General features: G+C 66.4%; 54 protein-coding genes, 6 tRNA genes and 1 riboswitch (2 of these 61 only partly in view). Of the genes, 35 read left to right on the top strand and 25 right to left on the bottom strand.

All coding sequences use genetic code 11. From position 1 onward, the window contains the following. From SY91_RS07275 to SY91_RS07245, 7 genes are all read left to right on the top strand, one after another. Positions 1-760, top strand: partial view of an amidase gene (locus tag SY91_RS07275; protein WP_023475803.1) — the 3' portion only. 617 nt of this gene lie to the left of the window's left edge; 760 of the gene's 1,377 nt are visible here — the last part of the coding sequence; its start codon lies beyond the left edge, outside the window; its stop codon occupies positions 758-760. Between the two features lie 149 nt (positions 761-909). Further along, on the top strand, positions 910-1,422 hold the full coding sequence (locus tag SY91_RS07270) for a disulfide bond formation protein B (RefSeq protein ID WP_011544863.1): 513 nt from the start codon (positions 910-912) through the stop codon (positions 1,420-1,422). A gap of 635 nt (positions 1,423-2,057) precedes the next feature. Beyond that, on the top strand, positions 2,058-3,062 hold the full coding sequence (xdhC, locus tag SY91_RS07265; RefSeq protein ID WP_023475802.1) for a xanthine dehydrogenase accessory protein XdhC: 1,005 nt from the start codon (positions 2,058-2,060) through the stop codon (positions 3,060-3,062). 18 nt (positions 3,063-3,080) lie between these two features. After that, entirely contained in the window at positions 3,081-4,106 is a 1,026-nt protein-coding gene (locus SY91_RS07260) for an adenosine deaminase (protein WP_006476603.1), read from the top strand. 27 nt (positions 4,107-4,133) lie between these two features. Beyond that, complete coding sequence (locus tag SY91_RS07255; protein ID WP_023475801.1) at positions 4,134-4,511, top strand: hypothetical protein; 378 nt, start codon at positions 4,134-4,136, stop codon at positions 4,509-4,511. Beyond that, entirely contained in the window at positions 4,508-5,827 is a 1,320-nt protein-coding gene (guaD, locus tag SY91_RS07250; RefSeq protein WP_023475800.1) for a guanine deaminase, read from the top strand. Before SY91_RS07255 ends, guaD begins: the two co-directional genes overlap by 4 nt. 136 nt (positions 5,828-5,963) lie before the next feature. Next, a riboswitch (yybP-ykoY riboswitch) is annotated at positions 5,964-6,101 on the top strand. A gap of 78 nt (positions 6,102-6,179) precedes the next feature. Further along, positions 6,180-6,752 carry a TMEM165/GDT1 family protein gene (locus tag SY91_RS07245; RefSeq protein ID WP_011544859.1) on the top strand — a complete coding sequence of 191 codons (573 nt, stop codon included), beginning with the start codon at positions 6,180-6,182 and terminating at the stop codon, positions 6,750-6,752. Between the two features lie 54 nt (positions 6,753-6,806). On the opposite strand, the gene SY91_RS07240 is transcribed toward SY91_RS07245, so the two are convergent. After that, positions 6,807-7,517: a DUF4136 domain-containing protein gene (locus tag SY91_RS07240; protein WP_043887295.1), complete on the bottom strand. Its 711-nt coding sequence runs from the start codon at positions 7,515-7,517 to the stop codon at positions 6,807-6,809. 187 nt (positions 7,518-7,704) lie between these two features. Between SY91_RS07240 and pepN the strand changes: the two genes are divergently transcribed. From pepN to SY91_RS07220, 4 genes are all read left to right on the top strand, one after another. Then, entirely contained in the window at positions 7,705-10,398 is a 2,694-nt protein-coding gene (gene pepN / locus SY91_RS07235) for an aminopeptidase N (protein ID WP_023475798.1), read from the top strand. 281 nt (positions 10,399-10,679) lie between these two features. Continuing rightward, positions 10,680-11,693, top strand: a complete 1,014-nt coding sequence (locus SY91_RS07230) for a class 1 fructose-bisphosphatase (protein ID WP_012328107.1) — start codon at positions 10,680-10,682, stop codon at positions 11,691-11,693. 206 nt (positions 11,694-11,899) lie between these two features. Continuing rightward, a tRNA-Thr gene (locus tag SY91_RS07225) sits at positions 11,900-11,975 on the top strand. Positions 11,976-12,600: 625 nt separating this feature from the next. Continuing rightward, entirely contained in the window at positions 12,601-12,855 is a 255-nt protein-coding gene (locus SY91_RS07220) for a GlsB/YeaQ/YmgE family stress response membrane protein (protein WP_006476609.1), read from the top strand. An 80-nt stretch (positions 12,856-12,935) separates the two neighbouring features. Here SY91_RS07220 and SY91_RS07215 read toward each other — a convergent pair whose 3' ends face one another. The 3 genes from SY91_RS07215 to SY91_RS07205 all read right to left on the bottom strand — a co-directional run bounded on the left by SY91_RS07215 (position 12,936) and on the right by SY91_RS07205 (position 15,963). After that, on the bottom strand, positions 12,936-13,097 hold the full coding sequence (locus SY91_RS07215; protein ID WP_404990028.1) for a hypothetical protein: 162 nt from the start codon (positions 13,095-13,097) through the stop codon (positions 12,936-12,938). Next, positions 13,085-15,445: a TonB-dependent receptor gene (locus tag SY91_RS07210; RefSeq protein ID WP_043887293.1), complete on the bottom strand. Its 2,361-nt coding sequence runs from the start codon at positions 15,443-15,445 to the stop codon at positions 13,085-13,087. The genes SY91_RS07215 and SY91_RS07210 overlap by 13 nt, the downstream gene beginning before the upstream one ends. A 128-nt stretch (positions 15,446-15,573) precedes the next feature. Continuing rightward, positions 15,574-15,963 (bottom strand): DUF2946 domain-containing protein, encoded by a 390-nt coding sequence (locus SY91_RS07205; RefSeq protein ID WP_043886776.1) that lies wholly within the window; start codon positions 15,961-15,963, stop codon positions 15,574-15,576. 239 nt (positions 15,964-16,202) lie between these two features. Here SY91_RS07205 and SY91_RS07200 point away from each other — a divergent pair, with 239 nt between their 5' ends. Together SY91_RS07200 and SY91_RS07195 are read left to right on the top strand one after the other, a co-directional pair. Further along, positions 16,203-16,307, top strand: a complete 105-nt coding sequence (locus SY91_RS07200; RefSeq protein ID WP_162499609.1) for a chorismate mutase — start codon at positions 16,203-16,205, stop codon at positions 16,305-16,307. Between the two features lie 223 nt (positions 16,308-16,530). Then, positions 16,531-17,124, top strand: coding sequence for a chorismate mutase (locus SY91_RS07195; protein WP_023475188.1), 594 nt, complete (start codon positions 16,531-16,533; stop codon positions 17,122-17,124). Positions 17,125-17,157: 33 nt separating this feature from the next. On the opposite strand, the gene SY91_RS07190 is transcribed toward SY91_RS07195, so the two are convergent. Together SY91_RS07190 and SY91_RS07185 are read right to left on the bottom strand one after the other, a co-directional pair. Beyond that, positions 17,158-18,285, bottom strand: coding sequence for an exonuclease domain-containing protein (locus SY91_RS07190; protein ID WP_023475189.1), 1,128 nt, complete (start codon positions 18,283-18,285; stop codon positions 17,158-17,160). Positions 18,286-18,426: 141 nt separating this feature from the next. Then, positions 18,427-18,630, bottom strand: a complete 204-nt coding sequence (locus tag SY91_RS07185; protein ID WP_006476615.1) for a cold-shock protein — start codon at positions 18,628-18,630, stop codon at positions 18,427-18,429. Between the two features lie 393 nt (positions 18,631-19,023). Here SY91_RS07185 and SY91_RS07180 point away from each other — a divergent pair, with 393 nt between their 5' ends. Both SY91_RS07180 and SY91_RS07175 read left to right on the top strand, forming a co-directional pair. Continuing rightward, entirely contained in the window at positions 19,024-19,290 is a 267-nt protein-coding gene (locus tag SY91_RS07180; protein WP_023475190.1) for a hypothetical protein, read from the top strand. A gap of 502 nt (positions 19,291-19,792) precedes the next feature. Continuing rightward, positions 19,793-20,944 carry a porin gene (locus SY91_RS07175; RefSeq protein WP_012328103.1) on the top strand — a complete coding sequence of 384 codons (1,152 nt, stop codon included), beginning with the start codon at positions 19,793-19,795 and terminating at the stop codon, positions 20,942-20,944. An 87-nt stretch (positions 20,945-21,031) separates the two neighbouring features. Here the strand turns inward: SY91_RS07175 and greB are convergent, their stop codons facing one another. Continuing rightward, the gene (gene greB, locus SY91_RS07170; protein ID WP_043886784.1) at positions 21,032-21,595 is read right to left on the bottom strand and encodes a transcription elongation factor GreB; all 564 of its coding nucleotides are present in this window, start codon (positions 21,593-21,595) and stop codon (positions 21,032-21,034) included. 129 nt (positions 21,596-21,724) lie between these two features. Between greB and SY91_RS07165 the strand changes: the two genes are divergently transcribed. From SY91_RS07165 to SY91_RS07155, 3 genes are all read left to right on the top strand, one after another. Continuing rightward, positions 21,725-21,801 (top strand) — tRNA-Arg (locus SY91_RS07165). Between the two features lie 66 nt (positions 21,802-21,867). After that, positions 21,868-21,944, top strand: a tRNA-Arg gene (locus SY91_RS07160). A gap of 61 nt (positions 21,945-22,005) precedes the next feature. Next, positions 22,006-22,082: transfer RNA gene (locus tag SY91_RS07155), tRNA-Arg, on the top strand. Between the two features lie 191 nt (positions 22,083-22,273). Here SY91_RS07155 and SY91_RS07150 read toward each other — a convergent pair. From SY91_RS07150 to SY91_RS07135, 4 genes are all read right to left on the bottom strand, one after another. Further along, entirely contained in the window at positions 22,274-24,640 is a 2,367-nt protein-coding gene (locus tag SY91_RS07150) for a RelA/SpoT family protein (protein ID WP_006476619.1), read from the bottom strand. A 63-nt stretch (positions 24,641-24,703) separates the two neighbouring features. Beyond that, entirely contained in the window at positions 24,704-24,907 is a 204-nt protein-coding gene (gene rpoZ, locus SY91_RS07145) for a DNA-directed RNA polymerase subunit omega (RefSeq protein WP_006025620.1), read from the bottom strand. A 58-nt stretch (positions 24,908-24,965) separates the two neighbouring features. Further along, complete coding sequence (gmk, locus tag SY91_RS07140; protein ID WP_023475191.1) at positions 24,966-25,649, bottom strand: guanylate kinase; 684 nt, start codon at positions 25,647-25,649, stop codon at positions 24,966-24,968. Positions 25,650-25,656: 7 nt separating this feature from the next. Continuing rightward, positions 25,657-26,580, bottom strand: coding sequence for a YicC/YloC family endoribonuclease (locus SY91_RS07135; protein ID WP_012328100.1), 924 nt, complete (start codon positions 26,578-26,580; stop codon positions 25,657-25,659). A 173-nt stretch (positions 26,581-26,753) separates the two neighbouring features. On the opposite strand from SY91_RS07135, the gene rph reads away from it, so the two are divergent. The 9 genes from rph to SY91_RS07090 all read left to right on the top strand — a co-directional run bounded on the left by rph (position 26,754) and on the right by SY91_RS07090 (position 33,400). Further along, a complete protein-coding gene (gene rph, locus SY91_RS07130) occupies positions 26,754-27,494 on the top strand; it encodes a ribonuclease PH (RefSeq protein WP_023475192.1) in 741 nt (246 codons plus the stop codon). Continuing rightward, a complete protein-coding gene (gene rdgB, locus SY91_RS07125; RefSeq protein WP_023475193.1) occupies positions 27,487-28,113 on the top strand; it encodes an RdgB/HAM1 family non-canonical purine NTP pyrophosphatase in 627 nt (208 codons plus the stop codon). Before rph ends, rdgB begins: the two co-directional genes overlap by 8 nt. A gap of 34 nt (positions 28,114-28,147) precedes the next feature. Continuing rightward, entirely contained in the window at positions 28,148-29,362 is a 1,215-nt protein-coding gene (gene hemW, locus SY91_RS07120) for a radical SAM family heme chaperone HemW (protein WP_023475194.1), read from the top strand. A 44-nt stretch (positions 29,363-29,406) separates the two neighbouring features. Next, a tRNA-Ser gene (locus SY91_RS07115) sits at positions 29,407-29,494 on the top strand. A 141-nt stretch (positions 29,495-29,635) separates the two neighbouring features. After that, on the top strand, positions 29,636-30,028 hold the full coding sequence (locus SY91_RS07110; RefSeq protein ID WP_023475195.1) for a hypothetical protein: 393 nt from the start codon (positions 29,636-29,638) through the stop codon (positions 30,026-30,028). Between the two features lie 375 nt (positions 30,029-30,403). Beyond that, entirely contained in the window at positions 30,404-30,697 is a 294-nt protein-coding gene (locus tag SY91_RS07105; protein ID WP_023475196.1) for a hypothetical protein, read from the top strand. A 313-nt stretch (positions 30,698-31,010) separates the two neighbouring features. Next, positions 31,011-31,502, top strand: coding sequence for an energy transducer TonB (locus SY91_RS07100; protein ID WP_023475197.1), 492 nt, complete (start codon positions 31,011-31,013; stop codon positions 31,500-31,502). Positions 31,503-31,816: 314 nt separating this feature from the next. Further along, the gene (locus tag SY91_RS07095) at positions 31,817-33,118 is read left to right on the top strand and encodes an MFS transporter (protein ID WP_185921143.1); all 1,302 of its coding nucleotides are present in this window, start codon (positions 31,817-31,819) and stop codon (positions 33,116-33,118) included. A gap of 102 nt (positions 33,119-33,220) precedes the next feature. Continuing rightward, positions 33,221-33,400 carry a hypothetical protein gene (locus tag SY91_RS07090; protein ID WP_023475199.1) on the top strand — a complete coding sequence of 60 codons (180 nt, stop codon included), beginning with the start codon at positions 33,221-33,223 and terminating at the stop codon, positions 33,398-33,400. 19 nt (positions 33,401-33,419) lie between these two features. Here the strand turns inward: SY91_RS07090 and waaC are convergent, their stop codons facing one another. After that, positions 33,420-34,418, bottom strand: coding sequence for a lipopolysaccharide heptosyltransferase I (gene waaC, locus SY91_RS07085; RefSeq protein ID WP_027806772.1), 999 nt, complete (start codon positions 34,416-34,418; stop codon positions 33,420-33,422). 190 nt (positions 34,419-34,608) lie between these two features. Here waaC and SY91_RS07080 point away from each other — a divergent pair, with 190 nt between their 5' ends. Beyond that, a complete protein-coding gene (locus SY91_RS07080) occupies positions 34,609-36,171 on the top strand; it encodes a chloride channel protein (protein WP_023475201.1) in 1,563 nt (520 codons plus the stop codon). A gap of 116 nt (positions 36,172-36,287) precedes the next feature. Here SY91_RS07080 and SY91_RS07075 read toward each other — a convergent pair whose 3' ends face one another. From SY91_RS07075 to SY91_RS07055, 5 genes are all read right to left on the bottom strand, one after another. Continuing rightward, positions 36,288-36,689, bottom strand: coding sequence for a YXWGXW repeat-containing protein (locus SY91_RS07075; protein WP_023475202.1), 402 nt, complete (start codon positions 36,687-36,689; stop codon positions 36,288-36,290). A gap of 161 nt (positions 36,690-36,850) precedes the next feature. Beyond that, positions 36,851-37,105 (bottom strand): cell division topological specificity factor MinE, encoded by a 255-nt coding sequence (gene minE, locus SY91_RS07070; RefSeq protein ID WP_006476634.1) that lies wholly within the window; start codon positions 37,103-37,105, stop codon positions 36,851-36,853. Positions 37,106-37,117: 12 nt separating this feature from the next. Further along, positions 37,118-37,933 (bottom strand): septum site-determining protein MinD, encoded by an 816-nt coding sequence (gene minD, locus SY91_RS07065; RefSeq protein ID WP_006476635.1) that lies wholly within the window; start codon positions 37,931-37,933, stop codon positions 37,118-37,120. Positions 37,934-37,992: 59 nt separating this feature from the next. Next, on the bottom strand, positions 37,993-38,778 hold the full coding sequence (minC, locus tag SY91_RS07060; protein ID WP_011544839.1) for a septum site-determining protein MinC: 786 nt from the start codon (positions 38,776-38,778) through the stop codon (positions 37,993-37,995). A 171-nt stretch (positions 38,779-38,949) separates the two neighbouring features. Beyond that, on the bottom strand, positions 38,950-39,573 hold the full coding sequence (locus SY91_RS07055) for a GNAT family N-acetyltransferase (protein ID WP_227745866.1): 624 nt from the start codon (positions 39,571-39,573) through the stop codon (positions 38,950-38,952). 555 nt (positions 39,574-40,128) lie between these two features. On the opposite strand from SY91_RS07055, the gene SY91_RS07050 reads away from it, so the two are divergent. Next, a complete protein-coding gene (locus tag SY91_RS07050; RefSeq protein ID WP_023475205.1) occupies positions 40,129-41,289 on the top strand; it encodes an alkane 1-monooxygenase in 1,161 nt (386 codons plus the stop codon). A gap of 253 nt (positions 41,290-41,542) precedes the next feature. Here SY91_RS07050 and SY91_RS07045 read toward each other — a convergent pair. Then, positions 41,543-41,633: transfer RNA gene (locus SY91_RS07045), tRNA-Ser, on the bottom strand. Between the two features lie 117 nt (positions 41,634-41,750). Beyond that, positions 41,751-43,052, bottom strand: coding sequence for a serine--tRNA ligase (gene serS, locus SY91_RS07040; protein WP_012328090.1), 1,302 nt, complete (start codon positions 43,050-43,052; stop codon positions 41,751-41,753). Between the two features lie 248 nt (positions 43,053-43,300). On the opposite strand from serS, the gene SY91_RS07035 reads away from it, so the two are divergent. Next, entirely contained in the window at positions 43,301-43,570 is a 270-nt protein-coding gene (locus SY91_RS07035; protein WP_043886816.1) for a DUF2164 domain-containing protein, read from the top strand. 43 nt (positions 43,571-43,613) lie between these two features. Here the strand turns inward: SY91_RS07035 and SY91_RS07030 are convergent, their stop codons facing one another. The 3 genes from SY91_RS07030 to SY91_RS07020 all read right to left on the bottom strand — a co-directional run bounded on the left by SY91_RS07030 (position 43,614) and on the right by SY91_RS07020 (position 48,160). Continuing rightward, positions 43,614-44,924 (bottom strand): replication-associated recombination protein A, encoded by a 1,311-nt coding sequence (locus SY91_RS07030; protein ID WP_023475206.1) that lies wholly within the window; start codon positions 44,922-44,924, stop codon positions 43,614-43,616. 190 nt (positions 44,925-45,114) lie between these two features. After that, the gene (gene lolA, locus SY91_RS07025) at positions 45,115-45,804 is read right to left on the bottom strand and encodes an outer membrane lipoprotein chaperone LolA (RefSeq protein ID WP_023475207.1); all 690 of its coding nucleotides are present in this window, start codon (positions 45,802-45,804) and stop codon (positions 45,115-45,117) included. A gap of 46 nt (positions 45,805-45,850) precedes the next feature. After that, complete coding sequence (locus SY91_RS07020) at positions 45,851-48,160, bottom strand: DNA translocase FtsK (RefSeq protein ID WP_012328086.1); 2,310 nt, start codon at positions 48,158-48,160, stop codon at positions 45,851-45,853. Positions 48,161-48,546: 386 nt separating this feature from the next. Here SY91_RS07020 and trxB point away from each other — a divergent pair, with 386 nt between their 5' ends. The 5 genes from trxB to SY91_RS06995 all read left to right on the top strand — a co-directional run bounded on the left by trxB (position 48,547) and on the right by SY91_RS06995 (position 52,600). Next, complete coding sequence (gene trxB, locus SY91_RS07015; RefSeq protein ID WP_023475210.1) at positions 48,547-49,509, top strand: thioredoxin-disulfide reductase; 963 nt, start codon at positions 48,547-48,549, stop codon at positions 49,507-49,509. 135 nt (positions 49,510-49,644) lie between these two features. Further along, positions 49,645-50,424: a Smr/MutS family protein gene (locus tag SY91_RS07010; RefSeq protein WP_043886819.1), complete on the top strand. Its 780-nt coding sequence runs from the start codon at positions 49,645-49,647 to the stop codon at positions 50,422-50,424. Further along, positions 50,411-51,034: a trimeric intracellular cation channel family protein gene (locus SY91_RS07005; RefSeq protein ID WP_011544829.1), complete on the top strand. Its 624-nt coding sequence runs from the start codon at positions 50,411-50,413 to the stop codon at positions 51,032-51,034. The genes SY91_RS07010 and SY91_RS07005 overlap by 14 nt, the downstream gene beginning before the upstream one ends. A 94-nt stretch (positions 51,035-51,128) precedes the next feature. Further along, the gene (locus SY91_RS07000) at positions 51,129-51,773 is read left to right on the top strand and encodes a PAAR domain-containing protein (protein WP_185921127.1); all 645 of its coding nucleotides are present in this window, start codon (positions 51,129-51,131) and stop codon (positions 51,771-51,773) included. A gap of 2 nt (positions 51,774-51,775) precedes the next feature. Beyond that, a complete protein-coding gene (locus SY91_RS06995; RefSeq protein ID WP_023475212.1) occupies positions 51,776-52,600 on the top strand; it encodes a hypothetical protein in 825 nt (274 codons plus the stop codon). Between the two features lie 354 nt (positions 52,601-52,954). Here SY91_RS06995 and SY91_RS06990 read toward each other — a convergent pair whose 3' ends face one another. The 3 genes from SY91_RS06990 to SY91_RS06980 all read right to left on the bottom strand — a co-directional run. After that, on the bottom strand, positions 52,955-54,073 hold the full coding sequence (locus SY91_RS06990; RefSeq protein ID WP_006476647.1) for an ABC transporter ATP-binding protein: 1,119 nt from the start codon (positions 54,071-54,073) through the stop codon (positions 52,955-52,957). A 112-nt stretch (positions 54,074-54,185) separates the two neighbouring features. Continuing rightward, a complete protein-coding gene (locus SY91_RS06985; RefSeq protein WP_011544828.1) occupies positions 54,186-55,043 on the bottom strand; it encodes a carbohydrate ABC transporter permease in 858 nt (285 codons plus the stop codon). Further along, positions 55,033-55,858 carry the 3' portion of a carbohydrate ABC transporter permease gene (locus SY91_RS06980; protein ID WP_011544827.1) on the bottom strand. It continues 113 nt past the right edge of the window, so the window shows 826 of its 939 coding nt (coding positions 114-939); its start codon lies off the right edge, out of view; the stop codon is at positions 55,033-55,035. Before SY91_RS06980 ends, SY91_RS06985 begins: the two co-directional genes overlap by 11 nt.

Below are 55,858 nucleotides of genomic sequence, written 5' to 3'. Positions count from 1 at the left end.
AATTCCGACGCAAGGCGGCGTGCCGCTGTCGACGACGCTCGACTCGTTCGGCCCGATCGGCCTGACGGTCGCGTGCTGCGCACTCGTCGACCGGATGCTGGCGGGGCTCGAGCCGCACGTCCCGGCCGCCCGGCCGCTCGAAGGCGTACGGCTCGGCGTGCTGACGAACTACGTGACGGACGGCGTCGATGCCGACGTCGCGGCCGCGCTCGACACCGCGCTCAAGCATCTCGAAGCCGCCGGCGCGATCGTCACCGAAGTGCGCTTTCCCGCGCTCGACCGGCTCCCGGAGATCAACCGTTTCGGCTTCTCGCCGATCGAGGCGTACGCGTGGCATCGTCCGCTGCTCGCCACGCATCGCGACCAGTACGACCCGCGCGTGCTGACGCGCATCCTGAAGGGCGAACCGGCGAGCGCGGCCGACTATCTCGACCTGCTCGCCGCACGCGCCGCGATGCTCGACGAAGCCGCGCACACGGTGTGGTCGCGCTTCGATGCGCTCATCGCGCCGACGGTCCCTGTCGTGCCGCCGCGCATCGCCGAACTCGAAACGGACGACGACGCGTTCACGCGCACCAACGCGCTGATCCTGCGCAACCCGAGCGCGTTCAACTTCCTCGATGCGTGCGGGCTGTCGCTGCCGTGCCATCCGCGCGACGCAGCGCCGGTCGGCCTGATGCTCGCGGCGGCGCCGCATCGCGACGACGCGCTGCTCGCGATCGGCCAGTCGGTCGAGGCCGTGCTGAACACGATCCGCTGACCGCGCGAGCCGATGGCAAGCCGGATCGGCGGCGGGCCGCGCCCGCGTGCGGCAGGGTGCCGCACGCGGGCTGTCAGTTTCGTGCCAGACCGTTCGCGCTAAAATCGCGCGATTGTTTTCCGGACCGACCGACGAGGAACCCCGCCGACATGAACGACTACACGCTTGCACTACGCCGCGAACGCCGCCTGCTGATGCTGCTCGGATGGGTGTGCATCGCCCTGCTGGCCGGTGCGCTGTATCTGCAGTACGTGAAGAACGAAGACCCGTGCCCGCTGTGCATCATCCAGCGCTACTTCTTCTGCGCGATCGGGATCTTCGCGTTCCTGGCCGCCGGAATCCGCAACTGGCGCGGCGTCTGGGTGCTCGAACTGCTGATCGCGATCGCCGCGGCCGGCGGTGTCGGCACGGCCGCACGGCACCTGTCGATCCAGATGAATCCGGGCTTCAGCTGCGGCTTCGACACGCTGCAGCCGATCGTCGACAGCCTGCCGCCCGCGCAGTGGTTCCCCGGCATGTTCAAGGTCGCCGGGCTGTGCGAGACCGTCTACCCGCCGATTTTCGGCATCCTGCTGCCCGGCTGGGCGCTGATCGGCTTCGCCGTGATCCTGGTCGCGGTCGTCGCGAGCCTCTGGCGTCATCGCCGCAAGCTGGCGAGCTGATCGGCCGGCCGCGTTGCCGGCCGCAAGGCCGGCGGCGCGGCTCGACCGCACGGGCCACGCGCCGCCGGCGAGCGACTCGTCACGCGGCTCCGGCCGACGCCTGCGCCAGCCCCGGCCGGTCGCCGCACGTAAACACCTACCCTGCCGCCGCCCGGATTTCCAGGCCCGCGCGCATCGCGCGATCGCCGTGCTCCCGCCCCCGTCACGCGTACGTTTAGGCCCGATGTGCATGCATCGGTCCCCCGATCCCGCGCGGCCGGCCTATGATCGACATGATCGCCGCCTGATAGCCCGGATCACCGCCCGGCCATGTTCCCGCCGCGTGGCGGTGCTATCTTCGGCACTGGATGGCGATCTACGTGCGCGTGGCGAGGCGGTTTCACCGCTCCCTGCGTAACGCGCGCCCGATCCGCAATGTCGACTGGATTCATCATGACAACGCAAACCATCCGCATCCGTCACCCTCATGGCATCCGCGCGTCCGGCGGCGCCGTTCGTGCACGCCGTCAGTCCGAGGCCGCCGCATGGCCTCGGCCGTGCAACCGGCCGGCCCCGCTCCCGTCCGTCCTCGTTGCCGCCGCGCCCGCCAGCGCGCGCCGCGTGTCGCGCCGCGTCGTCCCGAACGGAGCGTGCTGATGGAAGCCTGGCTCGGCGATCTGCAGCAACTGCTCGCGCACGGCGAAGCGGCCGTGCTCGTGACGGTCGCGCACACCGACGGCTCCGCGCCGCGCGAAGTCGGCACCAAGATGCTCGTCACGCGCGACACGGCCCGCCATACGATCGGCGGTGGTCATCTGGAGTGGAAGGCGATCGAGATCGCGCGGCATCTGCTGAAGGACGGCGCGCACGTGCCGCACGCACGCCGGCTCGAGCGGCTCGCGCTCGGCCCGAGCCTCGGCCAGTGCTGCGGCGGCGCCGTGGTGCTCGCGTTCGAGCGGCTCGACGTCGGCGACCTCGGCTGGATCATGTCGCTCGCGAAGCGCGTGGCGGCCGGCGCCGCGACCGTGCGTAGCGTATCATTCGGCCCCTCGCCGGGCGCGCCGCTGTTGAGCGAGCCCGAATCGGAAGCCGCGCGCGCCGACTGCCTGCTGTGGGAAACCGGCGGCGTATCGCTGATGACCGAAACGATCGCGCCGTATGCGTTCCCCGTCGTGCTGTTCGGCGCGGGGCACATCGGAACTGCGCTCGTGAAGGTGCTGGCGACGCTGCCGTGCCACGTGCGCTGGATCGACGGGCCCGATGCGGTGTTCCCGCCGGCCGACGCGCTCGCCGGCATCGGCAACCTCGCGATCGACGCGGCCGCTTCCCCGGCGGACGCGGTCGACGCGGCGCCGCCGCAGTCCTACTTCGTCGTGATGACGCACGACCACGCACTCGATTTCGTGCTGGCCGAGCGCATCCTGCGACGCGGCGACTATGCCTACTTCGGGATGACCGGCTCGCGCACGAAACGCGTGCAGTTCGATCATCGCCTCGCCGCGATCGGCATCGACCCGGCCCAGGTCGCGCGGATGCGCTGCCCGATCGGTGTCGAAGGCATCATCGACAAGGCGCCCGAAGTGATCGCGATCTCGGTGGCCGCGCAGTTGCTGCAGGCCGTCGAGGCGAATGCGTCCGCGCAGGCTTCCTCTACTTACTGACCGACCAAGAACGACGCCATGACCCCGACATTCAAGGACAAGATTGCCCGTGCGCCGAAAGCGGAGCTGCACATCCATATCGAAGGCTCGCTCGAGCCCGAGCTGATCTTCGCGCTCGCGCAGCGCAACGGCGTGAAGCTCGCGTACGACTCGATCGACGCGCTGCGCGCCGCGTACGCGTTCACCGACCTGCAATCGTTCCTCGACATCTACTACGCCGGCGCGAGCGTGCTGCTCACCGAGCAGGATTTCTACGACATGACGGCCGCGTACTGCGAGCGCGCGCTCGCCGACAACGTCGTCCACACCGAACTGTTCTTCGACCCGCAGACGCACACCGAGCGCGGCGTGCCGATCGAGACGGTCGTCGCGGGCATCGAGCGCGCACTCGCCGATGCCGAAGCGCGCGGGCTGTCGAGCAAGCTGATTCTGTGTTTCCTGCGCCACCTGTCCGAAGAGGACGCGCTCGCGACGTTCGAATCCGCGTTGCCGCTGTTCGAGCGCTATCGTCATCGCCTGATCGGCGTGGGGCTCGATTCGTCCGAGCTCGGCCATCCGCCGACGAAGTTCGCACGTGTGTTCGAAAAGGCGCGCGCACTCGGGCTGAAGCTCGTCGCGCACGCGGGCGAGGAAGGCCCGCCCGCCTACATCTACGAAGCGCTCGACGTGCTGAAGGTCGACCGGATCGACCACGGCGTGCGCAGCATCGAGGATGCGGCGCTCGTCGAGCGTCTCGCGAAAACGCGCACGGCGCTCACCGTCTGCCCGCTGTCGAACCTGAAGCTGTGCGTGTTCGACGACATGGCGAAGCACACACTGAAGGCGCTGCTCGATCGCGGCGTGGCGGTGACGATCAACTCCGACGATCCGGCCTATTTCGGCGGCTACGTCAATGAAAACTACTTCGCGACGGCCGAAGGGCTGCAGCTCACGGATGCCGAAGTCCATGCGGTGATCCGCAACGGCTTCGAGGCGTCGTTCATCGAACCCGCGCAGCGCGACGCACTGTACGCGCGCCTCGACGCGTACTGGCAGGCCGCGTGACGGCCCGCATCGAGGCACGCTAGACAGATGAAACGCGGCAACCGCATCCGCTTCGCGATTCCCCGTTCGGCCTTGCGCCGGGCCGGGCGCCTGCGTGCATGCAGAGCGACGGCGCAGCCCGTCGTCGCCCGCACGTACCGGCCGTCGCGGCTTGCCGTGCCGTTCGCCGTCGTACCGGATGCGGGCATATCGGCTGCGGGCGCAACGGTTGCAGGCGCAACGGCTGCGAGGTATGCGGGCAACCACTCGCTGGCGGCTTCGGCCGCCACGTTCGCCCGCGCCGTCGCCTCCGGCCGTGCCACACACCGCGTGCGGCCGCCGCTCGCGAAGCACCGTCCCGCCGCCGTGCGGCGTCAATCGCTTTCTTCTGTTCGCCTTACCTTGATGCAGGACCCTTCGTCATGACGCAAACCGCTTTCCGTTCCCAGCTGCTGACCTTCAACGGCGACCCGGCGCAATCCAGCCAGGCCGCGAACTACGAGACCGACGGGCTCCTGATCGTCGACGACGGCAAGGTCGTCGCGGCCGGCCCGTATGCGCAGCTCGCCGCGACCCTTGCGCGCGACGCGGTGGTCCACGACCTGCGCGACAAGCTGATCGTGCCCGGCTTCATCGACACGCACATCCACTATCCGCAGACGGACATGATCGCGTCGCCGGCGCCCGGCCTGTTGCCGTGGCTCGACCAGTACACGTTCCCGACCGAGCGCCAGTTCGGCGACCCCGAGCATGCGCGCGAAGTCGCCGACTTCTTCGTCGACGAACTGCTCGCGTGCGGCACGACGAGCGCACTCGTCTACTGCACGGTGCACAAGCAGTCGGCCGAGGCGCTGTTCGCGGCGAGCGACGCGCGCAACCTGCGGATGATCGCGGGCAAGGTGCTGATGGACCGCAACTGCCCCGAATTCCTGCGCGACACCGCGCAATCGGGCTATGACGACAGCGCCGAGCTGATCGACCGCTGGCATGGCAAGGGCCGCCAGATGTACGCGCTCACGCCGCGCTTCGCGCCGACGTCGACCGAGGCGCAGCTGGAAGCGTGCGGCGAACTCGCGCGCCGCCATCCGGACGTGTTCGTGCAAAGCCACGTCGCGGAAAACGTCGACGAGGTGAAATGGGTGGCCGAGCTGTTCCCCGGCCATCGCAGCTATCTCGACATCTACGACCGCTACGGGCTGCTGCGTCCGCGCGCGGTGTACGGTCACTGCATCCATCTCGACGACGAGGATCGCCGCCGGATGGCCGAGACACGCACCGTCGTCGCGCACTGCCCGACATCCAACTTCTTCCTCGGCAGCGGCCTGTTCGACTTCGACAAGGCCGGCGAACATGACGTGCCGGTCACGCTCGCGACCGACGTCGGCGGCGGCACGTCGTTCTCGATGCTGCAGACGATGAACGAGGCGCACAAGGTCGCGCGGCTGTCGGGCCATCACCTGACCGCCACGCGGATGTTCTGGCTCGCGACGGCCGGCGCCGCGCAGGCGCTCGATCTCGCCGACACGGTCGGCACGCTCAAGCCGCGCACCGAAGCCGACTTCGTCGTGCTCGATCCGCAGGCGACGCCGCTGCTCGCGCGCCGCACGAAGCGCGCGGAGTCGCTCGAGGAACTGCTGTTCGCGTTCGCGCTGCTCGGCGACGACCGCGCGGTGTACCGCACCTATGCAGCCGGCGAACTCGTGCACGAGCGCGGCGCCGCGCGCCGCCCGGCCGCCGCGTAACGTCCGCGGGTTGCCCGCGGGTGCCCGTCCGGCATGCGCGGCCGCTTGGCCGCCGTGCATGCCGGCAATCGAAACCCTCCGGTACGCGGCACGGCGGCCTGGCCGCTTTCCCGCGCGCAACGGGCCATGCTAGAATTCGCCGCTCATTGGGGAGTAGCCGCTCCGCTCGATGTCCCGTGCCCCCGGCGCGCATCGTGACGGAGGCGTCCGTCAACAGACTTGGCCGTTCGGCCATGGCGGCCGCAGCCACGTTGGCCTGGCGAGACCGATGGTTCACTGCGCGCCGCATCAGGGCCCGGCGCGCGGCGGATCGTCGCTCGCACGCACAACAACGGCCCGTGGAACCCCATTCGTGTCTCAAGCCTTCCTGATCTCCACCGGCGCCGTCGCCCTCGCTGAAATCGGCGACAAGACCCAACTGCTTTCCCTCGTTCTGGCCGCGCGCTATCGCAAGCCGGTGCCGATCATTCTTGGCGTGCTCGTCGCGACGCTCGTCAACCACGGTTTCGCCGGCGCGCTCGGTGAATGGCTGGGCGTGCTCGTCACGCCGTCGATCATGCGCTGGGCGCTCGCGTTCTCGTTCATCGCGATGGGGCTGTGGATCCTGGTGCCGGACAAGCTCGACGAGGACGAGGCCAATGCGACCCGCTCGCGGCTCGGCGTGTTCGGCGCGACGCTGGTCGCGTTCTTCCTCGCGGAAATGGGCGACAAGACGCAGATCGCGACCGTCGCGCTGGCCGCGCGCTTCCAGGATTACATCGGCGTCGTGGCCGGCACGACGTTCGGGATGATGCTCGCGAACGTGCCGGCGATCCTGCTCGGCGACCGTTTCGCGCACCGCCTGCCGACCAAGCTCGTGCACGGGATCGCGGCCGTGCTGTTCGTCGTGCTCGGCGCGCTGGCGCTGCTGGGTATCGGGGTCTGACAGACAGGGAGGTGGCTGGCGCGGCCGGACAGCCGCGCCGAGTTGGCCGTCGCGCTACTTCGCGACGGCCGCGCCCGATGCGGGCGCGGCCGGCACCGCGCGCTCGTTGGCGGCCGGCGCCGCCGGGCCGCCGCGCTTGTCGACCGGCAGCCGGATCGTGCGGACCGCGCCGTTCGACAACGGGAAATCGGCGAGCGCGCTGCGCGCGAGGAACGGCATCGCGTACAGCAGCGTGCCGTTGTCGCCGGTCGTGCGCGCCGACACGTTGTAGACCTCCTTGCCCGTCGCACGCTCGGTGATGCGGATGCCCAGCGTGTAGTCGAACACCTGGTAGGTCTGCGCGACATAGCCGGCCGGCATCGGCCCCCAGGGGCCCCACGGACCCCAGGGACTCCATGGCCCGCCCCGCCAGTACGGCCCGGGTCCCATGAACCACGGGTCATAGTAGACCGGCTGCGGCACCGTCACGAGATCGCTGCCGACCGCATAGGTCAGCCCGACGAGATAGCGTGCCTGCGACTGCGGCACCTGTCGGAACGCATACGCGGACAACTCGTTCGCAACGATCGGCTCGTAGGTCGACTGTTCGATGCTGTTCTTCTGCGCATCCGTGCGCGTGAACGCATAGGTGCGGGTCGCGTCGCTGCCGCTCCAGTCGGAGAAGGCCGTGACCTGGGTGGTCACGTAGCTGGTGCAGCCCGTCAGCAGCGCGACGCACAGCGCCGCCGCCCAGCCCGCACCGCGAAAAATCCATTCGCGTTTCATGTTGATCCTCGTCGATCCGTCACCCGTTCGTCGCACCGCGCGAAGCACAACGGGATGCCGATAATACGCGGACTCCCGGAAGCGGTAAAAAGTTCGCCCGGCACGCAGCCGCAAGCCTTTGTACAATGGCCCGGTTCGCCTGGCCCGCGCAACGGGCCCGTCCCCCACTCCACCGATCTCGACGACCATGTCCGACAACGCCTCCTCCACCGTGATCCGCCGCGCCGACTACACGCCGCCGGCCTTCCTCATCGATTCCGTCGCACTCGAATTCGATCTCGCGCCGGCCCGCACGATCGTCAGGAATACGATGCGCGTGCGCCGCAATCCGGATGCCGCGCCCGCGCCGCACCTGGAGCTGATGGGCGAGGCGCTCGAATTCCTCGGCGCGCGGCTGGACGGCGCGCCGCACGGCGCGGTGCGCGCGCACGAGCACGGCCTGACGGTCGAGAACGTGCCCGACGCGTTCGAGCTGACGCTCGAAAGCGCGTGCGCACCCGACCAGAATACGACGCTGTCGGGCCTGTACGTGTCGAGCGGCAACTTCTTCACGCAGTGCGAAGCCGAAGGCTTTCGCCGCATCACCTACTTCCTCGACCGCCCCGACGTGATGGCGTCGTACACCGTCACGCTGCGCGCCGACAAGGCCGCGTACCCGGTGCTGCTGTCGAACGGCAACCTCGTCGATTCGGGCGACCTGCCCGACGGCCGCCACTTCGCGAAATGGGAAGACCCGTTCCGCAAGCCGAGCTATCTGTTCGCGCTGGTCGCGGGCAAGCTCGTCGCGATCGAGGAAACGATCACGACCGGCTCCGGCAAGGAAAAGCTGCTGCAGGTGTGGGTCGAACCGGCCGATCTCGACAAGACGCGACACGCGATGGATTCGCTGATCCACTCGATCCGCTGGGACGAAAAGCGCTTCGGCCTCGAGCTCGATCTCGACCGCTTCATGATCGTCGCGGTCGGCGACTTCAACATGGGCGCGATGGAGAACAAGGGGCTCAACATCTTCAACACGAAGTACGTGCTGGCGAACCCCGAGACCGCGACCGACACCGATTTCGCGAACATCGAGTCGGTGGTCGGCCACGAGTACTTCCACAACTGGACCGGCAACCGCGTGACCTGCCGCGACTGGTTCCAGTTGAGCCTGAAGGAAGGCCTGACGGTGTTCCGCGACCAGGAGTTCTCGGCCGACATGGCCGCGGGCGACGACGTCGAATCGGCGGCCCGTGCGGTCAAGCGCATCGAGGACGTGCGCGTGCTGCGCCAGTTGCAGTTCGCCGAGGACGCCGGCCCGATGGCGCACCCGGTGCGCCCGGAGAGCTACGTCGAGATCAACAACTTCTACACGATGACCGTCTACGAGAAAGGCTCGGAAGTCGTGCGGATGTACCAGACGCTGTTCGGCCGCGACGGCTTCCGCAAGGGGATGGATCTCTACTTCAAGCGCCACGACGGCCATGCGGTGACCTGCGACGACTTCCGCCACGCGATGGCCGACGCGAACGGGCGCGACCTCGCACAGTTCGAGCGCTGGTACAGCCAGGCCGGCACGCCGCGCGTGTCGGTGCGCACCGCGTACGATGCGGCCGCGCGCCGCTACACGGTCACCCTCGCGCAAGGCTACGGCGACGCGTCGCCGGCCGCGCGCGAAACGCAGCAAGGGCCGCTGCTGATCCCGTTCGCGATCGGCCTGATCGGCCGCGACGGCCGCGACCTGCCGCTGCGTCTGGACGGCGAAGCCGCCGCCTCGGGCACGACGCGCGTGCTCGAATTCACCGACACCGAGCAGACCTTCACGTTCGTCGACGTGCCGGAAGCGCCGCTGCCGTCGCTGCTGCGCAACTTCTCGTCGCCGGTGATCGTCGAGTACGACTACAGCGACGACGATCTCGCGTTCCTGCTCGCGCACGACAGCGATCCGTTCAACCGCTGGGAGGCCGGCCAGCGCCTCGCGACGCGCGCGCTGCTGACGCTCGCCGCGCGTGCCGCCGCCAACGCGCCGCTCACGCTCGGCGAGAACTTCGTCGCCGCGTTCCGCCGCGTGCTGACCGATGAAAGCCTGTCGCCGGCATTCCGCGAACTCGCGCTGACGCTGCCGTCGGAAACCTACCTCGCCGACCAGATGGCCGAGGCCGATCCGGCTGCCGTGCATCGCGCGCGCCAGTTCGTGCGTCGCCAGCTCGCGACCGCGCTGCGCGCCGACTGGCTCGCCGCGTACGAGCAGCACCAGACGCCCGGCGCCTACGAGCCGACGCCGGAAGCCTCGGGCCGCCGCGCGCTGAAGAACCTCGCGCTCGCGTATCTCGCCGAACTCGAGGACCCGGCCGATGCCGTGCGCCTCGCCACCGCCCAGTACGACGCGGCGAACAACATGACCGATCGCGCGGCGGCGCTCGGCGCGCTGCTGTCCGCGGCCGCGGCGGGCGCGAACGAACCGGCCGAGAAGGCGCTCGACGACTTCTACCGTCGCTTCGAGAAGGAAGCGCTCGTGATCGACAAGTGGTTCGCGATGCAGGCGGCGCAACGCGGCACGCCCGCGCAGCCGACGCTCGCGAAGGTGCGCAAGCTGCTCGCCCACCCCGCGTTCAATCTGAAGAACCCGAACCGCGCACGTTCGCTGATCTTCAGCTTCTGCGCGGCGAATCCGGCCCAATTCCACGCGGCCGACGGCTCGGGCTACGCGTTCTGGGCCGAACAGGTGCTCGCGCTCGACGCGATCAACCCGCAGGTCGCGGCACGCCTCGCGCGCTCGCTCGAACTGTGGCGCCGCTTCACGCCGGCGCTGCGCGACCGGATGCGCGACGCGCTCGAACAGGTCGCTGCCGGCGCGAAATCGCGTGACGTGCGAGAGATCGTCGAGAAGGCGCTCGCGTAACTCGCGCGTTCGACCTGTCGCGTCCGCACGCTCGAGCCGGTGCCGCTTCCCGCGGCGCCGGCTTTTTATTGCACGACCACGGCTGTAACCGCACCCAATCGCGGGGTCGGACCGCTCGGACGGGCTGCGCGACCAAGCGCGCCCCGCCCGGCGTCGCCGCCCGATACCGCGCCGATTCGGTGGCCGGGCCATGTAACCGGACGAAAAAAGCCGGCGGCACCGAAGGCGCGACGGGTAAAATTGCGGCCATTCAAGGATTCTTTGGCCTTTCGGAGTCTGTCATGTCCATTGCCCGCCGCACCACGCTGTCGAAGTTCCTGATCGAACAGCAACGTGAGACCAACAACCTCCCCGCCGACCTGCGCCTGCTGATCGAAGTCGTCGCCCGCGCGTGCAAGGCGATCAGCTACAACGTGTCGAAGGGCGCGCTCGGCGACGCGCTCGGCACCGCCGGCAGCGAGAACGTCCAGGGCGAAGTGCAGAAGAAGCTCGACATCCTGTCGAACGAGATCCTGCTCGACGCGAACGAATGGGGCGGCAACCTCGCCGCGATGGCGTCGGAAGAAATGGAAACGTTCTTCCCGATCCCGGCGAACTACCCGCGCGGCGAATACCTGCTCGTGTTCGATCCGCTCGACGGCTCGTCGAACATCGACGTGAACGTGTCGATCGGCACGATCTTCTCGGTGCTGCGCTGCCCGGACGGCAAGCAGGCGACCGAGGAATCGTTCCTGCAGCCCGGCACGGAGCAGGTCGCCGCGGGTTATGCGGTGTACGGCCCGCAGACGGTGTTCGTGCTGACGACCGGCAACGGCGTGAACTGCTTCACGCTCGACCGCGAAGTCGGCTCGTGGGTGCTCACGCAGAGCAACATGCAGATCCCGGCCGACACGCGCGAATACGCGATCAACGCATCGAACGCACGCCACTGGTACGACCCGGTCAAGCGCTATGTCGACGAGCTGAACGCCGGCAAGGACGGCCCGCGCGGCGACAACTTCAACATGCGCTGGATCGCGTCGATGGTGGCCGACGTGCACCGGATCCTGAATCGCGGCGGCATCTTCATGTACCCGGCCGACAAGCGCACGCCCGATCGTCCGGGCAAGCTGCGCCTGATGTATGAAGCGAACCCGATGTCGTTCATCGTCGAACAGGCGGGCGGCGCGGCGACGACCGGTACGCAGCGCATCATGGAAGTGCAGCCCACCGGCCTGCACCAGCGCGTGCCCGTGTTCCTCGGTTCGAAGAACGAAGTCGAGCGCGTGACCGGCTATCACGACGAAGCAAAATAATTGCACTGCAGCACTGGACGAGGGTGCGAGACATCAGTACAATCGCGCCTTCGCGATGTGGCCCTAACGGGTCGCGTCGCAGTGAAGTGAAAGCGGAAAGTCCGCCGGATCGAAGGTTTCGCGAAGCAGCCGCAGCAAGCTGAAAAAATTTCGCAAAACCTATTGCCAAGGTCGCGGATTTCACCATATAATTTCATTTCTCTGCTGCCGGTGTAGCTCAGTTGGTAGAGCAGCGCATTCGTAATGCGAAGGTCGTAGGTTCGACTCCTATCTCCGGCACCAAGATATAAAGGCCTGACAAGCATCGCTTGTCAGGCCTTTTCTCTTTTCCGTCGCCGAAATCCTGCAGTCCCTCGGCGACGCACTGTCCCATCACACAGCCCACGACCTTCGCGTCCGCGTTCGGCAACCGCATGCGCACGTTGTCCGTCGCGATCATCGTGGCGGCACATTGTCTGCGCAACCCCGCCGACACCTCCGCACGACATTTCCCCCATTCACGCCCGTCGATCGCATCGGCCGCCCCTCGCGGTACGCGGCGGCACGACCTCCCGCGGCCATGACGATGAAGACCGGCTGCTCGACGTGACCAGCGCATGCAACGGCATCCTCTATCTCGTGCAGCCGACGGCCCGTGCTCGCCCCCGGCACGACGCACACGCAGGCGACATGGCCGTCACATCGATCTCACGCTCACCATGCATCGCACGCACACGAATCGTGCCGTACCCAGACAAATCCCCTGGAAAATCTGCTTAAGGGTGCATAACATTACTTAACGATCCTGACCCGTCTATCGCGTTACATTGCGTGGGCGGCGCGACGGCCGCATGCCGCTTTCAACCCGCTTGCGGCGTGCGACAGCCGGTGCCCGGTCATTTCGACTCAACCCAAGGAGAGGACCACCATGACTCATGGCTTGATTATGTGGCTCATCATCGGCGCGATCGCCGGTTGGCTTGCCGGCTTGCTCGTGAAGGGCGGCGGCTTCGGGCTGATCGTCGACATCATCGTCGGGATCGTCGGCGCGGTGATCGGCGGCTGGCTTGCCGGGCTGCTCGGCATCAGCATCGGCAGCGGCTTCATCGGCTCGGTGATTGTCGCGGTCATCGGCGCGGTGATCCTGCTGTTCGTGATCCGGCTATTCAGGCGAGCGGCCTGACGTTTCTCTCCACGCGCCTTCGGGCGCGTTTTCGCATCGGGCGCGGCGCACAGCCGGTTCGCCGCGCGCCACCGGCTCCGTCAGCGCTTCGCGTGCCGCCACCTGCCGTCGAGCACGTCGGCCTTCAGCAATCCGCCGCGCGCTTCATGCACGCCATCGCGCCCGATCCACACGGGGCGCGACATCGCCTCTCGCCATCCCGCATCGAGCGCCGCCCGCGGCCTCGATTTCACAGCGACCATTTCAGTTCTCCATAGAACGTGCGGCCCGGATACGGGTGGAACGTGTAGTAGCGGCGGTCCGTCACGTTGTCGATGCCGGCCGACGCGGTCCAGTGACGATCGAAGCGGTAGCGCGCCTTCAGATCGACGACCGTGAATGAACTCGTGCCGCCGTAGACTTCCGGATTCACGTCGCTGTTGTCGAGCGTGTTGAACTGGCGGCCCGAGTAGCGCACGCCGACGCTCGTGAGCCAGTGCTCGTCGAAGCGATACGACGCGAGCAGGTTCGCGCGCATGCGAGGAATGCGCGGGAAACGCGAACCGACGTAGGCCGGGTTCGCGGCATCGGCGAGGATCTGCGCGTTGCTCGCCGATACGTTCGCGTCGAGATCGAGCCCGCGCACCCCGACGTTCTCGCCGCTGAACGCGAGTTCGACGCCGCGCACGCGCACGCGGTCGACGTTCGAGATGTTGGTGACGGTGGTCGCGCCCGACACCGTCGTCTGGCTGTAGATCGAGTCGCGCAGATCGCTCTGGAACACGCTCGCGCGCACGACGCCGACGCCCACGTCGCGTTCGGCCGTGAAGTCCCAGTCGATCGCCTTCTCCGGCCGCAGGTTCGGGTTGTTGTTGACGATCGCGTTGTTCGAAATCGTGCCCTGGAACAATTCGCCGACCGTCGGGAACCGCGTGCCGGTCGCGAACGACAGCCGGAAGCGCCAGACCTCCGTCGCGTCCCACTGCAGCGCGACTTTCGGCGACAGCGCGTTCGCGCCGCGGTCCGCATAGCCGAGCGTGCCGCGCGCATTGCCGAGCGCGCCGCCATACGCGTTCCAGCGCTCGTAGCGCAGCCCGAGCGTCGCGAGCCAGCGCGGCGCGAAACGCCACGCGTCCTGCCCGAACAGCGCCTGCGTGCGCGTGTCGCCGCGATAGACGCTCGCGAGCGACGTGGTCGGGCCGGCCAGCCAGTCGGCCGTGTTGTACGTGACGTTGCGCAGGAAGTAGTTGTCGTAGTGATAGCCGAACGTGAACGTATGACCTTTCACTGCCGGCGCCTCGGCCTTCAGGTCGAGCGTGCGCCAGCCGGTGCCGTCGCCCTGGAACAGCGTGCCCGCCCCACCCTGCACGGTCGAGGCCGCGCGCAGCACGTCGCGCGACACGTCGTACGCGGACACGACGCCCGACAGCCGCCAGCCGGAATCGAGCCGGCCGTTCAACCCGAGCGCGTACAGCCAGTTCTCCTGGTCGCCGCGCTGCGGCGCGAACGCATTCGGCGCGACCGTCATATTCTGGCCGCCGATCGACACGTTGCCGCCGTAGACGGGATTGCCCGTCGCATCTCGCATGAAGGTCTCGCCGTGCTGCCGGTAATGGTTCTCCCAATGCCCCAGCGTCAGCGTCGCATCGACGTGATCGGTGAACGCATAGCCCATCCGGACCGTCTCGTTGAGCTGTTCGGTCCGCTCGATCGTCTGCGCGCCGACGATGGTCCGTGGCTTGCCGTTGGGGCCGATATCCGTCGCGGCGCCCGTCACCGGCACGGCGGCACCCAGTTTCGGGTTGTAGGCCGAATTGGGGCTCGCGTACTGCATCGGCTGGCCGTTGTTTTCCAGCCGGTCGAGCGACAGCGCGAACCAGAACCGGCCGACGCGGTTCGCGATCCGCGCCGTCTGGTGATTGCCGCCGAAGCTGTCGGCAAAGCCGTAGCCGTCGTGGTAGCGCTGCGTAAAGAACTGCGTCGACAGCGACGCCTCGAGTTGTTCCGGGCGGCGCGTGGTGAGCAGCACGGTGGAGCCGATCGCGTTGCCCGGATAGAGCGCGGAAAAGGGGCCATAGAGCACGTCGACGCGCGCGATGTCGTCGGGCGGAATCAGCGACCAGCGCGGCGGGTATGCATAGCTCGACCCGAGCAGGTTCGACAGCAGCACGCCGTCCGCATAGACAAGCCCGCGCGCGCTCTGCAGTTCGTTGAAGTCGCGACCCGCGAATATGCTGTTGCGGTCACCGATATAGCGCTTGCGGACCATCAGGTTCGGCGCGTACTTCAGCGCGTCCTCGGTGGTGACGTTGGTGTGCGCATCGATCTGCTCGCGCGTGATCGACGTGACGACGGCCGGCGTATCCGGGTCGACCGGTTGACGCTGCGCGGTCACGCTGACGGCGGTCAGCGTATCGCCGGCCGGTGCGGACGCTGCCGCGACACCAGCGGCAGCCGGCGCGGCGGCGGGACGATCGACGCCACCGCCGCGGGTGGCCTCGGCGCGTACATCGTCGGTCGAAGTCGCGTAAGCGGCGGGCCATGCGAAAGCGGCCGCGCAGGCGAGCGCGAGCCGGCCGCGCGAGGGCCGCGCGGCAAAGGTGAACGACATGAGTGAGTTCCTGAAAACGTGAGCGGACGCCGCCGGACACAGGGGCGCAAGCCGCGCACGAACGGCGCGACGCGCGGACCGGGGCCGCGGGCGGCTCGCGCGCCACCGGGGCGCGCGGACGACATCAATCAGACCGGAACGTTTTCAGGCGGGGCGCGCGGCTGCGCGAGACGGATGCCCTTGCGGGGCACATCGGAAACGACCGGCGCGGCCACCCGATACGCGAACGTGCGCACGAAGCCCGGCAGCGCGGGCAGGCTCGTGCCGAGCGCGACGTTGGCCGCGAAGCCGGGGCAGTACACGCAATGCGGGACGCCGGCATGGTCGAGCGACGACGTGTCGCGGTCGTCGCCCGCTTGCGCGAGCACGACCTGACGCGCGCCCGCTGCACTGCACAACTCGAGCGTGAGGGTGCCGGAGCCGCTCGACGCGAGACGCGCGTAGCCGACGACGGGCGACAGTACGTTCAGTACCAGCGCCAGCCATACGAGGCCGATCCATCGCGTCGTTCGTCTCATCGCGGTCCAGGAAAAAGTGCGCGCAAGTATAACAAGCGGCCCGATTGTTGCCGATCGCGAAGCGGCAATACCGGGCATCGCACTTCGCGTCGGAGCGCATGTGCCGTTAATACAACAGAGACAAAATCTAACGATTCGCCGCTGGCATAAATTCGAGCGCGAGGTTGATAATCATTGAACCTGCTGGAGAAACGATCATGGACGAAAGACCAACTCGCATGCCACCGCCCGAGCAAGTGATGAGCCCGGATCCGGAACCCGTCGGCGTGGAATTCCTCGCCGAATTGCCTGAACACGTTCGGGCATTCTTCGACGAGCAGCACAAGCTGTACGCGCCGAAGTGAACGTCAGTCCGGTTCTGTAACCGCCGCGTGTCGATCCTCGCTATCGTGCGGTTCCTCCGTGCGCTTCGCGCGCAATTCGCCTCGCACCCGGGCCGCAACAGCCTGACGGTGCCGGATCAGCACGCCTGCTGATTCTCCTGTCGCGACGCTACGCCGCGCGACTGTCTTCGTCTATTCTTCTGGTTTTCCACGTCCGGCCCGCCCGGCTCTCCCGATCGTTCCGATGAAGCAAGCCATTCGTGCCAGCCTCGCTGTCGCCGCGCTCGGCGTCACGCTCCTTTCGTCGCCGCATACCGCCCGTGCAGACGGCGACGACACCGCCCTCACCAACGTCGTTGCGCTCGCGTCGCAGCGCCTCGCGCTCGCCGAACCCGTGGCGCGATGGAAATGGGCGAATCACAAGGCCATCGAGGACCGGCCGCGCGAAGCGGCCCTGCTCACCGAGGTCGAAAAACGTGCCGGCCAGGCCGGCGTCGATCCCGCGTTCGCCCGAACGTTCTTCGGGGATCAGATCACGGCAAGCAAGGACGTGCAGAACGCACTGTTCGCGACCTGGCGCACGACGCGGCCACCGGAAGGCGCGCCGCCCGATCTCGCCACCAGCACGCGGCCGGCACTCGACCGGCTGACGCAGAAGATGCTCTCCGGTCTCGCGCAGGTCGCCCCGCTTCGCGAGGCGCCCGATTGCCAGGCGCGGCTCGCGCGCAGCATCGCGAACTGGAAGACGCTCACGCGCTACGATTCCACGCAGACGCAGGCACTCGATACCGCGCTGTCGCACGTCTGCTCCGCCGGCGGAGCCAGCGCGATCGGCTGACGCGGGTGCAGTGACGAAGGCCCGTCGCGGCGCTCAATCCGCCGGCGTGAGCGCCACGAGCGGAATCACCTGCAGGCCGCGCGCGAGATGTGTCTGCAGCAGGCGATGGGTGAACGGTTCGAACGTGCCGTCCGTCGCGTCGGCCACGAGCCGCGCCGCCGCATCGAGCGACTCCGCCGAACCGAGATAGCACCAGCCGTCGATCACGTGAAACAGGCGGCGCTCTCCGCTCGCCTCGAACGCGACGGCGCCTTCGAACGGCCAGGGCGCCCCGCCCGCGCGGACGGCGTCGGCTGCGGGGCGCCGGTTGTACGACGGGCGCAACCGCGCGATCCATTGCGCTTCGGCGAGCATCGCCCCGAGCTCGTTGCCGGTCTCGCGCCATTCGACGCGCCGCACCTGCTGCGCGAGCCGCATTTCCTTCGACGAGCGGCGCTCGCCGGTCAGCAGCGCACGCAGCCGCTGCCGCACGCGCACGCTGCGGCCGACATACAGCGCTTCGTCGCGCTCCCCGAACAGCGCATACGCACCGCACCCTGCCGGCGCGGTATCCAGCCAGGCCTCGGTGAGATCGCCGCCCAGACGGAAATGGCGCGTCGTCCGCGCGATCTGCTCGCGCAGCCGCTCGAGCGGCACGATGTCGTGCAACTGGCGCCAGAACTGCCAGAGCAGGTCGGCATCGGCCAGCGCGCGATGGCGCGCGGCCGGAACGAGCCCATGCCGTTCGATCAGCGCATCCAGCCCATGCCGCGATTCGCGCGGAAACAGCGCGCGCGACAGCCGCACCGTACAGAGCACATCGGGATTGAAGGCCAGCCCGGCGCGCTCGAATTCAGCGCGCAGGAAGCCGCGGTCGAAGCTCGCGTTGTGCGCGACGAACAGCTTGCCGTCGAGCCGCTCGAACAGTGCCGGCGCGAGCGACGCGAACGTCGGCGCGTCACGCACCATCGCGTCCGAAATGCCAGTCAGTTGCTGGATGAACGGCGGAATCGCCTGCCCCGGATTGACGAGGCTCGTCCACGTCGATACGCCGAGCGGCCCGATTTCGACCACGCCGATTTCGGTGATGCGGTGATCGGCGAGCGAGCCGCCGGTGGTTTCAAGGTCGACGAAGACGAGCGGCTGTTCGCTGGCGGGATCGGACGGACGGGAAGCGGACATGAAAAGACCGGGAAACGATGCTTCCGTGAGTATGCACCGGCATGCGCACTCGCGACCAGCCCGGACGGGGTCGTTCCGTCCCCGGAAAGCAAAAAGCCCCCGCGATGCGGGGGCCGGACGTGATCGGCAATGCGTGGCGCGTCAGACCGCCTGGATATTCGCTGCCTGCTTGCCTTTCGGCCCGACTTTGACGTCGAACGAGACACGCTGGTTTTCCTTCAGCGTCTTGAAGCCGTCCATCCGGATTTCGGAAAAGTGCGCAAACAAATCTTCACCGCCATTGTCCGACGTAATAAAACCAAAGCCTTTAGCATCGTTAAACCATTTCACGATACCGGTATCCATGTCTTCGTTCCCCACTCGATAAGATCAAAAAAGCTATTTTTATAGCCGTTACCCGAAATCCCGAAACATTGTGCCGGCACCCGCACCAGCACGCCGCCCGAGGACGGAGTGCTGACTTTATAAATTGGACAATCCGGGTGCGTCAAGAAAATTTTTGGCGGCTCTTTTATCGAAAAGACGCTAATACCACTGGAATCGGTACACCATCGCCTTTGATTAATTGGTTCGCATCAAAAACCTGTCAATATTACCGGGACCGGATCGCTAATAATGCAGTCCGTGAAATTACTACCGGGGACAAATCGACCCGGTAAAATCCTCGGGTTTTTTCCGGGTTGCGGAAATCCGGGGACGTTGCGATCCTGAATCAACGCCGAAAGGAAGGAGAGGGTCATGTGGCTGGACGGAATCAAGCGCTTCGCGAGCCGGCTCGGACGCGTACGTCGCAAGTCCCGCGCCCTGGCCGAGTCCGCGCGCGAAGCGCCGTGCGACACCGAATTCGATATGACGTGGCACGGCGATCACTGGCAGAACCTGCTCGCATCGCCCTTGGATGCCCGTCACTACGTGATGGAAGACTGGACCTACACACCGCCGCCGGTCGAAGCAGAAGATGCCACGCCCGCGGGCAAGCGCAAGCGCCGCTCGTACACGCGGTAAGCGCAGCGGGCAGCGGGGCAAAAAAAAGCGCGACTGGGAAGTCGCGCCGACAAAGGTTTGGAGATCTTTTCCGTCAACGAAAAAGTCTGCTTCGGAAAGCAGAGATCGCAGTATAGCGAGAGAACCACCTTTCATTATCCATGCTCCACACAAACCTCTATTGCCGATGTGTCAATAATCGCGCTATAGCCGCTCCTGTCCGCTGCTGACCGTCTGTCGCAATCGCGCAACACCCGTTACGCAGTCCTGATTGCTATTTCCCTTCGCCGCACTGCCGCAAACCCTTACCAGGTAATGGTTTCCGCGAGTTTTTCAATTTTTGCGAATTCCAAAATACACTATTTCTTAAAGCGTGAGCCGCCCCCGCTTCGCACCCTCCGTACACTGCGGATGGCTTTCTGATAAGCGCACCGCCGCTCTGCCGGGCCGGCTACAGCGTCAAGCAAAACACGGCCAGTCCGCCGCAGGTTCGATCGACATCATCCTGTTTGGAGACAGATCCATGAAAAAAACCCTGATCGTCACCGCGTTGTCGGGTGTATTCGTTACCGCAGCCCATGCTCAAAGCAGCGTTACGCTGTACGGCCTGATCGATGCAGGCATCACCTACACGAACAATCAGGGCGGGCATAGCTCATGGTCGGAACGCAGCGGCCAGATCAACGGCAGCCGCTGGGGCCTGCGCGGCACGGAAGATCTCGGCGGCGGACTGAAAGCAATCTTCGTGTTGGAGAACGGCTTCAACATCGCCAACGGCACGCTGGGCCAAAATGGCCGCGAGTTCGGCCGCCAGGCGTTCGTCGGCCTGTCGCAAGACCAGTTTGGCTCCGTCACCCTCGGTCGCCAATACGATAGCGTCGTCGATTACATCGGGCCGCTGTCGCTGACCGGCACGCAATTCGGCGGCACTCAATTTGCCCACCCGTTCGACAACGACAACCTGAACAATTCGTTCCGGATCAATAACTCCGTCAAATATACGAGCGTCAATTTCGGCGGCCTGAAGTTCGGCGCGCTGTACGGCTTCTCGAACAGCAACCAGTTCTCGAACAACCGTGCATACAGCGCGGGGGTGTCGTATACCTACGCCGGCTTCAACATCGGCGCCGGCTACCTGCAGTTGAACAACGACATCTCGGGGCTCACGGCAGCTGCGGTCACCAACAGCGCCGGCGCGGTGGCAGGCGACAACACGTTCGTCGGCAAGCGTCAGCGCGTGTTCGGCGGCGGCCTGAACTACACGTTCGGCCCCGCAACGGCCGGCTTCGTATTCACGCAAACGCGTGTGAACCGGGCGCTCGGCATCTCCGCGGGTGCCTCGGGCGTGTCGAGCGGCCTGGGTCTCGACGGCACGTTCGCCCGCTTCAACAACTACGAAGTGAACGCGCGCTACGCGCTCACGCCGGCCTTGTCGCTGGCCGGGTCGTACACGTACACCGCCGGCTTCCTGGACGGCCGTCATCCGGGCTGGAATCAGTTCAACCTGCAGACCGACTATGCGCTGTCCAAGCGGACCGACGTGTATGTGCAAGGCGTGTATCAGCGAGTCAGCACGGACGGCCTGGGCATCGGCGCCTATGTCAATGGCCTCGGTGGCGCTTCGTCGACCAACAAGCAGATCGCGGTGACCGCCGGCCTGCGCCATCGCTTCTGAGCAACCGGCAACGCCAACGCAACGTACACGCGAATAAAAAAGCGCCCCTTCGGGGCGCTTTTACTTGGCTGCATCGGACCGATACGCTCAGGCGTCGCCCCGCCCCGGATACCGGACGTCGAGTATGTCGATCGGCTGCGGGCCGGCCGGCGTCATCAGCGTGACGGTGTCGCCGATCTTCGCCTTGATCAGCGCACGCGCGACGGGCGAAATCCAGCTGACGCAGCCGCGATCGAGGTCGACCTCGTCGATCCCGACGATCGTCACCGTGTGATCCTCGCCGTCCGGCGTCTCGTAATCGACCGTCGCGCCGAAGAACACCTGGTCGACATTCTCCTGCCGGCTCGCATCGACGACTTCGGCGAGGTCGAGTCGCTTCGTCAGGAAGCGGATGCGGCGATCGATCTCCCGAAGCCGCCGCTTGCCGTAGATGTAGTCGCCGTTCTCCGACCGGTCGCCGTTCGATGCGGCCCACGACACGAGCCGCACGACCTCGGGGCGCTCGACGTCGATCAGGTTCAGCAGCTCGTCCCGCAGCCGCTTGTGGCCGGCCGGCGTGATGTAGTTTTTCGCACCCGCCGGAATCGCGGGTTGAGCCTGGTCAAGATCGTCGTCGTCACCGTCCGACTCTTTGACAAACGCCTTGTTCATGATGCGGATTCAACGTGGATGACTGATCCCCCAAGGGTACACGAAGGGCGGCCGGCCAAGGTCATGGCACCAAATTCGCGAATAAGGCTTCCCTTTTTATACGACTCTGCTATACTTCCGCTTCTGCGTGCGGCTGTAGCTCAGTTGGATAGAGTACTTGGCTACGAACCAAGGGGTCGTGGGTTCGAATCCTGCCAGCCGCGCCACTTTTTCGAGGGCCTTCCGAACCGAAGGCCCTTTCAGTTCGAAGCAGTAGAAGTTTGTTGTTGCGTGCGGCTGTAGCTCAGTTGGATAGAGTACTTGGCTACGAACCAAGGGGTCGTGGGTTCGAATCCTGCCAGCCGCGCCACTTTTTTGGGGGCCTTCCCATCGCAGAAGGTTCCGACAGTTGAAGCAGTACCGTTTTGCGTGCGGCTGTAGCTCAGTTGGATAGAGTACTTGGCTACGAACCAAGGGGTCGTGGGTTCGAATCCTGCCAGCCGCGCCACCTTAAAAGGGCTTTCCTTCGGGAAAGCCCTTTTTCTTTTTACCGCCCGCCCTCCTCACTCGCACCATCGCCCGCACGCCTTCGGCAACGCGCCGGCAACGTCACGCGCCCTTTCGGCCGCGTCAATGAAAACGGCGGCCATTGGCCGCCGTCCGTCGAGCATCGAATCCACCCGCCAGGGCACGTGAGCGTCAGTAGTCCTGCCGCTCGCGCTCGATACGCATGCCGCCGTCATGGCGCGCATGCGCACCGTCGTCGGTCGAGCGCTCGCGCATGATCCGCATCACGTCGGGATTGGTTCTCACGCGCCGCATCACGTTCGCGAGATGCACGCGGTCGCTGACCTGGATCACGAAGCGCAGCACCGTCGATTCGTGCGTCAGATCCTCGTCCATCGCGATATGGACGATGTTCGCGTCGGCCGACGTGATGTCCGCCGCGACGCGCGCAAAGATGCCCTTCGTGTTCTTCACCAACGCCTTCACCGCGACATCGAACAGGCGGCCCGGCTGCGGCGCCCATTCGACGTCGATCCAGCGGCCCGGATCGCGGCGATGGATGCGCTGCGCGACACGGCAGTCCGTCGTATGAATCGCCATGCCCAGACCGATGCCGATGTAACCCATGATCGCGTCGCCCGGGATCGGCCGGCAGCATGCGGACAACTGCACGGACATCCCTTCGGTGCCGGTAATCACGACCGGCGGCGCATGATGCGCGGGATGCCGCTCGGACTTCGGCAGATCGTCGTCCGCGTCGCGGCCGCTCATCAGCACCTCGATGCGCTTGGCCATCACCGCGGCGACGCGACGGCCGAGGCCGATGTCCGCGAAGATTTCCTGACGGCTCTTGTTGCCCGTCCACTGCACGAGCTTCTCCCACACTTCCGGCTCGACATCGGCCAGCGCGAGACCATAGCCCTTCAGGCTCTGGTCGACGAGCCGCTCGCCCAGCTGCACGGACTCGTTCAGGCGCATCGTCTTCAGGTAGTGGCGGATCGCCGAGCGTGCCTTGCCGGTGCGCACGAAGCCGAGCCATGCAGGGTTCGGCTTCGAATACGGCGCGGTGATCACCTCGACGATGTCGCCGCTCTTCAATTCGGTGCGCAGCGGCAGCAGTTCGTTGTTGATCTTCACGGCCACGCACTGGTTGCCGAGATCGCTGTGGATCGAATACGCGAAATCGAGCGCCGTCGCGCCGCGCGGCAGCGCCATGATCTTCGACTTCGGCGTGAACACGTAGACCGCGTCGGGGAACAGGTCGATCTTCACGTGCTCAAGGAATTCGCTCGAATCGCCCGCTTCGCTCTGGATATCGAGCAGCGACTTCAGCCACTGATGCGCGCGCTTCTGCACGTCGCTGAGATCCGCGCTGCCGTTCTTGTACAGCCAGTGCGCGGCGACCCCCGCCTCGGCGATCTCGTGCATCTTGCGCGTACGCACCTGGAACTCGATCGGCGCGCCGAACGGGCCGACGAGCGTCGTGTGCAACGACTGATAGCCGTTGATCTTCGGGATCGCGATGTAATCCTTGAACTTGCCGGGCACCGGCTTGTACAGCGCGTGCAACGCGCCGATGCACGTGTAGCAGTCGAGCGGGCTGTCGACGACGACACGGAAGCCGTACACGTCGAGCACCTGCGAGAACGACAGCTGCTTGTCGCGCATCTTGCGATAGACGCTGTAGATGGTTTTCTCGCGGCCGGTGATCTCGGCGTCGATCTTCGCGTCGGCCATCGCGCGCTGCGCGGCCTCGAGGATCTTGCTGATCACTTCGCGGCGATTGCCGCGCGCGGCCTTCACCGCCTTCTCGAGCGTCGCGTAGCGATGCGGGTTGAAGTTCGCGAAGCTCATGTCCTGCAGCTCGCGATACGTGTTGTTCAACCCGAGCCGGTGCGCGATCGGCGCATAGATGTCGAGCGTTTCCCGCGCGACGCGGCGGCGTTTTTCCATCGGCACCGCGCCGAGCGTGCGCATGTTGTGCAGGCGATCGGCGAGCTTGACGAGAATGACGCGCACGTCGCGCGCCATCGCGAGCAGCATCTTGCGGAAGTTTTCCGCCTGCGCTTCCTCGCGGCTGCGGAATTCCATCTTGTCGAGCTTCGACAGGCCGTCGACCAGCTCGGCGACCTTCGGGCCGAATCGCTCGGCCAGCTCGTTCTTGGTCACGCCCTGGTCTTCCATCACGTCGTGCAGCAACGCGGCCATCACGGCCTGCGCGTCGAGCTTCCAGCCGGCGCAGATTTCCGCGACGGCGACGGGATGGGTGATGTAGGGCTCGCCGCTCTGGCGATATTGACCGAGGTGGGCTTCGTCGCTGAAGTGGAACGCCGCCTTGACCTCTTTGATTTCGTCCGGAGCGAGATACTCGGCAAGCGCGGCCGTCAGTTTCGCGATCGAAACGACGCCGTGCTTGCGCGGCTGCTCCGGTGTGGCGGTCGGCCCGAACAGATGCCGGAAGGACTGTTCGAGGACCGCGTCGATGTACTGGCGCGCAGGCGACTGGGCCGTGGCTTCGGTGGTCGAATCCGCGGAGGCGGACGATGGGGTGGTGCTCATATTCGCCTCCAGGTCGAGTCGTTGCGCGCGTGGACTACATGGCTGGAACGGGCCGGATGCGCGTTACACCGGCACCTTCTTCAGCATCTCGACGCCGACCTGGCCGGCGGCGATTTCGCGCAGCGCGACGACGGTCGGCTTGTCGCGGCTTTCGATTTTCGGCGTATGGCCTTGCGCGAGCTGCCGCGCGCGGTAGGTGGCGGCGAGCGCCAGTTCGAAGCGGTTCGGGATTTGCTTCAGGCAGTCTTCGACGGTAATGCGAGCCATGTTGGTAATTCCTTCTGAATATAGTCCTTATTCTACCTTATGTCCCTCGTGCCCCGCGTCATTCCGCGTGGGGCAGATGGACGCCGAGGTCGATGAACAGCTCCGTGTGTCGCGCGTACTGCGAAGCAAAACGCAGGCGCGTCGCCGCGACGATGCATTCGAGTTCCGCGAGCGCACGCTCGAAATTCTCGTTGATCACCACGTATTCCGCTTCCGACGCGTGCGCGATCTCGCTGCCGGCGGCCAGCAGGCGCCGCGTGATCACGTTCGGTTCGTCCTGGCCGCGCTTCTTCAGGCGCTCTTCGAGCGCATCGAGCGACGGCGGCAGGATGAAGATGCCGACCGCGTTGCGGAACTGCTTCTTCACCTGCAACGCACCCTGCCAGTCGATTTCGAGCAGCACGTCGTGGCCGTTCCTCATCTGCTCTTCGATCCAGACGCGCGACGTGCCGTAGTAGTTGCCGTGCACTTCCGCGCTCTCGAGGAATTCGTGCGCCGCGTGACGCGCGCGGAAATCCTCGACGGTCGTGAAGTGGTAGTGCTGGCCGTCCTGCTCGCCCGGGCGCGGCTTGCGCGTCGTGTACGAGATCGACAGGCAGATGTCGCTGTCCTTCGACAGCAGCGCATTCACGAGCGTCGACTTGCCGGCGCCCGACGGCGCGACGACCATGAACAGGTTACCGGGATAGACGCCGCCATGCAGCGAATGCGACGCGTGGCCGTCGCGGTTAGGGTCGGTCATGTTGCTGTTACTCCAGGTTTTGCACTTGCTCGCGCATCTGCTCGATCAGCAGCTTCAGCGCCATCGACGCGTCGGCGAGTTCCTTCGCCGCCGCCTTCGAACCGAGCGTGTTCGCTTCGCGATTCAGTTCCTGCATCATGAAGTCGAGACGCTTGCCGACGCGGCCGCCCTTCTCGATCACGTGACGCGTTTCATTCAGGTGCGCGGTGAGCCGCGACAGCTCTTCCGCGATGTCGATCCGGATTCCGTACATCGTCACTTCCTGACGGATGCGCTCCGCGGCTTCCTCGCGCGTGACGACCGTCGAGCCGCCTTCGGGCGCCGCGAGGCCGAGCGCTTCCTGCAGCCGCTCGACGATCTTCTGCTGATGCTTCGCGATCAGCTCCGGCACGAGCGGCGTGATGCGCGCGACGATCGCCTCCATCTCGGTGACGTTCGACAGCAGCATCGTCGCCAGTTGCGCGCCTTCGCGCGAACGCACGACGACGAGCTCGCCGATCGCTTCCTTGCCGCAGGCGAGCACCGCGTCGCGGATCGCCTCGGCCGACACGCCGCTCTCGGCGAGCACGCCGGGCCAGCGCAGGACTTCACCCGCGCGCAGGCGGCCGACGCCCGGGAACGAATCGAGCACCGCGCGTTCCAGCTCGGCAAGCTGGCCGAGCGCCGACTGGTTCAGCGCGCCCGCGCCGATGCTCTGCTCGCCGCGCTGCAGGTTGATCCGCACGTCGACCTTGCCGCGCGACAGCTTGTTCATCAGCATTTCGCGCAGCGCGGGTTCGCACGCACGCACGTCGTCCGGCATCCGGAAATTGAGATCGAGGAAGCGCGAGTTCACGGTGCGCAGTTCGACCGACACGCTGGTGCCGCCGTTGCCGGCAGCCGTCGCAAGTTCGCGCGTCGCGCTCGCGTAGCCCGTCATGCTGTAGATCATGGTTCGTCTCGCCGTCTGGTGCCCTCGCGGGCGGGGAATACATCGAGGCGCCCGGCGCATCGGAAGGCGCGGGGCGGGAAGCGCGCATTATCCCATTTTTGCGGACCACCCCGCCGGGCACGCCCGCCGTTCGGCGCTAAAATCGGGGTTTCCTCTCCTTCCGCGATTTCCCCATGACGTCTTCCGTTTCCCGCCCGAGCGGCCGCCGCGCCGACGAACTGCGCAAGGTCGCCCTCACGCGCCACTACACGAAACACGCCGAAGGCTCCGTGCTGGTCGAATTCGGCGATACCAAGGTGCTCTGCACCGCGAGCGTCGCCGAGCGCGTGCCCGAGTTCCTGCGCGAGCGCGGGCAAGGCTGGCTGACTGCCGAATACGGGATGCTGCCGCGCGCGACCCACACGCGCAGCGACCGTGAGGCCGCGCGCGGCAAGCAGACGGGCCGCACGCAGGAAATTCAGCGCCTGATCGGCCGCGCGCTGCGCGCGGTGTTCGATCTCGAGGCGCTCGGCCCGCGCACGATCCATATCGACTGCGACGTGATCCAGGCCGACGGCGGCACGCGCACGGCCAGCATCACCGGCGCGTTCGTCGCCGCGCACGACGCCGTGTCGACGCTGATCGCGGCCGGCAAGCTCGCGCGCTCGCCGATCACCGACCACGTCGCCGCGATCTCGGTCGGCGTGTACGAAGGCGCGCCCGTGCTCGACCTCGACTACGCGGAAGATTCGCGCTGCGACACCGACATGAACGTCGTGATGACGGGCGCGGGCGGCTTCGTCGAAGTCCAGGGCACCGCCGAAGGCGTGCCGTTCTCGCGCGCCGAGATGAACGCGCTGCTCGACCTCGCACAGGGCGGAATCGCCGAGCTGGTGCAGTTGCAGAAAGAGGTCCTGGGTGCGAGCCATGCCTGACGACCGCATCGTCGCGCCGCTGTCGCGCATCGTTCTCGCGTCGAACAACCCGGGCAAGCTGCGCGAATTCACCGCGCTGTTCTCGACGGTCGGCATCGAGATCGTCCCGCAGGGCGAACTCGCGGTGCCGGAGGCGGAAGAGCCGTTCGGCACGTTCATCGAGAACGCGCTGACCAAGGCACGCCACGCGTCGCGGCTCACCGGGCTGCCGGCGATCGCCGACGATTCGGGCCTGTGCGTGCGCGTGCTGCGCGGCGCGCCGGGCGTCTATTCGGCACGCTACGCGCAGCGCGCGGGCCGCGACAAGGGCGACGCGGCGAACAACGCGTATCTCGTCGAGCAACTGCGCGGCGTCGACGACCGGCGCGCGTACTACTGCTGCGTGCTCGCGCTCGTCCGCCATGCGGACGATCCGGAGCCGCTGTTCGCCGAAGGGCGCTGGGCCGGCGAGATCGTCGATACGCCACGCGGCGAACACGGTTTCGGCTACGACCCGTATTTCTACCTGCCGTCGCTCGGCGCGACGGCCGCCGAACTCGAGCCGGCCGTGAAGAACACGCACAGCCATCGCGCGCTGGCGCTGAAGGCGTTGCTCGCGCGGCTCGCGGAGGAAGCATGAGTTTGCTCGATACCCATTCGCTGCGGGAGGTCGCATGAGCCAGGCCGCGGACACCGGCGCGCGCGTCGTCGCGACCTTCACGTCGCCCGGCCAGGTGCGTCTCACGTCGCTGCCGCCGCTCGCGCTGTACGTGCATTTCCCGTGGTGCGTGCGCAAGTGCCCGTACTGCGATTTCAACTCGCACGAATGGAAAGGCGAACGGTTCCCGGAAGCCGACTATCTCGACGCGTTGCGCGCCGACCTCGAGCAGGCGCTGCCGCTCGTGTGGGGCCGGCAGGTGCATACCGTGTTCATCGGCGGCGGCACGCCGAGCCTGCTGTCGGCGGCCGGCCTCGACCGGATGCTGTCCGACGTGCGCGCGCTCTTGCCGCTCGACGCCGATGCCGAGATCACGCTCGAGGCGAATCCGGGCACGTTCGAAGCCGCGAAGTTCGCGCAGTTCCGCGCCAGCGGCGTGAACCGCCTGTCGGTCGGCATCCAGAGCTTCAACGAAGCGCACCTCAAGGCGCTCGGCCGGATTCACGACACCGCGCAGGCACGCGCGGCCGTCGAGATCGCCGCGAAGAACTTCGACAACTTCAACCTCGACCTGATGTTCGCATTGCCGAACCAGACGCTGGACGAATGCCGCACCGACATCGAGACCGCGCTGGCGTTCGCGCCGCCGCACCTGTCGCTGTATCACCTGACGCTCGAGCCGAATACGCTGTTCGCGAAGTTCCCGCCCGTCGTTCCCGACGACGACGCGTCGGCCGACATGCAGGAATGGATCCATGCGCGCACGGCCGAAGCCGGCTACGGGCGCTATGAAGTGTCCGCATACGCGAAGCCGAATCATCAGTGCAAGCACAACCTGAATTACTGGCGCTTCGGCGACTATCTCGGGATCGGCGCGGGCGCCCATACGAAGCTGTCGTTCCCGAACCGGATCCTGCGGCAGGCGCGCTACAAGCATCCGGCGACCTTCATCGAGCAGGCGAAGGCCGGCACGGCCGTGCAGGAAGAGCGTGAAGTCGGCGCGCGCGACCTGCCGTTCGAATTCATGCTGAACACGCTGCGGCTCGTCGAGGGCTTCCCCGTGCACAGCTTCGCGGAACGCACGGGCCTGCCGATGAGCACGATCGAGCCGGCGCTGAAGGAAGCGGAACGGCGCGGGCTGATCACGCGCGATTTCACGCAGATCGCACCGACGCCGCTCGGCCAGCGTTTCCTCAACGACCTGCAGGAATTGTTCCTGCGCGACGACTGAACGAATGAACGACGCGGCATTTCGGTTACAATGCCGCCTCGTGTGGAAGCGTGGCCGAGCGGTTTAAGGCACTGGTCTTGAAAACCAGCGACGGGAAACTGTCCGTGAGTTCGAATCTCACCGCTTCCGCCAGGAAGTTCGCCGAACCCCGTCCATTCGCAGAATGACGGGGTTTTTGTTTGTCCGCTCGCGCGCGCCCCGCACGTTCCGACGCGTCGCGCCGGATGCCGTTACAATCCCGCGCTCCGATTCGCGAAACGGGAAATCCACGTCATGAAGCCCTTCCTCGTCTCGTCGCTCGTCGCCCTGCTGGCCGCCGTCAGCACGCATGCAGCGGCCGACACCGTCTCCGGCAGCGACGCGCAGGCGTCGTGCGCGATCGCGTACGTGACCGGCGTCGGCGGTTCGCCGCGCGGCCTCAGCGAATATCTCGCGAGCCCGTCGCCGTACAACTACCTGAAGGACAACGAGCTTCAGTGCAAGGTGGGCGACGACGGACGCACGTCGAACTGCACCGGCGTGACCTACCTGCGCAACGAACAGGTCAGCGTGTACGACGATTCCGATCCGGCGACGCTGACCGTCGTCGCGCGCGTGGAACTCGACCATGGCCAGAAGTATCCGGTGATCGTCGTCGTGCAGCGCAAGGACGCGCGCTGCAAGTAACGAAGTCGCGGTGCGACACGCGCCGTCGGTCGAGACGGAACGTGCGTTCACGCCGCGCCTCGCGCGGCACCTGCCCGGTGGGCGCGGGCAGCAGCGCTCGGTCGAGGCAAACCGGACCAGCACGTCAGACAGCGCACCGGCGCCCGACGCGAAAAATACGATGATCCGCATTTCCGTCGCTCGCTCGTGGAATCGGCGCCGAATCGACACGGTACGCGCGCCCGGATACCAGCCGCCGCACACCGCCCCGGACGCCTCCCGGCCCGCCCCGCCATCGCCTAGAATTCGTTCAACACGGCGACACGAACGCCGCCGCGTGTTCGATGTATTCGATGCCGCACGCGCCCCCCCTGCGCGCGGCACACGGAGATCGCCATGACCGACCTGTCGACCGCGACGGACCACGTCGATTACGAAGGCTTCGAGATCCATGTCGTGCCGGCCACGCTGCCAGGCAGCGACACGCGCTATACCTACACCGGCTACGTATGCCATCCGGGCGTGAATCCGGCGCTGCCCGGCCATGCGGTGCCGTTTCACGCGGACGGCGAGGAAAGCTTCGCGAGCCTCGACGAGGCGACCCACGAAGCCATCCACATCGGCAAGAGCATCGTCGACGGCACGCACCCCGACCTGTCGGTACTGTCGCTCGTCACGCACGGCTTCTGAACCGGCCGACGCACGTCGCCGGCGATTGCCCGGGAGGTGCGGTCGAGATTGCCGCCTCGGCGGACCGCTGCGCCAGCCGGACGATCGATCGCAGCGTGCCGTGGCTTTCAACCTTGCAACACGCGCGTCCGCCGCGGCCGCTGTCACATGTCGCGTCACATCACGACGCACGTTGCACGGTTGCTCGACGCGGCGCCCGGCCGTCATCATCAGCGATCCCGGCGGCCGATCCAGCGCGCTATGCGTTTCTCCCCATATCGTCTCGCGCCGGGACGCCTATCATTTTTTTATCGTCCCTCCCGGCCATCACCTCATGCGCCCCCTTCTCCGTCCGCGCGTCGCCCGGCTGCGTGTTGCCGCGCTGGCCGCCGTCGCCCTGCTCGCCGCGTGCACGATCACGCCGCCTTCGTCGCTACGCTCGGTCCTGACGATTCCGTCGGTCATACGCAGCGGCAATCTCGACCAGTATCGCGTCGAGGTCGCGCATCGTGTCGCCGAACGCAATCCGTCCGGCATGCTGCACGGCACACCGCAGGCCATGCTCCGCTCGCTCGTCGTCGTCGCCTTCACCGTCGATGGCAGCGGCCGCGTCGTCAACGCATCCGTCTATCGCAGCAACGGCGACAGCGAAGCGGAAGCGCTCGCGCTCGCGTCGCTGCGCCGCTCGGCTCCGCTGCCGGCGCCGCCGTCGCGGCTGCTCGACGGCAACGGCCGGCTCGAACTGATGGAAGGCTGGCTCTTCAACGACGACGGCCACTTCCAGCTGCAAAGCACCGCCTCCGCGCAGGCGCAATCGATCGACTGATGCGCCGCCGCGGCCCGATTGCCGGTGAGCGGCGGCGCTGGCTATAATTTTCCGCACTCGCGTGGCCATCACGCCGCGCATGCGTTCGCACGCCCCACCCGGCAAGCGAGCCGACCACGCCGGCACCGGGCGGCGGCGACCTACCGGTCTCCATCGTCGACCGGCGGGTGACGTCCGCGCCACGGCGCGCGTCCACGCCGCCACCGCGTCATCCGCATCACTCATTTGCCCGGCCGCGCCCGGCAGGCCGTCGCCTGCCCGAGCGTACGCTCGGCCGAGCACCCCAACGACAAAACGGAGACATCCATGTCCGCATCCCCCCGGCCGTTGCACACGCAACCGGTTCGGCCGGCGCCGTCAGCCACCGGCGCATCGTGTTCGCGAGCTTCATCGGCACCGCGATCGAGTTCTACGATTTCTACGTGTACGCGACGGCCGCCGCGCTCGTCATCGGCCCCGTATTCTTCCCGCACGGCTCCGCGACCGCGCAAGCGCTGTCGGCGTTCGTCACGTTCGGCATCGCCTTCATCGCGCGCCCGATCGGCTCGTTCCTGTTCGGGCACTTCGGCGATCGCATCGGCCGCAAGTCGACGCTCGTCGCCTCGCTGCTCGTGATGGGCGTGTCCACCACCGCGATCGGCTTCGTGCCCGGCTACGACACGATCGGCGCGCTCGCGCCGGTGCTGCTGTGCGTGCTGCGCTTCGGGCAGGGAATCGGCCTCGGCGGCGAATGGGGCGGCGCGGCGCTGCTCGCGACCGAGCATGCGCCGCAGGGCAAGCGCGGCTGGTTCGGGATGTTCCCGCAACTGGGGCCGTCGGTCGGCTTCCTGATGTCGAACGGCCTGTTCTTCGCGCTCGCGCTGTCGCTGTCCGACGAGCAGTTCCGCAGCTGGGGCTGGCGCATCCCGTTTCTCGTCAGCGCGGTACTTGTCGCGCTCGGCCTGTACGTGCGGCTCAAGATCACCGAAACGCCCGCGTTCCAGGCGGCCCTCGACCGCAACGAGCGCGTGCGCGTGCCGGTCGCGACGCTCGTCACGCAGCACTGGCGGCCGACGCTGCTCGGCGCGCTCGCGATGGTCGTCTGCTACACGCTGTTCTACATCTCGACGGTGTTCTCGCTGTCGTACGGCGTGTCGGCGCTGCATATTCCGCGCCAGAGCTTCCTCGGCCTGCTGTGTTTCGCGGTCGTCTTCATGGGGCTCGCGACGCCGCTGTCCGCATGGGCGTCGGACCGCTTCGGGCGCAAGCCGGTGCTGGTCGTCGGCGCGATCGCCGCGCTGTTGTCGGGGTTCGCGATGGAACCGCTGCTCGGCAGCGGATCGATGCCGCTCGTCGCGCTGTTCCTGACGATCGAGCTGTTTCTGATGGGGGTGACGTTCGCCCCGATGGGCGCGCTGCTGCCGGAATTGTTCCCGACCAACGTCCGCTATACGGGCGCGGGCGTCGCGTACAACCTCGGCGGGATTCTCGGTGCGTCGATCGCACCGTATATCGCGCAACTGCTGGCCGCGCGCGGCGGGCTGTCGTGGGTCGGCGGCTATGTATCGGTGGCGGCGGCGATCAGCCTGATCGGTGTCCTGCTGATGCGCGAAACGCGCGACGCGTCGCTCGTCTGACCCTCCGGGGCGCCCCGGGTTGCAGGGCGGCGGGCGATGCCTATACTCGATCCTGGGCGCGTCGTCGCGCGCCCGGTCCCGCCCCGACAAGGAGCCGCCGCGATGAATATCCGCCTCGCCAATGCCGACCTCGTCCTGATCCTCGCGCTCGCACTGGGCAGCGCGCTACTGCTCGCGCTGCGGTTCCGGCCGAAGACCTGGCGCGGCCTCGTGTTCGAGGCGCTGCTGGCGAACCTGGCGGCCATCGCCGCCGTCGTCACGATCGAGGCGTTGCTCGCGTGATCACGGCCGCCGCGCCGCGTCAGGCGGACAGCCGCGCGCGCAACGTGCCATAGGCGGGGCAGACCGCATCGATCGCGCCCAGCGCCTCGTCGACGGTCGGCATCGCGCCCGGCTCGCCGATCGACAGCGCATGCGGCGCGCCGCCGATGCCGCAATGGTGGCGCGACGTCGCGACGAAAATCATCACGGTCGGCCGCTGCAGTGCGTGCGCCATGTGCACGAACCCGGTATCGACGCCCACCACGAGCGCGGCCCGGCCAAGCGCCGCACCGAGCTCACGCACCGTCATCGCCGGTAACACGATCGCCCCCGGCGCACGCGCGGCGATATCCCGCGCGTCGTCATGCTCGGCCGCCGATCCCCACGGCAGCAGCACGCGCACGCCGCGCGCCATCATCTCCGTGGCAAGCGCGGCCCAGTGCTCGGCCGGCCATTTCTTGTCGGGATTGGACGTCGCGTGGAACAGCAGCATGAACGGCCCGGCATCCGTCACGGCAGCCGGCAGGCTTGCATCCTGCGGGGCGACGATGCCATACGTGGCAGCCCCTTCGGGCACGTAGCCGAGCGCTTCGCCGGCACTCACGCGCATCCCGTGCCATGCGTCGCAGTCCGGCCGCGGACCGAAGCGGTGCGAATACGCGAAACGCGCGCCCGTTTCGCCGAGATCCTGCGTCTGGTAGCCGAAACGGCGCGCGGCACGCGCGAGCGACGCAATGATCGCGCTCTTGTAGACACCGTGCAGATCGATGACCGCGTCGTACCGGTGCGCGCGCAACGCGCCGATCGAGGCCGAGATCGCCTTCAGGTCGCCGGCATTGCGCAGTTTCTTGAAGCGGCGCAGCGGCGCGCCCAGGACGGCGCTCACACCCGGATGCCAGCGTACGACCTCCGCGCACGATTCGTCCACAGCCCAGTCGACCGTCACGCCGGGGAACGCGCGATGCAGGTCGGCGACGACGGGCAGCGTCTGGACGACGTCGCCGAGCGACGTCACTTTCACGATAAGGATGCGTTTCACGATTTGCGGGATTCTTGACTGGCCATCTTGGCATGCTAACGAGGTTGCTGTGCGCAGAAATTACGCCAACATTACATTTGCAACAAATTGCATCTCTTTGTGGATTTTTGTCGCTCACCGAGCACGTTTGACGTCCCCGCTGGCATCCCGTTCTTTTTATAATCCACTCTTTGCCCTCCGGCCCGAGCCAATGCCGCGCCTCGCCCTTCCCGCGCTGTTTCCCGCCCTCACCCGCCGCTCACTGCGAATCTGGCGCCAATACGGAGTTTTCTGGCTCGGTGCGATCGTCGTCGGCCTCGCGGCCGTCCTGTACGCCCGCTTGATCGACTGGGGTTACGAGACGTTCCGCGCGATGCGCGATCACGCCGTGTGGCTACCGCTGCTGCTGACGCCGGCGATCGCCGCGCTATCGGCATGGATCACGCGGCGCTTTTTTCGCGGCGCCGAGGGCAGCGGCATCCCGCAGGTGATCGCGACGCTGCATGCGCGCCCGAGCGCATTCGGCGCCCGGCTGCTGACGCTGCGCATCCTGTTCGGCAAGGTGCTGATCTCGTTCCTCGGCATCCTGGGCGGCTTCACGATCGGCCGCGAGGGGCCGACCGTGCAGGTCGGCGCGGCGCTGATGTTCAACCTGCGGCGCTTCTACCCGCGCTCCAACGCGCAGATCGAACGCCAACTGGTGCTGGCCGGCGCGGCGGCCGGGCTGTCGGCCGCCTTCAATACGCCGCTCGCCGGCATCGTGTTCGCGATCGAGGAACTGACGCGCAGCTTCTCCGCGCGCGCCAGCGGCGTACTGATCACCGCCATCATCCTCGCGGGCGTCGTCGCGCTGGGCCTGAACGGCAACTACACGTATTTCGGCACGATCACCACCGGCCCCCATTTCCCGAAATTGCTGGCGGTCGCGGTGCTGGTCACCGCGATCGTGACGGGCATCGCGGGCGGCCTGTTCTGCTGGTTGCTGCTCAACACGGGGCGCTGGCTGCCCACGCGACTACTGGGCCTGTATCGCGAGCGGCCGATCGCGTTCGCCGCGCTGTGCGGCTTCGCGATCGCCGTCGTGGGCCTCGTATCCGGCGGCACGACGTTCGGCAGCGGCTATGCCGAGGCGCGCGGCCTGCTCGACGGCAGTCAGCAACTGTCGGTGTTCTATCCGTTCCTGAAGATGGTGTCGATGGTCGCGTCGTACCTGCCGGGCATTCCGGGCGGGATCTTCGCGCCGTCGCTGTCGATCGGCGCCGGCTTCGGCAACCTGCTGCATGCCGTGTTCAGCAACATGAGCCTGCCGATGCTGATCGCGCTCGCGATGGTCGGCTATCTGGCCGCCGTCACGCAGTCGCCGATCACGTCGTTCGTGATCGTGATGGAGATGATCAACGGTCATGCGCTGGTGATTTCGCTGATGGCGACCGCACTGGTATCGAGCCGGGTATCGCGCTTTTTCGCGCCGCCGCTCTACGAAACGCTCGCGCAGCGCTATCTCGCGCCGCCCAGCGCTGCTGCAGCCGCCGCGCCGGCCGCGGCAACCGCAGCAACCGCCGCCGGCAATGCGACCGACGTGACCGAGCCCCAGGATGCAAACGCGGCCCCCGCCGATCCGCTCGATACGCTGCGCGACGAAGGCGGCGACGAGCCAGCCGCTACATCGGCGGCCGACGGCCCCGCGCATGCGCCGGCGCCGCACGATGCCGGGCCGGCCGCGACCGACGCAAACGGCCCGGCGCAACAGCACGGCCCGCGTGACGCTCAGTAGATCACGACGGGCGCCGGCCGGTAGTAGACCGGCCGCGCCGGCACGACGATGTATCCGGCCAGCGTGATCGCGACGAGCGCGATGGCGATTGCGGTTCTTTTCATCGCGCGTCTACCTCAAGCCCAGTGGCCGCGCGTCCAGAACCAGTTCGGACCGCGCTGGTCCCAATGCCCCGGCACCCATTGCATGCCGACGCGCTCGGTTTCCCAGTGGCCGCCGATCCATACGTAGCGGCCATGGTCCCAGTGCCAGTGCCCGCGCTCCCACACGTAGCCCACGCGCGTGGCCGGCACGACTTCATAGCGTACCGGCGGCGGCGCATTCGGCGCGACGACGACGATTTCCTCGGTGCGCACGGCGACCGGCTCCGCGACGACCATGCGCCCCTGCGGCGCGATCACGGGCGTGCCGACGAGAATCTCGTCCGCATGCGCGGCGAACGGTGCGACGACGGCCGACAGGCCCGCGGCCAACAGCGCGAGCGAAACGATACGACGTGAAACGGGAGAGACAGCCATCACAACCTCCTGGTTGAACAAGTGACGCGAGCGTATTCGTTCAATGCGGGAGAGTCGATTGCGGCCGACAGGCGCCGTGTTACGGCGTGCCCGAAAGTGCAACAGGGCGTAAGACGCGCACGGCGGCGGGTGCCGCCGTGCGGAGGGACACGCGCCAAGCGTCAGGCTTGCGGAATCTCGATCTTCACTTCGAGGACTTCGAGATCGTCCTGGCGCTCGAGGCTCACGCGGATGTCATCGTCCGAAATATGGACGTACTTCGAGATGACCGCGACGAGCTCTTTCTGCAGCGCCGGCAGGTAATCGGCCGGCGGCCGGCCGCCGACCCGCTCGTGCGCGATGATGAGCTGCAGGCGCTCCTTCGCGACCGATGCGGACTTCTTCTTCTCGCCGAGGAGAAACGAAAGGATGGACATGGGCGGCCTCCGTTACTTGCTGCCGAAGAGGCGCTGCAGCAGGCCCGGCTTCTGGTAATCGGTGAAGCGCAGCGGCTTGTCCTCGCCCAGGAAGCGGGCAACGACGTCCTTGTACGCTTCCGCGACGTCCGTGCCGTCGATATGCACGGCCGGCAACCCCTGGTTCGACGCGTGCAGCACGGCTTCCGATTCGGGCACCACGCCGATCAGCTTGATGCGCAGGATCTCGCTGATGTCCTCGAGCGACAGCATCTCGCCTTCGCTCACGCGCTTCGGGCTGTAACGCGTGATCAGCAGGTGTTCCTTGATCGGTTCCTTGCCTTCGGTCGCGCGCTTCGTCTTCGACGACAGGATGCCGAGAATGCGGTCCGAGTCGCGCACCGACGATACTTCCGGGTTCGTGACGATCAGCGCTTCATCCGCGAAGTACATCGCGTGCAGCGCGCCGGCTTCGATACCGGCCGGCGAATCGCAGACGATGTATTCGAAGTCCATCGCGACGAGATCGTTCAACACCTTTTCGACGCCGTCGCGCGTCAGCGCATCCTTGTCGCGCGTCTGCGACGCCGGCAGGATGAACAGGTTCTCGCACTTCTTGTCCTTGATCAGCGCCTGGTTCAGGTTCGCTTCGCCCTGGATCACGTTCACGAGGTCATACACGACGCGACGCTCGCAGCCCATGATGAGATCGAGGTTGCGCAGGCCGACGTCGAAGTCGATCACGGCCGTCTTGTGGCCGCGCAGCGCGAGACCCGACGCGAAGCTCGCGCTCGTCGTCGTCTTGCCCACGCCGCCCTTGCCCGAGGTCACCACGATGATTTTTGCCATTTACCCAATACCCTGTGTTCGTCAATGAGAGCCGATCGATCCGGAGCGCACCGCGTGAATTACGTCAGGCGCAGCGGTTCGATCATCAGTTTTTCCTCTTCGAGCCGGATCTGCACCGATTTGCCCAGTACGTCGGCGGGCAGCGGGTTCTCGGTCGTTCGATAGATACCCGCGATCGAAATCAGTTCCGGTTCGAGACACGTGCAGAAAATGCGCGCGTCGTGATTGCCGTGCACGCCCGCGAGGGCGCGGCCGCGCAGCGGCGCGTAGATGTGGATATTGCCTTCCGCGATGATTTCCGCGCCGTGACTGACCGGCGCGAGCACCACGAGGTCTCCTTTCGCGTAAATCTGCTGCCCCGAACGCAACGGCCGGTCGATCACCAGCGTCTGGCCGCCGGCCTGCACGAGCGTCGGCGCGGGCTCCGACGGCTGTTCGGGCGCCGCAGCGGCTGCCGGAGCGGCAGCGGTCTCGACGGCTGGCACGGCCGCCGGTTCCGCTTCGTCGGCAGGTTTCGCGGCCGGCGCGCGGCGATCGCGCGCCTCCAGCAACGGCAGGCCGGCTTCCCCCGCCCAGCCCTGCGTTGCCAGCGCGACGACGCCCACCGGACGCATCCGCACGTCGTTCAGCATCTGGCGGATGTCCGCGAGCGCGACGCGTTCGCCGTCAGCCAGGCGGCGGACGTCGATCGCGACGACATCGTCGGCGAAAAACTCGGGAGTCGCTTCGAAGCGCTTGACCAGTTCGGCACGCAACGCATCGAGATCGGTCGTCTTCACGGTGAACAGCAACGTATCGACCGATCCGCTGCGCAGCTCGAAGAATGGCGATTTTTTAAGCGACATGGACACTCTGCAAAAATTTTTTGCGTATTTTACAGGCGTCCACGCGTGCGGCCATTATTTTTGGGACTCGGGTTGCTGCGGCCCGGGCGGACGCGCAACCGGCAGGCGGGCGGGCCGGCGGGCGATCGGGCTTTCATCGCGCCGCGCGGGGCTGGGGATGTCGAGGCCGCGTCAGTGCTTCACCTGCGACACGAACAGCGATTTCATCGCGCCGGGCATCCGCGCGATCGGCGCATGTTCGCCGGTGTTGCCGAAACCCGCGCGCTCGTAGAAGCGGACCGCGTTGCGGTTCGCGTCGGCGATCCACGCGTAGACGTCGGTGGCGCCGCGCTCGGCGAGCCATGCGGTAGCCGTCTCCAGCAGCAGCACGCCGCCGCGCAGGTGACGCACCGCATGCGCGACCCACAGTTCGCTGACGAACGCGCGCCGATCGGGCGTGTTGTCGAAATACGCGCCGATCATGCCGGCCGGATGGCCTTCGGTGTACAGCAGGAAAGTCGTCGACTCGTCGGACACGGCGCGCTGCGCGGCGATCGCCGACGCTGCGTCCGCTTCGACGGTCAGCAATTCGGCCTCCGGCGCTTCGCCGGGCGCGTAGGGCTCACGCAGCGATGCAGCGCGGAGTTCGCGATACACGCCGCCCTGATCGGCAGCGATACGACGAACGGTCAAGGTCGAACTCATGCAGGCACAGCCCCCTTCGGACAGCAAGCTATTAGCTTCAACCGAAAGCGGGGCATGAGTCAAATCGTAATTTTCAAACGCCGGCGCGGATCGAAAGGCGGCGGATGTCATCAGCGGCGGCACACGTCGATCAGTGTGCAGTTGCAGCATCGGTGCACCGACGCAGGCTGCCGGACGATGAACATGCAGTCGTCATCGCACGAATCGTCTCGTTCTCCTTGCGATGCGCGGCCATCCGGTTTTGAGCCGCATTACATTGCGTCGCTGCGACCGTAATGCTCCGTAATATAAACCAACAAAAAACACGCCGCGCCCATACTTCACCGGCCGCTTTATTGCGATGCAACATTTGTTGCATCCCCTTCACACCGGTGTGGGTAGCCGCACGTCGAGCCATTCGTCCGACAAACGACGCACCCGCCTGCGCGCCAATCCGCGTCGGCCGCATGTTTCAATCAGCGCGCGTCGGCCCGCAGCGGCCCGCATTGCGCGCGGCCCGTCGTTTGGAGCGCCACGCCTAGCGCCGGAGTTTGGCAAGCGCGCGTACCGGTCGTATAACAGGCAGAACCGGACGACGATCCGGTGCCACCGCGCGCGTCGCGGACCACGAGGATTCGAACAATCTTGCATGCGGCCGCCCGCGGGCCGGCCGACTGGAGGGAGACAATGGCAATGACCAACGCATCGGCCTCGGGCTGGTCGGATGGCAAGCGTTATCTGTGGCTGCTCGGCGCGCTGACGATCACGCTGCCGATCCTCGCCGCACAGCTCGCGCTGTCGACGGGCCTTCACGTGTTCTGGTGGTTCGGCCCGCTGTTCGCGTTCGGCGTGATCCCGATCCTCGACACGCTGATCGGCGACGATCGCGACAATCCGCCCGAAGCCGTCGTGCCGCACCTCGAACGCGAACGCTATTACCGGTACATCGTTTATCTCGCGACTTTCGTCGAATACGTCGCCTTCTTCATGTGCGTGTGGATCGTCGGCACGCATGCGCTCGCGTGGTACGACTACGTCGGCTTCGCGCTGTCGCTCGGCGCCGCGACGGGCATCTCGATCAATACCGCGCACGAGCTCGGGCACAAGACCGACCGCTTCGAACGCTGGCTCGCGAAGATCACGCTGGCGCCGGTCGCGTACGGTCACTTCTATGTCGAGCACAATCGCGGCCATCACGTGCGCGTCGCGACCGCCGAGGATCCGGCAAGCGCGCGCTACGGCGAGTCGTTCTGGGCGTTCCTGCCCCGCACGGTGACCGGCAGCGTCCGCTCCGCGTGGCGGCTCGAGAAAGGCCGCCTCGAGCGGCTCGGACATTCGCCGTGGACCTGGCGCAACGAAGTGCTGCACGCGTGGGCGATGACCGCCGTCGTATGGGGCATCGCGATCGCGCTGGCCGGCAAGGTCGTGATCCCGTTCCTCGTGATCCAGGCCGTCTACGGCGCGTCGCTACTCGAGGTGGTGAACTACGTCGAGCACTACGGGCTCGGCCGTCGCAAGCTGCCGAGCGGCCGCTACGAACGCTGCACGCCGCAGCATTCGTGGAACAGCAATCACGTCGTCACGAACCTGTTCCTGTACCAGTTGCAGCGACACGCCGACCATCACGCGAATCCGACGCGCTCTTACCAGGCGCTGCGCCACTTCGACGATGCGCCGCAATTGCCGGCCGGCTACGCGACGATGATCCTGTTCGCGTACGTGCCGCCGCTCTGGTATCGCGTGATGAATCCGCGCGTCGTTGCGCACTATCGCGGCGACATGGCGCAATCGAACATCAAGCCGTCGATCCGCGACAAGGTGCTGGCGCAGTATCCGGCTGCGGCGTGATGGTTCGGTGAGGGCTGCGCAGAAGCTGGTGAGCGCCGCTTGAAACGGTCGGCGCACCGGCTTCCGGTTTGGCACGCGAGCGCGGTGCGGCAGCCATGCGACAACTGTCAGGACTTCCGACGGCCGGTTCGTCACGGGGCGATGGTGTTCATCATGCAGCCACGCTGCATCGAAGATGCGACACGATCCGTGTCGCGCGGCGACCCAAAACGAAAAACCCCTTGATCCTTCCGGATCAAGGGGCTTCGTATTTTGGCGGAGAGGGTGGGATTCGAACCCACGGTACGGGGAAACCGTACGCCTGATTTCGAGTCAGGTACATTCGACCACTCTGCCACCTCTCCTTCCTTACTGCATTTCGCGGCTGGTCGTTTCCGCGAGAAAAAGATTATAAGACGATCGCTTCGCGGCTGACAAGCCCTTTCTGCAAATTTTTTTGCGAGGGCTTCGGCAGGCTCGCGTTAGGACGCCTGTGCCGGCGCGTCGATCCGCTCCATGCCGCCCATGTACGGACGCAGCACTTCCGGCACCGTGACCGAGCCGTCCGCGTTCTGGTAGTTCTCCAGCACCGCGACGAGCGTGCGGCCGACCGCCAGACCCGAACCGTTCAGCGTATGCACGAGCTCCGGCTTGCCCTGCGCGTTGCGGAACCGCGCCTGCATCCGGCGCGCCTGGAACGCCTCGGTGTTCGAGCAGCTCGAGATCTCGCGATAGGTGTTCTGCGCGGGCAGCCACACCTCGAGGTCGAACGTCTTCGCGGCCGAGAAGCCCATGTCGCCCGTGCACAGCGTGATCACGCGGTACGGCAGGCCGAGCTTCTGCAGGATCGCTTCCGCGTGGCCGACCATCTCGTCGAGCGCCGCGTACGACGTTTCCGGCGCGACGACCTGCACCATCTCGACCTTGTCGAACTGGTGCTGACGGATCATCCCGCGCGTGTCGCGGCCGTACGAACCGGCTTCCGAACGGAAGCACGGGGAATGCGCGGTGAGCTTGATCGGCAGCGCGGCGCCGTCGACGATCGACTCGCGCACGGTGTTCGTCAGCGAAATCTCGGACGTGGAGATCAGGTATTGCGTGACCGTGTTTTCCGCGCCGCCCTTCTCGACGCGGAACATGTCGTCCGCGAACTTCGGCAACTGGCCCGTGCCGTACAGGATCTCCGGGTTCACGATGTATGGCGTGTACGTTTCGGTATAGCCGTGCTGCTGCGTGTGCGTGTCGATCATGAACTGCGCGAGCGCGCGGTGCAGGCGTGCGATCGGGCCGCGCAGCATCGTGAAGCGCGCGCCGGCGAGCTTCGCGCCCGTCTCGAAATCGAGGCCGAGCGGCGTACCGACGTCGACGTGATCCTTCACCTCGAAGTCGAACTGGCGCGGCGTGCCCCAGCGGCGCGCCTCGACGTTGTCGGCTTCGTCCTTGCCGACCGGCACGCTCTCGTGCGCGACGTTCGGCATGCCCAGCATCAGGTCGGACAGGCGCGCCTGGATCTCGCCGAGCTTGGCTTCCGACGCCTTCATGTCGTCGCCGATCCCGCCGACCTCGGCCATCACGGCCGACGTGTCCTCGCCCTTGCCCTTCATCGCACCGATCTGCTTCGACAGGCTGTTGCGGCGCGCCTGGAGCTCTTCGGTGTGGGTCTGGATCGCGCGGCGTTCCGCTTCGAGTGCGGAGAACGCGGCGACGTCGAGGGTGTAGCCGCGATCGGCGAGGCGCTTGGCGACGCCGTCGAGGTCTTTGCGCAGCAACTGGATGTCGAGCATGGGAGGACTTGGAAAATCGTTGTGTAAGACGGGAATTCTAACGCACCGCGCGCCCGCCACGGCACCGGCCGGATGGACAATGCCGCAAATGGGCGACCATGGCAGTATCGCATTGCCGGTGCGCCGCATCGGCGGTCGGCGAATTGCCGCGCGCCTCGCCATGACGGATCACGACACGACCGCGCCGGCTGGCGGCAACCGAATCAGGCGGAGCGCCGGCTCCGCGTCACAGCACACCTGGGAATCCGATGACCATCGAACTCGACAAGGATGTACGCGACCGCGCGATCGCGTCGCTGCAACGCTATTTCACGGAAAACATGGACGAGCCGATCGGCAACATCCAGGCCGGTGCGCTGCTGCATTTCTTCCTCCAGGAAATCGCGCCGGCGATCTACAACCTCGCGGTCGCCGACGCGCAGGAACGCCTGCATGCGCGGGTGGCCGAACTCGACATCGAATGCCACGAAGAGCCGTTCGAATACTGGAAGAAACAGCAACCGGCCCGCAAGCGCTGACGCCTGAGCGGCGACGCAGGTCGAACCGGCCCGCGCGGCGCCGTCAGTCCTTCTTGCCGGCCTCGCGATCGAGCTCGCGCAGCCAAGCAAGCTTCTCGGCGATCTTCGATTCGAGCCCGCGCGGCACCGGCTGGTACCAGCGCGGCTCGCGCATCCCGTCCGGCAGGTACGTCTCGCCGGCCGCGTACGCATTCGGCTCGTCGTGCGCGTAACGATAGGCGTGACCGTAGCCGAGCTCCTTCATCAGCCTGGTCGGCGCGTTGCGCAGATGCACGGGCACCTCGCGCGACTTGTCCTGCTTCACGAACGCCATCGCCTGGTTGAACGCGTTGTAGCCGGCGTTGCTCTTCGCCGCGCATGCGAGATAGATCACCGCCTGTCCGAGCGCGAGTTCGCCTTCCGGCGAGCCGAGCCGCTCGTAGGTTTCGGCCGCGTCGTTGGCCACCTGCAACGCGCGCGGGTCGGCCAGACCGATGTCTTCCCACGCCATCCGCACGATGCGCCGCGCGAGATACTTCGGGTCGGCGCCGCCGTCGATCATCCGGCAGAACCAGTACAGCGCGCCGTCCGGGCTCGAGCCGCGCACCGACTTGTGCAGCGCCGAAATCTGGTCGTAGAAGTTGTCGCCGCCCTTGTCGAAGCGCCGCGCGTTCAGCGTCATCGCATTGCTGACGAAATCGGCATCGATGGTCGCGACGCCGGCCGACGTCGCCGCCGTCTGCGCCTGTTCGACCAGGTTCAGGAAGCGGCGCGCGTCGCCGTCCGCGTAGCCGACGAGCGTATCGATCGCCTTGTCGTCGAACGCGAGGCCGTCGAGCGCGATTTCCTGCGCGCGCTTCAGCAACTGGCGCATCTCGTCGTCGTTCAGCGACTTCAGCACGTACACCTGCGCCCGCGACAGCAATGCCGAATTGACCTCGAAACTCGGGTTTTCGGTCGTCGCGCCGATGAAGGTCACGAGGCCCGACTCGACGAACGGCAGCAGCGCATCCTGCTGCCCCTTGTTGAAGCGGTGGATCTCGTCGACGAACAGGATCGTGTGGCGACCGGTACGGTTCAACGTGTCCTTCGCCTGCTCCATCGACTCGCGGATGTCCTTCACGCCGCCGAGCACCGCGGACAGCGCGATGAACTCGCAATCGAACGCGAGCGCGGTGAGCCGCGCGAGCGTCGTCTTGCCGACGCCGGGCGGCCCCCACAGGATCATCGAATGCGGCTTGCCCGATTCGAACGCGAGCCGCAGCGGCTTGCCTTCGCCCAGCAAATGCGTCTGGCCGATCACCTCGGCGAGCGTTTTCGGCCGCAGCGCCTCGGCGAGCGGGCGGCGCGGCTCGACTTGAAACAGGTCGGACATGAACCCTCGCTCCACATCAAACGGTCGCGGCCGAACCGGCCGCCGGACCCGACATTATGACAGCCGCGGGAGCGCGCCGCCGGGCACGGGGTGCCCACGCCTGTTACCCGCGTCTGTTACACGCGTCCCCAAAACAACACGGGCCTGCCGTCGCCGCCAGGCCCGTGTCGGGAAAACGGCGCAGCGAAGGTCAGCCGTTGATCACGTCCGCGCCCTTCGGCACGACGAACTTGAACGTATCGCCCTTCAGCGGCGGGTTCGTCTGGATGTTCGTGAAGGTCAGCAGCGTGACGTTGCCGAACACGTCGTGCAGCTCCATCGCGGCGAGCGTGCCGTTCCGGAAGCCGATGCCGATCCGCTGGAACTGCGTGTCCTGCGCCTTCGGCAGCATCTCGAGCCAGTCGATGCCGCCCTTCTCGCCCGCATCGCGCAGCGTGTAGTTCTTGTCGAGATCGTTGCTGCCGAACAGGATCGCGGCCGGGCTCGCGCCCAGCGCGCCGTTCAGTTTGCGCTCGGTGACCTGGTTCAGGTCGCGGTCGTACACGTAGAGTTTGTCGCCGTCGGCCTGCAGCACCTGCTGGTACGGCTTCTGGTACGTCCAGATGAACTTGCCGGGCCGCGCGAACACGAACGTGCCGCTCGAATTGTCAGTGGGCTTCGGCGCGGCCTGCGCGGCGCTCGCGCCCTTGGCCGGCGCCTTGACGATCTGCTGCGTGAAATCGCCCTTCGCCGAACGCACCTGCGACACGAAGGCCTTCAGTTGCTCGGTGCCGCCCGCGAACGCGTGCGTCGCCGCGAGCATCAGCGATGCGCCGGCGAGCGCCGCGCCGAGCCAGCGCCGCGTCGAACGAAGGGAAGGGACGAACGAAAGTTGCTGCATGATGCGGTTTTCTCCCTGGGTGGCCGGCGCTGCGGGCGCCGCGGACTCATTCCGCGTCGCGCGCCGGCACAAGAATTTCGCGGTTGCCGCTCGACGACATCGCCGACACGAGCCCCGACTGCTCCATCTGCTCGAGCAGCCGCGCCGCGCGGTTGTAGCCGATCCGCAGATGGCGCTGCACGAGCGAGATCGACGCGCGGCGGTTCTTGATGACGATCTCGACCGCCTGGTCGTACAGCGGATCAGACTCGCCGCCGCCTTCGCCGGTTCCCGCGCCGGCCGAGCCCTCGTCGCCGTCGGCGGTGCCGCCTTCGAGCAGGCCCTCGACGTAATTCGGCTCGCCCTGCTCCTTGAGCTTCTCGACGACGCGATGCACCTCGTCATCGGCGACGAACGCGCCGTGCACGCGCACCGGCAGCCCCGAGCCCGGAGGCAGGTAGAGCATGTCGCCCATCCCGAGCAGCGATTCCGCGCCCATCTGGTCGAGAATCGTGCGCGAGTCGATCTTCGACGACACCTGGAACGCGATCCGCGTCGGCACGTTCGCCTTGATCAGGCCCGTGATCACGTCGACCGACGGGCGCTGCGTCGCGAGAATCAGGTGGATGCCGGCAGCACGCGCCTTCTGCGCGATCCGCGCGATCAGCTCCTCGACCTTCTTGCCGACGACCATCATCAGGTCGGCCAGCTCGTCGATCACGACGACGATGTTCGGCAGGCGGCCGAGCGGCTCAGGATCGTCCGGCGTCAGGCTGAACGGGTTCGGAATCTTCTCCTCGCGCTTCGCCGCCTCGTCGATCTTGTTGTTGTAGCCCGCGAGGTTGCGCACGCCGAGCTTGCTCATCAGCTTGTAGCGACGCTCCATCTCCGCGACCGTCCAGTTCAGCGCATGGCCGGCCTGGCGCATGTCGGTGACGACCGGGCACAGCAGGTGCGGAATGCCTTCGTAGACGCTCATTTCGAGCATCTTCGGATCGATCAGGATCAGGCGCACCTGCTCGGCGGTGGCCTTGTACAGCAGCGACAGGATCATCGCGTTGATCCCGACCGACTTGCCCGAGCCGGTCGTACCGGCCACCAGCAGGTGCGGCATCTTCGCGAGATCCGCGCACACCGGCTTGCCGCCGATGTCCTTGCCGAGGCTCAGCGTCAGCGCCGACGACGCGGCCGCATACACCTCGGAGCCGATGATCTCGGACAGGTGCACCGTCTGGCGGCGCTGGTTCGGCAGCTCGAGCGCCATGTAGTTCTTGCCGGGGATCGTCTCGACCACGCGGATCGACACGAGCGACAGCGAGCGCGCGAGATCCTTCGCGAGATTGACGATCTGGCTGCCCTTCACGCCGGTGGCCGGCTCGATCTCGTAGCGCGTGACGACCGGGCCCGGATACGCGGCGACGACGCTCGCCTCGACGCCGAAGTCCTTCAACTTCTTCTCGATCAGGCGCGACGTGAATTCGAGCGTATCGGCGGAAATCGCTTCCTGCGTCTTCGGCGCGGGGTCGAGCAGCGACACCGGCGGCAGCGTCGAATCGCCCGGCAGGTCGGTGAACAGCGGCACCTGGCGCTCGCGCTCGACGCGCTCGGACTTCGCCGGCGTGACGACCGGCGGCACGATCGTCACCGGCTCGTGATCCTCGATGCGCACGCGCTCCTCTTCGACCTTGCCTTCGCGGCGCACCGCCGCGGCCTCGCCGAGCTTGCGGTCGCGCTCAGCCTCGCGGCGCAGCTTCGCGACGTTGACGGCGGACAGGATCGCGCCGCCGACGCGCTCGGCGACCGACAGCCACGAGAAGCGGAAATACAGCGACAGGCCGATCGCGAGCGCGATCAGCAGCAGCAGCGTGCCGCCCGTGAAGCCGAACGCATGCGACATCGCGCCCGCGACGGCCTCGCCGACGACGCCGCCCGGCGCACGCGGCAGCTGCACCTTCAGCGACCACATGCGCAGCGCCTCGATGCCGTCACAGGCGAGCACGACCAGCACGAACGCAAAGATTTCGGTAAGCCAGCCGATCGGCCGCTCCGGTTCGTCGGGAATCGCCTCGTGGCGCGTGATGCGGCGGTAGTTGACGGCGATGCGCCGCCCGAGCGGCACGATCAGCCAGTAGGCGGACAAGCCGAACAGCAGCAGGATGATGTCGGCCGTCCACGCGCCGACGCGGCCGGCCCAGTTCGAGATGTGATCGACCTGGGCGGCGTGCGTCCAGCTCGGATCGCGCCGGCTGTAGCTCAGCAGGGCCATCACCAGAAAGGCGCAGAGCGCGACCTGGAGAATCCAGCGGATCTCCGTGAGGAGCTTCGACATCCGGTGCGGCAACGCCTGTGCCGGGGCGGAATAAGGAGCTTTTGCCATGAATCCGTATAAAGAGGACGGGCCGTGCGCCCGCCTGTCGTTCGATCGCGCTTATTGTAAACGCTGCACCGCGCCGCCAAGTGTAAATGACGGTTACATAACGGGGACGGGGCGCCGATCCGGCGCCGCCGGCCACCCCAAGCCGGCCGGATGGCCCATACCCGCGACAACGCGCGTCGCCACCCGGCAGCCGGCCGCCCGGCGCGCTGCCCCGTCCGGCCGGCACGCCCCGAACGCTATCGGCGCGATTGAAACTCTCGTTCGGCAGCGCAGCAACGGGGCCTTTATAATGCGCGTCTGATACCCATCTATGACGGCATCCCGGTCACCCCGGATCGCACGGCGAGCCCTACCCCGCCCGCCGGCCGCCTTTTACGGATTCGCACATGTCCACGCCCAAACACGCCAAAGTCCTGATTCTCGGTTCCGGCCCCGCCGGCTACACGGCCGCCGTCTACGCGGCACGCGCCAACCTGTCCCCGGTGCTGATCACCGGCATCGCGCAGGGCGGCCAGCTGATGACCACGACCGACGTCGAAAACTGGCCGGCTGACGCGAAAGGCGTGCAAGGTCCGGAGCTGATGGCGCGCTTCCAGGAGCACGCGGAGCGCTTCAACACCGAAATCGTGTTCGACCACATCCATACCGCGAAACTGCATGAGCGGCCGATCCGCCTGATCGGCGACTCGGGCGAATACACGTGCGATTCGCTGATCATCGCGACCGGCGCGTCCGCGCAGTATCTCGGCCTGCCGTCCGAGGAAGCGTTCATGGGCAAGGGCGTGTCGGCCTGCGCGACCTGCGACGGTTTCTTCTATCGCAACCAGGAAGTCGCGGTGATCGGCGGCGGCAACACGGCCGTCGAGGAAGCGCTCTACCTGACCGGCATCGCGAAGAAGGTCACGGTGATCCACCGCCGCGACAAGTTCCGCGCGGAGCCGATCCTGATCGACCGCCTGCTGGAGAAGCAAAAGGAAGGCGTCGTCGACATCAAGTGGGATCACGTGCTCGACGAGGTGACGGGCGAGGAGTCCGGCGTCACGGGCCTGCGCATCAAGAACGTGAAGACCGGCGCGACGGAAGACCTGCTCGTACAGGGCGTGTTCGTCGCGATCGGCCACAAGCCGAACACCGATCTGTTCCAGGGCCAGCTCGAGATGAAGGACGGCTACATCCTGACGAAGAGCGGCCTGCAAGGCAATGCGACGTCGACGAGCGTGCCGGGCGTGTTCGCCGCGGGCGACGTGCAGGACAACGTGTACCGCCAGGCGATCACCAGCGCGGGCACCGGCTGCATGGCCGCGCTCGACGCGCAGCGCTACCTCGAAAGCCTGCACGACAAGAAGTAAGCCGGAAGCCTTTTCGCGGCGGGCGCTACAATGGCGTCCGCTGCCGCGAAGCAGGCTCGACCGGAAAGCCGCTGCCGCCGCGCAGCGGCTTTTTTGTGCCCGCGCGCCCGAACGCGCCTGCCCCGTTACCGAATCATGGCGAAGAACCAGCCCCATCCGAGCGATCCCGCGAAGCGGAAGATCGCTGCCCGTCCCGTGACCCCGGCGCCCGAGGCGCCGCCGCCCGTGCCCGACGCGGCCGCGTTGCGCGGCCAGGGCCTCGCAGGCCTCGGCGCGTTGCGCAAGTCACTGCAAGGCGAAGCCGACCGTCGCGAACGCGCGCGTATCGAAACCGCGCAGGCCGAGCGCAAGGCGGAGGCCGACGCGAACCTGTTCCGCAACGAAATCGGCACGATCCGGCCGCTGAACGCGCCGCCGCGCGCGTCGTCGGGCCGCATGCCGCCCGACCCGGTGCCGAAGCAGACGCAGCGCGACGAGGAAGCCGTGCTGAACGCGACGCTATCCGACGAATTCGATCCCGAGACGCTGCTCGACAGCGACGACTCGCTGTATTACCACCGTCCCGGCATCAGCCGCGACGTCGTGCGCAAGCTGCGTAGCGGCGCGTGGATCGTGCAGGCGCAGATCGACCTGCACGGCATGCGGCGCGACGAGGCGCGCGATGCGCTCGCCGAATTCATCCGCGAAGCCGGCAAGAAAGGGCTGCGCTGCCTGCGCGTGATCCACGGCAAGGGGCTCGGCTCGATCGGCAAGGAACCGGTGCTGAAGGGCAAGGTGCGCGCGTGGCTCGTGCAGAAAGAGGAAGTGATCGCGTTCTGCGAGGCGCGCGGCCACGACGGCGGCGCGGGCGCGGTGCTCGTGCTGCTGCAGCCGCACGCGGCGCCGACCGACCGGGGGCCGCGTGCCGCATCCTAGGCTGACGCTCGCGATCGCGATACTGGAAGCGATCGCCACGCTGGCCTTCGCGATTTCGGGGTTCATCGAGGCGCGCAAGAACCGCCTCGACTCGGTCGGCACGTTCGTCGTCGCGCTCGCGACCGCGTTCGGCGGCGGCACGCTGCGCGACATCCTGCTCGAGCGCCGGCCGTTCTACTGGGTCGTGCACGACGACTACGTGATCGCGATCTTCGTGCTCGCGCTGTTCGCACCGTTCGTGCTGCGGATGCTGTCGCGGCTGTCGGCCGAACGGCTGCTGCTGATCGCCGATGCGATCGGGCTCGGCATCTTCAGCATCTCGGGCACGTCGATCGCGCTCGACGCCGAGATGCCGCGCTTCATCGCGGTGATGATGGGCGTGATCACCGGCGTGGTCGGCGGGATCGTCCGCGACGTGCTGTGCAACGACATCCCGCTGATCCTGCGCGATTCGCGGCCGTACGCGACCTGCGCGTTCGTCGGCTGCTGGTTCTACCTGCTGCTCGTGTGGCTGCAGTTCGACTCGGTGTACAGCGTGCTGCTCGCGACCGGCTTCATCCTCGTCGCGCGGCTCGCTACGTTCAAGTTCGACGTGCGGTTGCCGCATTGAATCCGGGCATCGTTTGAATCACGAGAGGCCGTTGAAACGGGCCCTCGTCGCCGCACGCCGGTGATCCGGAAACAACGCGATCTATCGGACACATTTGTTTACATTTACCTTTCATATTCCGTCGTGCCGTGCTACGTTCCGCCTGACAAACGCGAACGAGTGGACTGGCATAACTATTTTTTACGCGGTAGTTGAAGACGATCCGCTGGACAGCGGCGGCTACGTACTCGATGGCGGTAAGTGCGGAACGATCGTAGGTGACGACGGCAAACGCCGGAAAATCGCGTTCGTCGGACAACGCGCGTGGTGCAGCACATGCGAGAGCGTCGGGACAATTGAAGCGGCCCCCGGCGCGCCGAGCGAAAAGCGTCTGCGCGACTTCACTTCCGCGGGACGCGTTCAAGCCTTGAGCAACGATTGGGTCAGATGTCGCTGTGAGCATCCTCCTCGCATCATTTCCCGATATGGCCGCAAATGGAAAATAGACGCTTCGGATTGCGACCTCCGGATGGCATCCGAACTCGTCACAACAGATATGCTCACGGCAACGACTCAGTTCGTCTATAACGATTGCTTCATTCTTCGGGACGCCACGGGCGCCCCTCTGAGCGACGTCGCTTATGCATTGCAGCGAGACACCGGGGCGTTTGAATACGGACGAACGGACACACGTGGACAAACTCACCTGCTCGCGTCCACTTCGCGGGCCGAAAACATCACGATCCACCTCGCGGAATAACCATGCCCGAACACGTCCACGTCTCTCCTGAAGGCAATCGATACAAACGGATCGCGGCACGCAAGACCACGCCGACAAACGACCCGTCACCGAAGCCCGTCACCGTCCGATTCAAGACATTCTGGAAAACGGCCCGTAGATGGACCGACGCCGACGTCGCCGAATACCAGCGCGCAGTTCCGCGACTGGCAAGACAACTACAGACGGAAACGTACTGGGACCGCAACGGCAGCACGCGCGCGAATCGATTTACATGTGAGGACTTCGCGTTACGGCTGCTTGTCCAGTTCGCCGCCCTGCGCGGGTTGCCGCTCAAGGTGACCACTGGTGTACGCAGTTATCGAAACGTGGAAATCGACGGCGAATCGGAACACCAGCGATACGATTCGACAATGTACGGTTTCGCGGAGATGGTGTCGTTGACTTTCGGCGCCCCGGACACACAACGCACCGATTCGAATACCGTACGCCTTTCGACGGCCGAGTCGCTCCTCCCAGGAGACATGCTCGTACAGGCCAATGATCGCGCAGGCATCGGACATCATGTTCAGTTGGTCACGAGCACCTCGCCCGCGTCCATTTCGATCATGCAGGGAAATTCGAGCGGTGTGATCGTGCGTCCGTTCACGACGATCATGAGGATATTCGGCCGCAATCGTGCAGATCCACAAAGCGCCAGTTATGCAGGCATGGGCGTCGAAAACGGGTACTACGCACCGGGCGAGGAAGGGTGGAACTACAGAAACGAGACGACGGGTGCCGAAGTGAAGGACTTTCTAAAGCAATTCCAGCTGTATCGCTGGAATTTCGCCGCATTCAATCAGTAATGCCGAGGCAAGGATGCGTGTGTTCCTTTCGGTAATCGCAGATAGCGATCTCTTCGGCGCACTCGCGACCGTTTGCCTGGTCGTCGCAGTGGCCGGCCTGTTCTCCACCGTCCGCCGCTCGAGGTTTTATTTTCCGGCCGTCTTCGCGTGCCTTCTGTTCATGCCACTCATGCACGCGATCGGTTCGTACTTCTTGTCACTGCCGAGTCCGTGATTGCCTCCGTCGGCTATCACGACGCGCACGGGCCACGGCAGATGCTCGGACAAATTCGCCATGTCCATGAATCGCGGCAACCGACGGCATCCGGATCGAACGATGATCCGGACGCGTCCGATTCCTCGATCCCACTTACCTCACGCGATCCGCTCTTCCGACGCCGGATCGAACAGCACGGCCTTCGACACGTCGAACAGCAGCGACTGCGTCTGCCCCGGCTGCGGGTTCGCGGCCGGATGCACGCGGCTCACGATCCGCTTGCCGTTCACCTGCGCGAACACGTGCGTGTCCGGCCCGGTCGGCTCGGTCACGTCGACGCGCACGTCGATCGGCTGCAGGTTCGACGCCTCGCCGTTGTGCGCGTTGCGCGCGTCGGTGATGCGCTCCGGACGCAGGCCCAGGATCACCTCGCGGCCGACGTGCGACTTCAGCTTCGCCGCGTCGAACGGCAGGATCAGCGCGCTGCGCGCGAGGCCCGTGTCGATCTCGAGCGCGATTCCGCCGCCCTGCTCGACCAGCTTGCCGTTGATGAAGTTCATCGGCGGCGCGCCGATGAAGCCCGCGACGAACAGGTTCGACGGCGAATCGTAGATGTCCTGCGGCGCGCCGAACTGCTGGACCACGCCGTCCTTCATCACCGCGATCCGGTCGCCGAGCGTCATCGCCTCGATCTGGTCATGCGTCACGTAGACGATCGTCGTGCCGAGACGCTGGTGCAGCAGCTTGATTTCCGCGCGCATCTCGATGCGCAGCTTCGCGTCGAGGTTCGACAGCGGTTCGTCGAACAGGAACAGCGACGGATCGCGTGCGAGCGCGCGGCCCATCGCGACGCGCTGCCGCTGGCCGCCCGACAGTTGGCCCGGCTTGCGGTCGAGCAGGTGCTGGATCTGCAGCATCGCCGACACGCGGTCGACGATCTGCTGCTGCTCGCTCTTCGGCACCTTCCGGATGTTCAGCCCGAACGAGATGTTCTCGCGCACCGTCATCGACGGATACAGCGCGTACGACTGGAACACCATCGCGATGTCGCGATCCTTGGGCGACAGGTCGTTGACGACCTTGCCGTCGATGCAGATCTCGCCGCTCGTGACCGTCTCGAGCCCGGCGATCATGTTGAGCAGCGTCGATTTCCCGCAGCCCGAGCCGCCGACCAGGATCAGGAACTGTCCGTCCTCGATCTCGATGTCGACACCCTTCAGGACCGGCACCCCGTTCGGGTAGGTCTTGTACACGTCACGGATGGAAAGGCTTGCCATGCTGTGAATCCTCTGTCTCGTCTCGCGCGGCGCACTCGGGCGCCGCGTCGGGTTCGTTTCGATGCGCCGCGCGTGGTGCGCGGCCGGTTCGTCGTATCGGATGAAGCCGCGCTTACCCCTTCACCGCGCCTGCCGTCAGCCCGCGCACGAAATAGCGGCCGGCGACGATGTAGACGAGCAGCGTCGGCAGCGCGGCGATGATCGCGCCGGCCATGTCGACGTTGTATTCCTTCACGCCCGTCGACGTGTTGACGAGGTTGTTCAGCGCGACCGTGATCGGCATCGAGTCGACGCCGGAGAACACGATCCCGAACAGGAAGTCGTTCCAGATCTGCGTGAATTGCCAGATCAGGCACACCATGAAGATCGGCAGCGACACCGGCAGCAGGATCTTCGTGAAGATCGTGAAGAAGCCCGCGCCGTCGATGCGCGCGGCCTTCACGAGTTCGGCCGGCACGCTCACGTAGAAGTTGCGGAAGAACATCGTCGTGAACGCGATGCCGTACACGACGTGCACGAACACGAGGCCCGGAATGGTGTTGGCGAGGCCGAGCATCCCCTGCAGGCGCGCCATCGGCAGCAGGATCACCTGGAACGGGATGAAGCAGCCGACCAGCATCATCGTGAACAGCGCGTCCGCGCCGCGAAAGCGCCAGTGCGTGAGCACATAGCCGTTGAACGCGCCGATCAGCGACGAGATCAGCACGGCCGGAATCACCATCTGCAGCGAGTTCAGGAAGAACGGCTTCATCCCGTCGCAGCGCACGCCGGTACAGGCGCCGCTCCAGGCCTTCACCCACGGATCGACGGTCCACGTGGTGGGCGGCGTCAGCAGGTTGCCGGTGCGCAGCTGGTCGAGGTCCTTGAACGACGTCGACAGCATCACGTAGATCGGGAACAGGAAATACAGCGCGAACAGGATCAGTGCCGCATAGATCACTGCCCGGCTGATCGTCATCTTAGGCTGCATTGCGGGTGCTCCTCGATTCCATATACATCAGCGGCACCAGCACCGCGACCACGGTCGCGAGCATCATCACCGAGGACGCCGCGCCGAGCCCGAGCTGGCCGCGGTTGAACGAAAACGTGTACATGAACATGGCCGGCAACGACGACGACGTGCCCGGGCCGCCCGCGGTCAGCGCGACGACGAGGTCGAAGGTCTTGATCGTGATGTGGCAGAGGATCAGCAGCACCGAGAAGAACACCGGGCGCATGCTCGGGATCACGATCTTGCGGTAGATGGTCGGCAGCGTCGCGCCGTCGACCTGCGCGGCCTTGAAGATCTCGCCGTCGACACCGCGCAGCCCCGCGAGAAACAGCGCCATCACGAAGCCGGTCGACTGCCACACGGCCGCGATCACCACGCAGAAGATCGCCTTGTCCGGATCGTCGAGCCAGCCGAACGAGAAGCTCGTCCAGCCCCAGTCGTGCATCACCTTCTCGAGGCCGAGGCCCGGGTTCAGGATCCATTGCCACGCGGTGCCGGTGACGATGAACGACAGCGCCATCGGGTACAGGAAGATCGCGCGCAGCGCGCCTTCGTTGCGAATCCGCTGGTCGAGCAGGATCGCGAGGAACAGCCCGAGGCCGACGCAGATCGCGATGAACGGAATCCCGAACCAGCCGAGGTTCGCGGCGGAGGTCCACCACACGTCGTTCTGGAACAGGTCCGTGTAACGGCCGAAGCCGTCGAATTCGTAGTTGGGCAACAGCCGCGAGCGGGTCAGCGACAGATAGCCGGTAATCAGGATGAAGCCGTAGATGAACACCACGGCGATCGCG

This window comes from Burkholderia cenocepacia (genome assembly GCF_014211915.1).
GTDB classification, from domain to species: Bacteria; Pseudomonadota; Gammaproteobacteria; order Burkholderiales; family Burkholderiaceae; genus Burkholderia; species Burkholderia orbicola.
The sequence above is the reverse complement of the archived record's forward strand: the minus strand, read 5'-3'. Positions and strand labels throughout refer to the sequence as shown.

Bases quoted from the DNA above. Each gene is read 5' to 3' on its own strand.
- guaD (WP_023475800.1), top strand. From the start codon at position 4,508: ATGACGCAAACCGCTTTCCGTTCCCAGCTGCTGACCTTCAACGGCGAC.
- SY91_RS07205 (WP_043886776.1), bottom strand. From the start codon at position 15,963: ATGAGACGAACGACGCGATGGATCGGCCTCGTATGGCTGGCGCTGGTA.
- rdgB (WP_023475193.1), top strand. From the start codon at position 27,487: ATGCCTGACGACCGCATCGTCGCGCCGCTGTCGCGCATCGTTCTCGCG.
- SY91_RS07230 (WP_012328107.1), top strand. From the start codon at position 10,680: ATGTCCATTGCCCGCCGCACCACGCTGTCGAAGTTCCTGATCGAACAG.
- SY91_RS07200 (WP_162499609.1), top strand. From the start codon at position 16,203: ATGAGCCCGGATCCGGAACCCGTCGGCGTGGAATTCCTCGCCGAATTG.
- SY91_RS06995 (WP_023475212.1), top strand. From the start codon at position 51,776: ATGCCCGAACACGTCCACGTCTCTCCTGAAGGCAATCGATACAAACGG.
- SY91_RS07255 (WP_023475801.1), top strand. From the start codon at position 4,134: ATGAAACGCGGCAACCGCATCCGCTTCGCGATTCCCCGTTCGGCCTTG.
- SY91_RS06985 (WP_011544828.1), bottom strand. From the start codon at position 55,043: ATGCAGCCTAAGATGACGATCAGCCGGGCAGTGATCTATGCGGCACTG.
- greB (WP_043886784.1), bottom strand. From the start codon at position 21,595: ATGAACAAGGCGTTTGTCAAAGAGTCGGACGGTGACGACGACGATCTT.
- minD (WP_006476635.1), bottom strand. From the start codon at position 37,933: ATGGCAAAAATCATCGTGGTGACCTCGGGCAAGGGCGGCGTGGGCAAG.
- SY91_RS07075 (WP_023475202.1), bottom strand. From the start codon at position 36,689: ATGGCTGTCTCTCCCGTTTCACGTCGTATCGTTTCGCTCGCGCTGTTG.
- SY91_RS07240 (WP_043887295.1), bottom strand. From the start codon at position 7,517: ATGAAACGCGAATGGATTTTTCGCGGTGCGGGCTGGGCGGCGGCGCTG.
- SY91_RS07010 (WP_043886819.1), top strand. From the start codon at position 49,645: ATGGCGAAGAACCAGCCCCATCCGAGCGATCCCGCGAAGCGGAAGATC.
- SY91_RS07270 (WP_011544863.1), top strand. From the start codon at position 910: ATGAACGACTACACGCTTGCACTACGCCGCGAACGCCGCCTGCTGATG.
- minE (WP_006476634.1), bottom strand. From the start codon at position 37,105: ATGTCCATCCTTTCGTTTCTCCTCGGCGAGAAGAAGAAGTCCGCATCG.
- SY91_RS07150 (WP_006476619.1), bottom strand. From the start codon at position 24,640: ATGAGCACCACCCCATCGTCCGCCTCCGCGGATTCGACCACCGAAGCC.
- hemW (WP_023475194.1), top strand. From the start codon at position 28,148: ATGAGCCAGGCCGCGGACACCGGCGCGCGCGTCGTCGCGACCTTCACG.
- SY91_RS07090 (WP_023475199.1), top strand. From the start codon at position 33,221: ATGAATATCCGCCTCGCCAATGCCGACCTCGTCCTGATCCTCGCGCTC.
- SY91_RS06990 (WP_006476647.1), bottom strand. From the start codon at position 54,073: ATGGCAAGCCTTTCCATCCGTGACGTGTACAAGACCTACCCGAACGGG.
- SY91_RS07190 (WP_023475189.1), bottom strand. From the start codon at position 18,285: ATGTCCGCTTCCCGTCCGTCCGATCCCGCCAGCGAACAGCCGCTCGTC.
- SY91_RS07100 (WP_023475197.1), top strand. From the start codon at position 31,011: ATGCGCCCCCTTCTCCGTCCGCGCGTCGCCCGGCTGCGTGTTGCCGCG.
- SY91_RS07050 (WP_023475205.1), top strand. From the start codon at position 40,129: ATGGCAATGACCAACGCATCGGCCTCGGGCTGGTCGGATGGCAAGCGT.
- minC (WP_011544839.1), bottom strand. From the start codon at position 38,778: ATGTCGCTTAAAAAATCGCCATTCTTCGAGCTGCGCAGCGGATCGGTC.
- trxB (WP_023475210.1), top strand. From the start codon at position 48,547: ATGTCCACGCCCAAACACGCCAAAGTCCTGATTCTCGGTTCCGGCCCC.
- SY91_RS07030 (WP_023475206.1), bottom strand. From the start codon at position 44,924: ATGTCCGACCTGTTTCAAGTCGAGCCGCGCCGCCCGCTCGCCGAGGCG.
- pepN (WP_023475798.1), top strand. From the start codon at position 7,705: ATGTCCGACAACGCCTCCTCCACCGTGATCCGCCGCGCCGACTACACG.
- SY91_RS07175 (WP_012328103.1), top strand. From the start codon at position 19,793: ATGAAAAAAACCCTGATCGTCACCGCGTTGTCGGGTGTATTCGTTACC.
- xdhC (WP_023475802.1), top strand. From the start codon at position 2,058: ATGGAAGCCTGGCTCGGCGATCTGCAGCAACTGCTCGCGCACGGCGAA.
- SY91_RS07055 (WP_227745866.1), bottom strand. From the start codon at position 39,573: ATGACATCCGCCGCCTTTCGATCCGCGCCGGCGTTTGAAAATTACGAT.
- SY91_RS07185 (WP_006476615.1), bottom strand. From the start codon at position 18,630: ATGGATACCGGTATCGTGAAATGGTTTAACGATGCTAAAGGCTTTGGT.
- SY91_RS07195 (WP_023475188.1), top strand. From the start codon at position 16,531: ATGAAGCAAGCCATTCGTGCCAGCCTCGCTGTCGCCGCGCTCGGCGTC.
- SY91_RS07110 (WP_023475195.1), top strand. From the start codon at position 29,636: ATGAAGCCCTTCCTCGTCTCGTCGCTCGTCGCCCTGCTGGCCGCCGTC.
- SY91_RS07035 (WP_043886816.1), top strand. From the start codon at position 43,301: ATGACCATCGAACTCGACAAGGATGTACGCGACCGCGCGATCGCGTCG.
- gmk (WP_023475191.1), bottom strand. From the start codon at position 25,649: ATGACCGACCCTAACCGCGACGGCCACGCGTCGCATTCGCTGCATGGC.
- serS (WP_012328090.1), bottom strand. From the start codon at position 43,052: ATGCTCGACATCCAGTTGCTGCGCAAAGACCTCGACGGCGTCGCCAAG.
- lolA (WP_023475207.1), bottom strand. From the start codon at position 45,804: ATGCAGCAACTTTCGTTCGTCCCTTCCCTTCGTTCGACGCGGCGCTGG.
- SY91_RS07180 (WP_023475190.1), top strand. From the start codon at position 19,024: ATGTGGCTGGACGGAATCAAGCGCTTCGCGAGCCGGCTCGGACGCGTA.
- SY91_RS07135 (WP_012328100.1), bottom strand. From the start codon at position 26,580: ATGATCTACAGCATGACGGGCTACGCGAGCGCGACGCGCGAACTTGCG.
- SY91_RS07020 (WP_012328086.1), bottom strand. From the start codon at position 48,160: ATGGCAAAAGCTCCTTATTCCGCCCCGGCACAGGCGTTGCCGCACCGG.
- SY91_RS07210 (WP_043887293.1), bottom strand. From the start codon at position 15,445: ATGTCGTTCACCTTTGCCGCGCGGCCCTCGCGCGGCCGGCTCGCGCTC.
- rph (WP_023475192.1), top strand. From the start codon at position 26,754: ATGACGTCTTCCGTTTCCCGCCCGAGCGGCCGCCGCGCCGACGAACTG.
- SY91_RS07260 (WP_006476603.1), top strand. From the start codon at position 3,081: ATGACCCCGACATTCAAGGACAAGATTGCCCGTGCGCCGAAAGCGGAG.
- SY91_RS07215 (WP_404990028.1), bottom strand. From the start codon at position 13,097: ATGGTCGCTGTGAAATCGAGGCCGCGGGCGGCGCTCGATGCGGGATGG.
- SY91_RS07220 (WP_006476609.1), top strand. From the start codon at position 12,601: ATGACTCATGGCTTGATTATGTGGCTCATCATCGGCGCGATCGCCGGT.
- rpoZ (WP_006025620.1), bottom strand. From the start codon at position 24,907: ATGGCTCGCATTACCGTCGAAGACTGCCTGAAGCAAATCCCGAACCGC.
- SY91_RS07080 (WP_023475201.1), top strand. From the start codon at position 34,609: ATGCCGCGCCTCGCCCTTCCCGCGCTGTTTCCCGCCCTCACCCGCCGC.
- SY91_RS07105 (WP_023475196.1), top strand. From the start codon at position 30,404: ATGACCGACCTGTCGACCGCGACGGACCACGTCGATTACGAAGGCTTC.